General features: G+C 49.3%; 42 protein-coding genes and 3 rRNA genes (2 of these 45 cut by a window edge). 31 read left to right on the top strand and 14 right to left on the bottom strand.

The genetic code is table 11. The features are described 5' to 3' along the window. A protein-coding gene (locus OZ401_RS05345; RefSeq protein WP_341469676.1) for a glycosyltransferase crosses the window boundary here: on the bottom strand, nt 1-132 show its 5' end (the start). It extends 1,476 nt beyond the left edge of the window; 132 of the gene's 1,608 nt are visible here — the first part of the coding sequence; its start codon is at nt 130-132; its stop codon lies beyond the left edge, outside the window. Between the two features lie 130 nt (nt 133-262). On the opposite strand from OZ401_RS05345, the gene OZ401_RS05350 reads away from it, so the two are divergent. From OZ401_RS05350 to nifJ, 9 genes are all read left to right on the top strand, one after another. Next, nucleotides 263-1,339 carry a thiamine pyrophosphate-dependent dehydrogenase E1 component subunit alpha gene (locus tag OZ401_RS05350; RefSeq protein ID WP_341469677.1) on the top strand — a complete coding sequence of 359 codons (1,077 nt, stop codon included), beginning with the start codon at nt 263-265 and terminating at the stop codon, nt 1,337-1,339. A gap of 21 nt (nt 1,340-1,360) precedes the next feature. Then, the gene (locus OZ401_RS05355) at nt 1,361-2,386 is read left to right on the top strand and encodes an alpha-ketoacid dehydrogenase subunit beta (RefSeq protein WP_342398996.1); all 1,026 of its coding nucleotides are present in this window, start codon (nt 1,361-1,363) and stop codon (nt 2,384-2,386) included. Nucleotides 2,387-2,391: 5 nt separating this feature from the next. After that, the gene (locus tag OZ401_RS05360; RefSeq protein ID WP_341469678.1) at nt 2,392-3,666 is read left to right on the top strand and encodes a dihydrolipoamide acetyltransferase family protein; all 1,275 of its coding nucleotides are present in this window, start codon (nt 2,392-2,394) and stop codon (nt 3,664-3,666) included. Nucleotides 3,667-3,677: 11 nt separating this feature from the next. Next, nucleotides 3,678-5,114: a dihydrolipoyl dehydrogenase family protein gene (locus OZ401_RS05365; protein WP_341469679.1), complete on the top strand. Its 1,437-nt coding sequence runs from the start codon at nt 3,678-3,680 to the stop codon at nt 5,112-5,114. A 112-nt stretch (nt 5,115-5,226) separates the two neighbouring features. Beyond that, complete coding sequence (gene serB, locus OZ401_RS05370; RefSeq protein ID WP_341469680.1) at nt 5,227-6,480, top strand: phosphoserine phosphatase SerB; 1,254 nt, start codon at nt 5,227-5,229, stop codon at nt 6,478-6,480. A 51-nt stretch (nt 6,481-6,531) separates the two neighbouring features. Beyond that, entirely contained in the window at nt 6,532-7,440 is a 909-nt protein-coding gene (locus OZ401_RS05375; RefSeq protein ID WP_341469681.1) for a pseudouridine-5'-phosphate glycosidase, read from the top strand. Nucleotides 7,441-7,716: 276 nt separating this feature from the next. Continuing rightward, nucleotides 7,717-8,808: an alpha/beta hydrolase family protein gene (locus OZ401_RS05380; protein ID WP_341469682.1), complete on the top strand. Its 1,092-nt coding sequence runs from the start codon at nt 7,717-7,719 to the stop codon at nt 8,806-8,808. 446 nt (nt 8,809-9,254) lie between these two features. Then, nucleotides 9,255-10,451, top strand: a complete 1,197-nt coding sequence (locus tag OZ401_RS05385) for an ABC transporter substrate-binding protein (protein WP_341469683.1) — start codon at nt 9,255-9,257, stop codon at nt 10,449-10,451. A gap of 188 nt (nt 10,452-10,639) precedes the next feature. Further along, nucleotides 10,640-14,248 (top strand): pyruvate:ferredoxin (flavodoxin) oxidoreductase, encoded by a 3,609-nt coding sequence (gene nifJ / locus OZ401_RS05390; protein WP_341469684.1) that lies wholly within the window; start codon nt 10,640-10,642, stop codon nt 14,246-14,248. Nucleotides 14,249-14,330: 82 nt separating this feature from the next. Here nifJ and def read toward each other — a convergent pair whose 3' ends face one another. After that, on the bottom strand, nt 14,331-14,942 hold the full coding sequence (def, locus tag OZ401_RS05395; protein ID WP_341469685.1) for a peptide deformylase: 612 nt from the start codon (nt 14,940-14,942) through the stop codon (nt 14,331-14,333). A gap of 138 nt (nt 14,943-15,080) precedes the next feature. On the opposite strand from def, the gene OZ401_RS05400 reads away from it, so the two are divergent. From OZ401_RS05400 to OZ401_RS05410, 3 genes are all read left to right on the top strand, one after another. Beyond that, nucleotides 15,081-16,055: a DNA-3-methyladenine glycosylase family protein gene (locus OZ401_RS05400; protein WP_341469686.1), complete on the top strand. Its 975-nt coding sequence runs from the start codon at nt 15,081-15,083 to the stop codon at nt 16,053-16,055. Beyond that, nucleotides 16,052-16,471: a YybH family protein gene (locus OZ401_RS05405; RefSeq protein WP_341469687.1), complete on the top strand. Its 420-nt coding sequence runs from the start codon at nt 16,052-16,054 to the stop codon at nt 16,469-16,471. The genes OZ401_RS05400 and OZ401_RS05405 overlap by 4 nt, the downstream gene beginning before the upstream one ends. Before the next feature lie 162 nt (nt 16,472-16,633). After that, nucleotides 16,634-17,608, top strand: a complete 975-nt coding sequence (locus tag OZ401_RS05410) for a DUF4268 domain-containing protein (RefSeq protein ID WP_341469688.1) — start codon at nt 16,634-16,636, stop codon at nt 17,606-17,608. A gap of 81 nt (nt 17,609-17,689) precedes the next feature. Here OZ401_RS05410 and OZ401_RS05415 read toward each other — a convergent pair whose 3' ends face one another. Then, nucleotides 17,690-18,121, bottom strand: coding sequence for a DinB family protein (locus tag OZ401_RS05415; protein WP_341469689.1), 432 nt, complete (start codon nt 18,119-18,121; stop codon nt 17,690-17,692). Nucleotides 18,122-18,397: 276 nt separating this feature from the next. Between OZ401_RS05415 and OZ401_RS05420 the strand changes: the two genes are divergently transcribed. Continuing rightward, nucleotides 18,398-18,652 (top strand): hypothetical protein, encoded by a 255-nt coding sequence (locus OZ401_RS05420; protein ID WP_341469690.1) that lies wholly within the window; start codon nt 18,398-18,400, stop codon nt 18,650-18,652. An 89-nt stretch (nt 18,653-18,741) separates the two neighbouring features. On the opposite strand, the gene acs is transcribed toward OZ401_RS05420, so the two are convergent. Continuing rightward, complete coding sequence (gene acs, locus OZ401_RS05425) at nt 18,742-20,682, bottom strand: acetate--CoA ligase (RefSeq protein ID WP_341469691.1); 1,941 nt, start codon at nt 20,680-20,682, stop codon at nt 18,742-18,744. A 747-nt stretch (nt 20,683-21,429) separates the two neighbouring features. On the opposite strand from acs, the gene OZ401_RS05430 reads away from it, so the two are divergent. Together OZ401_RS05430 and OZ401_RS05435 are read left to right on the top strand one after the other, a co-directional pair. Continuing rightward, nucleotides 21,430-22,134, top strand: coding sequence for a response regulator transcription factor (locus tag OZ401_RS05430; RefSeq protein ID WP_341469692.1), 705 nt, complete (start codon nt 21,430-21,432; stop codon nt 22,132-22,134). A 131-nt stretch (nt 22,135-22,265) separates the two neighbouring features. Next, a complete protein-coding gene (locus OZ401_RS05435) occupies nt 22,266-23,315 on the top strand; it encodes a response regulator (RefSeq protein WP_341469693.1) in 1,050 nt (349 codons plus the stop codon). 64 nt (nt 23,316-23,379) lie between these two features. On the opposite strand, the gene OZ401_RS05440 is transcribed toward OZ401_RS05435, so the two are convergent. The 4 genes from OZ401_RS05440 to OZ401_RS05455 form a co-directional block, all read right to left on the bottom strand. Then, on the bottom strand, nt 23,380-24,933 hold the full coding sequence (locus OZ401_RS05440) for a DUF4129 domain-containing protein (RefSeq protein ID WP_341469694.1): 1,554 nt from the start codon (nt 24,931-24,933) through the stop codon (nt 23,380-23,382). Further along, entirely contained in the window at nt 24,917-26,170 is a 1,254-nt protein-coding gene (locus OZ401_RS05445; RefSeq protein WP_341469695.1) for a DUF58 domain-containing protein, read from the bottom strand. The genes OZ401_RS05440 and OZ401_RS05445 overlap by 17 nt, the downstream gene beginning before the upstream one ends. A gap of 2 nt (nt 26,171-26,172) precedes the next feature. Beyond that, on the bottom strand, nt 26,173-27,165 hold the full coding sequence (locus OZ401_RS05450) for an AAA family ATPase (RefSeq protein WP_341469696.1): 993 nt from the start codon (nt 27,163-27,165) through the stop codon (nt 26,173-26,175). 342 nt (nt 27,166-27,507) lie between these two features. Next, the gene (locus OZ401_RS05455) at nt 27,508-29,478 is read right to left on the bottom strand and encodes a glycoside hydrolase family 31 protein (protein ID WP_341469697.1); all 1,971 of its coding nucleotides are present in this window, start codon (nt 29,476-29,478) and stop codon (nt 27,508-27,510) included. Between the two features lie 299 nt (nt 29,479-29,777). Between OZ401_RS05455 and OZ401_RS05460 the strand changes: the two genes are divergently transcribed. From OZ401_RS05460 to argF, 14 genes are all read left to right on the top strand, one after another. Beyond that, a complete protein-coding gene (locus OZ401_RS05460; protein WP_341469698.1) occupies nt 29,778-30,230 on the top strand; it encodes an NUDIX domain-containing protein in 453 nt (150 codons plus the stop codon). A gap of 66 nt (nt 30,231-30,296) precedes the next feature. Continuing rightward, nucleotides 30,297-31,718, top strand: a complete 1,422-nt coding sequence (xylB, locus tag OZ401_RS05465) for a xylulokinase (protein WP_341469699.1) — start codon at nt 30,297-30,299, stop codon at nt 31,716-31,718. 206 nt (nt 31,719-31,924) lie between these two features. Further along, nucleotides 31,925-33,244, top strand: a complete 1,320-nt coding sequence (locus tag OZ401_RS05470) for a transposase (protein WP_341467900.1) — start codon at nt 31,925-31,927, stop codon at nt 33,242-33,244. A 272-nt stretch (nt 33,245-33,516) separates the two neighbouring features. Further along, entirely contained in the window at nt 33,517-34,716 is a 1,200-nt protein-coding gene (locus OZ401_RS05475) for a tetratricopeptide repeat protein (RefSeq protein ID WP_341469700.1), read from the top strand. Nucleotides 34,717-34,796: 80 nt separating this feature from the next. After that, on the top strand, nt 34,797-35,546 hold the full coding sequence (locus tag OZ401_RS05480; RefSeq protein ID WP_341469701.1) for a tetratricopeptide repeat protein: 750 nt from the start codon (nt 34,797-34,799) through the stop codon (nt 35,544-35,546). A gap of 26 nt (nt 35,547-35,572) precedes the next feature. Further along, a complete protein-coding gene (locus tag OZ401_RS05485) occupies nt 35,573-38,755 on the top strand; it encodes a UPF0182 family protein (protein ID WP_341469702.1) in 3,183 nt (1,060 codons plus the stop codon). 494 nt (nt 38,756-39,249) lie between these two features. Further along, nucleotides 39,250-40,725, top strand: a 16S ribosomal RNA gene (locus tag OZ401_RS05490). 376 nt (nt 40,726-41,101) lie between these two features. After that, a 23S ribosomal RNA gene (locus OZ401_RS05495) occupies nt 41,102-43,969 on the top strand. A gap of 183 nt (nt 43,970-44,152) precedes the next feature. Further along, a 5S ribosomal RNA gene (gene rrf, locus OZ401_RS05500) occupies nt 44,153-44,269 on the top strand. The 16S, 23S and 5S rRNA genes sit together here, the layout of an rRNA operon. 135 nt (nt 44,270-44,404) lie before the next feature. Further along, nucleotides 44,405-45,082: an HAD family hydrolase gene (locus OZ401_RS05505; protein ID WP_341469703.1), complete on the top strand. Its 678-nt coding sequence runs from the start codon at nt 44,405-44,407 to the stop codon at nt 45,080-45,082. Between the two features lie 89 nt (nt 45,083-45,171). Continuing rightward, on the top strand, nt 45,172-46,446 hold the full coding sequence (locus OZ401_RS05510; protein WP_341469704.1) for an argininosuccinate synthase: 1,275 nt from the start codon (nt 45,172-45,174) through the stop codon (nt 46,444-46,446). A gap of 97 nt (nt 46,447-46,543) precedes the next feature. Beyond that, nucleotides 46,544-48,046 (top strand): outer membrane protein assembly factor BamB family protein, encoded by a 1,503-nt coding sequence (locus tag OZ401_RS05515; RefSeq protein ID WP_341469705.1) that lies wholly within the window; start codon nt 46,544-46,546, stop codon nt 48,044-48,046. A 58-nt stretch (nt 48,047-48,104) separates the two neighbouring features. Then, entirely contained in the window at nt 48,105-49,520 is a 1,416-nt protein-coding gene (argH, locus tag OZ401_RS05520) for an argininosuccinate lyase (RefSeq protein WP_341469706.1), read from the top strand. Then, nucleotides 49,510-50,463: an ornithine carbamoyltransferase gene (argF, locus tag OZ401_RS05525; protein ID WP_341469707.1), complete on the top strand. Its 954-nt coding sequence runs from the start codon at nt 49,510-49,512 to the stop codon at nt 50,461-50,463. The genes argH and argF overlap by 11 nt, the downstream gene beginning before the upstream one ends. A gap of 87 nt (nt 50,464-50,550) precedes the next feature. On the opposite strand, the gene OZ401_RS05530 is transcribed toward argF, so the two are convergent. From OZ401_RS05530 to OZ401_RS05555, 6 genes are all read right to left on the bottom strand, one after another. Then, complete coding sequence (locus tag OZ401_RS05530; RefSeq protein ID WP_341469708.1) at nt 50,551-51,180, bottom strand: MarR family winged helix-turn-helix transcriptional regulator; 630 nt, start codon at nt 51,178-51,180, stop codon at nt 50,551-50,553. A 299-nt stretch (nt 51,181-51,479) separates the two neighbouring features. Continuing rightward, nucleotides 51,480-52,535 (bottom strand): hypothetical protein, encoded by a 1,056-nt coding sequence (locus OZ401_RS05535; RefSeq protein WP_341469709.1) that lies wholly within the window; start codon nt 52,533-52,535, stop codon nt 51,480-51,482. Further along, nucleotides 52,528-53,127, bottom strand: a complete 600-nt coding sequence (locus OZ401_RS05540; RefSeq protein WP_341469710.1) for an RNA polymerase sigma factor — start codon at nt 53,125-53,127, stop codon at nt 52,528-52,530. Before OZ401_RS05540 ends, OZ401_RS05535 begins: the two co-directional genes overlap by 8 nt. Nucleotides 53,128-53,200: 73 nt before the next feature. Next, a complete protein-coding gene (locus OZ401_RS05545; protein WP_341469711.1) occupies nt 53,201-54,118 on the bottom strand; it encodes an FAD:protein FMN transferase in 918 nt (305 codons plus the stop codon). Nucleotides 54,119-54,202: 84 nt separating this feature from the next. Next, nucleotides 54,203-54,850 (bottom strand): RodZ family helix-turn-helix domain-containing protein, encoded by a 648-nt coding sequence (locus OZ401_RS05550; protein ID WP_341469712.1) that lies wholly within the window; start codon nt 54,848-54,850, stop codon nt 54,203-54,205. Continuing rightward, nucleotides 54,843-55,424 carry a hypothetical protein gene (locus OZ401_RS05555; RefSeq protein WP_341469713.1) on the bottom strand — a complete coding sequence of 194 codons (582 nt, stop codon included), beginning with the start codon at nt 55,422-55,424 and terminating at the stop codon, nt 54,843-54,845. Before OZ401_RS05555 ends, OZ401_RS05550 begins: the two co-directional genes overlap by 8 nt. Before the next feature lie 304 nt (nt 55,425-55,728). On the opposite strand from OZ401_RS05555, the gene OZ401_RS05560 reads away from it, so the two are divergent. Both OZ401_RS05560 and OZ401_RS05565 read left to right on the top strand, forming a co-directional pair. After that, entirely contained in the window at nt 55,729-55,965 is a 237-nt protein-coding gene (locus tag OZ401_RS05560) for a hypothetical protein (protein WP_341469714.1), read from the top strand. Nucleotides 55,966-56,051: 86 nt separating this feature from the next. Continuing rightward, nucleotides 56,052-57,671: the 5' portion of a glycosyltransferase family 87 protein gene (locus tag OZ401_RS05565; RefSeq protein ID WP_341469715.1), read on the top strand. 693 nt of this gene lie beyond the right edge of the window; only the first 1,620 of its 2,313 coding nucleotides appear in the window; it begins with the start codon at nt 56,052-56,054; its stop codon lies off the right edge, out of view.

Below are 57,671 nucleotides of genomic sequence, written 5' to 3' on the forward strand. Positions count from 1 at the left end.
ATTCAAACGTAGGGTTGCGGGAGTACGCTTATCCTCAAGCAGGGGGGCGGAGACATAAAGCTTTATTAGACCCTTATGGTCGGGTAATTTTTCTTTGCGACGACTATGCGCGTTGTATATTTTCAGTTCCATATCGCCTAGAAGTATAGAGCATAAGCCTCAAAATGTAAAAAGGTGCACAAATGCAATTTCAATTGCGGCGTATAGGCAATTGGGGTAAACTTGAAAGACAGAACACGAATTTTTCAAAGGAGAGAATAGAATGGTTGCTGAACTGGAAATTCCCGCGTTGGATAGACCTTATCAGGTTCTAACGCACAAGGGACAATTAGTAGATGAACCTCCTGCCCTTTCGCCCGACAAGCTAATCGAATTGCACCGCTATATGCTGGCAACCCGTATATTTTCTGATAAAATCATCGCTTTGCAACGGCAGGGACGCGCCGGAACTTTCGGATCGCTGGCAGGGCAGGAAGCAACGGCGGTGGGTCTGTCCGCACCGCTCAAGCCGCAAGATTGGCTGGCAACTTCCTATCGTGAAGCAGGCTGTTTTCTGGTGCGCGGCGTGCCCTACAACGATTTACTTTATTACTTCAAGGGCTACCCGCCCGATAATACCCATACTAGAACCAACACCCTACCCATCCAAATTGTCATTGGCACCCAAATGTTGCATACCACCGGGTTGGCGTTGGGCGCGAAAATAAAAGGCGATGACGCGGTGGCGTTGGGTATTTGCGGGGATGGCGCAACCAGCGAGGGTGATTTCAACGAGTCGCTCAATTTCGCGGGAGTGTTCAAAGCCCCGGCGATTTTGGCTGTCACCAATAACGGCTGGGCAATCAGTACGCCGCGCCGCAAACAAAGTGTTGTCCAAACGCTGGCATTGCGCGGGGCGGGTTTTGGCGTTCCAGCTTATTTGGTGGACGGCAATGATGTGTTGGCGGTTTACAAGGTGATGGAACAAGCGGTAGCGCGAGCGCGGGCAGGCGAAGGACCTAGTTTGATTGAAACGATTACCTACCGCATGGGGGCGCACACTACCGCAGACGACCCCTCCCGTTATGTGCCAAAAGAAGACCTCGAATACTGGCGACAGCGCGACCCGATTGACCGTTTCCGCAAATACCTTTTCGCGCAGCATTTGCTAGACGAGGCAAGCGAACACATTATGGCGGAAACTATCGAACGCGAAATCAACGAAGCGGTGGATTACGTGGAAGCTAGAACCAAACCCACGCCCGACCTGATTTTCGACATCACCTTCGAGCAACCCACCCCCCGCATGCAGCAACAACGTGAGGAAATGCGGCGCGAGATGAGGGAAAAAGGTCTTTAGTAGGCACAGGAGAGGAAAGCGATGACTATTTTAGAAGCCACTAACCAAACTCCCGGCGCAAAACCCGCCCCGCGCCTGACTATGATTGAAGCTATCAACCAATCGCTGCGAATTGAGATGGAACGTGACGGGCGAGTGGTAATGATAGGCGAGGACATCGGCAAAAACGGTGGTGTGTTCCGCGTGACCGATGGACTACAAGCGCACTTTGGCGAGAATCGGGTGTTTGACGCGCCCTTAGCAGAGTCGGGCATTATCGGTACGGCGGTAGGTATGGCAGTATATGGCTTGCGCCCGATTGCCGAAATCCAGTTTGCCGGGTTTATGTATGTCAGCTTTAATCAGCTTGTCTCACAGGCAGCCCGCATGCGCTTTCGCAGTGGCGGCATGTTCACCGTCCCGATGGTAATACGCGCGCCTTATGGTGGCGGCGTGCGTACCCCTGAACTACACTCCGATAGCCTCGAAGGGGTGCTGTTGCAAACGCCCGGCTTGAAAGTGGTTGTCCCCTCCAACCCCTATGACGCGAAGGGGTTGCTGGCGGCAGCGATAGAAGACCCCGACCCGGTGGTATTCTTCGAGAATATCAAGCTGTATCGTTCTTTCAAGCAGGAAGTACCAGAAGAACGTTATGTTATTCCGTTGGGCAAAGCGTCAGTAGTGCAGGAAGGCAGCGACATCAGCATTTTCACTTATGGGGCAATGGTTTCGGTGGTCTTGCAAGCAGCAAAGCAAGTGGCAGAAGAAAAGGGCGCAAGCATCGAAGTGGTGGATTTGCGTACTACCTGGCCCCTTGATGAAGAAACAATCGTCAATTCTGTCACCAAAACCGGACGTGCGATGATAGTGCACGAAGCCCCCAAAGCGGGCGGCATCGGCGCGGAAATAAGCGCCATCATAAACGAAAACTGCCTCTATTCGCTGCTCAAGCCCGTAGCGCGGGTAACTGGCTATGATACCCCTTTCCCGCCGCCCCAATTGGAAGACCTTTATCTACCCACTCCCACTCGTGTAGCGTGGGCTATCGCCGCCACTCTGGAGGACTAAACACTATGTTTGAGTTCAAGTTGCCAGATGTAGGCGAGGGCATGCACGAAGCGGAAATCGTGCGTTGGTTGGTCAATCCCGGTGAAACGGTCAAGCTCGACCAAATAATGCTGGAAATCCAAACCGATAAAGCGCTGGTGGAAATTCCTAGCCCGGTTGCGGGTGTGGTAGGACAAATCCTCAAGCCGATAGGACAAATCGCGCATGTCGGGGATGTACTGATTAACTTTGAAACGCAAGCGAGCGCAAAAAGCAGCACAATTGCACCTATGGTAGCGACTGTACCTGTCGTAGCAGCCGTTTCTGCTATCGGCACGTTTACCCCTGCCGAAAGTGGTGTACTAGCTTCAAGGGTGCGGGCTGCCCCTGCCGTTCGCAAAAGAGCCTTGGAATTGGGCGTGAACCTTGCGCTGGTAAAAGCCAGCAGCCCAGATGGGCGAGTGCTGTTGCAAGATGTGCTGGCGTATGCCGAAGAAAGCAAGCACAAGCCCACTACCAACGGCGCATCCCACGCCCCAATATTGGAAACAGTTGCACCCCCACCGCCCGTTGTATCGACAACGCCCATCGCATCGGGTGGCGAAGAGCGCAAACCACTCGTAGGTTTGCAACGGCGCATGGCAGAGCGCATGGAATTAGCGTGGCGCACTATCCCGCACGTCACCACTTTTGAGCAGGTGGACTCAGAGCAATTAATCGAGATGCGCCGCCAGATACAGCCCGCCGCCGAACAGCGCGGGGTATCGCTCACCTATCTGCCGTTTATAGTCAAAGCAGTGGTTGCGGCGCTCAAAGCCAATCCCATCTTCAATAGCAGCCTTGATGAAAAAACCCGCGAGGTTATTTACAAACGCTATTACCATATCGGGCTGGCAACTGCCACACCGGACGGACTGGTGGTAGCAGTAGTGCGTGATGCGGATAAACTCAGCCTGTCGCAACTTGGCGCAGAAATAGCGCGGCTGGCGGAAGGTGGGCGCAATCGCAGCCTAAAGCCACACGAACTGAGCGGCAGCACCTTTACCATCTCCAATTACGGTAGCTACGACGGCGGAATGGGTACGCCCATCATCAACCCGCCCGAAGTGGCAATTCTGGGCGTGGGGCGCATCAAGGACGAGGTGGTAGCCCGCAACGGTCTGCCAATAGTGCGCCCAATGCTGCCGCTCAACCTCAGTTTCGACCATCGCCTGATTGACGGAGCGACTTCCGGGCAGTTCATGCGTGTGCTGATGGAATTGCTGGAAAACCCCGCCCGGCTCATGCTTGATATGGTCTAGGAGAAAAAACAATGGTGGTTGGCGATGTTACAACCGCAGTGGATGTGGTGGTACTGGGCGGCGGACCCGGCGGATATGTGGCAGCAATACGCGCCGCGCAACTAGGTAAAAGCGTGGTGCTGGTAGAGCAATCCACCGTAATGGGCGGGGTCTGTTTGAACGAAGGCTGTATCCCCCTCAAAGCGTTGGTGGCAGCCAGCGAACGCTACTGGCAAACGTTGGAAAGCGAATCGCTGGCGAGTATGGGCATCTTGACCGAAGGTGCATCGCTCGATTTCAGCCGCATGCAGAACTGGAAAGATGGCATCATCCATCGCTTGACCGAAGGAGTAGCGAAATTGCTCTCCGGCAACCGAGTCGAGGTGGTGCATGGCTTGGGCTGGTTTCTGAACTCTAAAGAGATGCGCGTGGAAGGCGAACACGGCGCGTTGCGTTTCAACTTCGAGCAGTGCGTGCTGGCGGTAGGGGCGAGCTATGCCGCGCTTCCAGATTTACCTTTCGATGGCAAGTTGGTATTGAACCCGCGCATGGCATTAAAACTTGCCGATATTCCTCCCATATTAGCAATCTGGGGCGATGATTACATCGCGTTGGAATTGGCAACCGTCTTTGGGCGACTCGGCTCTCACGTAGCGCTGCTGACTCCCGCAGAACGCCCTTTGCCCGATGTGGATGCCAGCGCAGTTCGGTTGGTGATGGCGGGTTTGCGCAAATTGGGGATACAGCATATCGGGCAGGCATTTCCTGTAGCAGTGGAAAACGACAACGTGGTGTATCTGAAAGGGCAGACACGCACCGCCCTACCTACCGGAACGCCGCTAGTAGTATGCGGTAATTTGCAAGCAAACACCGCCAACCTACACTTGAAAGAGGCAGGCTTGAGCATGGGCGAGGGCGGCGCAATCGAAGTGGCAGCCGACCAACGTACCCGCGTGGCGCACATTTTCGCGGCAGGAGATTGCACCCAACACCGTCCGGCAGTCGCTACCAGCGCAATCAAGCAAGCGAAAGTGGCAGCGGAAGCGTTGGCAGGTAAAAAAGTGGCATACACCCCGCAAGCCTTCCCACGAGTGGTTGGCACCTCGCCCGAACTGGCAGTGGTAGGACTATCGGCGGAAGCGGCACAAGCGGCGGGCTACCGAGTAAAAACCGGGCGTTTTTCGCTGGCGGCGAACGGACGCGCCTTAACGCTCGGCGCAGATTCGGGTGTGGCGTTGCTAGTAGCGGATGCGGACAATGACGCGCTATTGGGCGTAACGCTGGTTGGCACGCGCTCCGGCGACCTTATCGGCGAAGCGGCGCTGGCAATCGAGATGGGAGCAACCCTAACCGACCTTGCTGAAACACTGCACTGGCATCCCGGTTTGGGCGAAATGCTGTTGGAAGGAGCAGAAAGCGCGTTGGGGCAAGTGATTCATCAGCTTGATTTGAAAGCCGCTAGCCGTTGACATTTTTTACCAAATCTAGGCTTGACCAGCCATTGCTCAACCTTTATGATTAATCAATAAGTAATAGTTTTAACAATCCTTTGGCAAACAAAATTGAGCAAAGCGCGGGCAGATGAGCGATATCATAATAGGCAGCAATAACACCAATAATGTTGAAGAAGCGGGATATGTCGCTAGATGGCTGCTGACCATCACCGGACACGACAAACCCGGCGTTACCACCGCCATCTGCCGTTTGTTGGATGAGGAGGGCGCGGATTTGCTGGACATCCAGCAAGTTACCATCCCTCCGCTGCTGGTAATGGCTCTGGATGTGGGCTTGCCAAAGCGCGATGCCAACCTGCCCCGCAAAGAGCAACAGGCGCTGCTTCATAAGCTAGAGCGGTTGGGGGTTGAGCTAAACCTGACAATCAATCTACAGCCCTTTGACCCAACGCATATTACGAACAGCGACAACCTGTACGCCGTTACCTGCCTCGCCCCCATCATCAAGCCCTATGCCCTGCAAGCCATCACCGGAGTGCTGGCACAGATGGGTGCAAACATCACCCGCATTTCCCGCCTGACCGAACACCAGCTAAAAGCAATCGAGTTAACTGTTTACGCACCCTGTGGTCTTGGACAGGCACAGCTAAAAAAGTCGCTCTTTGCCGTCAGCAACGCGGTACAGGTAGATATTGCGGTGCAGCCCGAAAGCCTATACCGCCGCAGCAAACGCTTGATTGTGATGGACGTGGATTCGACCCTCATCCAGAACGAGGTGATTGACGAAATTGCCAAAATAGCAGGAGTGGAACAGCAGGTCGCCGACATTACGCGCGAAGCGATGGAGGGCAAACTCGATTTTGCAGGCGCGTTGCACAAGCGTGTAGCGTTGCTGGCAGGCTTACCCGCTGAACGCTTGCAGGAAGTGTTCGAGGTGATTCGCTTCACCCCCGGCGCAGAGCGACTCATCAAAGTCTTGAAACTGCTTGGCTATAAAACCGCTATCGTCAGTGGTGGCTTCAACTTCGTAACCGACATCCTCAAGGAACGGCTACGGCTGGATTACGCCTTCGCCAATACCCTTGAGATTGAGGACGGCAAGTTGACCGGGCGCGTAACCGGAGCGATTGTTGACCGGCAAGCTAAAGCCCGTCTGCTAAAAGAAGTCGCGGCGAAAGAAGAAATCGAACTGGCGCAAACGCTAGCGGTGGGCGATGGTGCAAACGACCTGTTGATGCTCGAAACGGCAGGCGTGGGGGTAGCCTTCAACGCCAAACCGATTGTGCGCGAAGCCGCCGACCTCTCCATCAACCAGCCCAGTCTCGATGTGCTGCTCTACCTCATCGGCATCCACGAACATGAGATTGCCCGTTTTGGTTAGGTTAATTTTCAACAGTATATATATCTTCATAAAATCAGAAGGCTTTATCTAATGCAAAAATATCTCGAAATCGGCGAGGAAGTACGCCAACCCGCCGTTGCGCTCGAATCAACCGTAATCTCGCATGGGTTACCCTACCCTGAGAATATCCAGACCGCTCGCGCTTTAGAAGAAACGGTGCGCCAGAACGGAGCAAACCCCGCTACCATCGCCCTGATGGACGGCAAAATTAAAGTGGGGCTTGGCGCAGACGCGCTCGAAAAGCTGGCAACTGCAAAGGATGTGGCGAAGGTCAGTCGGCGCGATTTTGCGGCAGCACTGGCGCGTGGCACAATCGGTGCAACCACCGTTGCCGCCACCATGATTGCAGCGCAAATGGCGGGAATCAAAGTCTTTGCCACCGGGGGCATCGGGGGCGTACATCGGGGCGCAGCGCAAACCTTCGACATCAGCGCAGACCTGACCGAACTGGCACGTACCCCCGTTCTGGTGGTATGCGCGGGAGCAAAAGCAATCCTCGACCTTGAACTGACAATGGAATACCTCGAAACGCAGGGCGTACCCGTGATAGGCTACGGCACAAACGAGCTTCCCGCTTTTTACACTGCCCATAGCGGCATCAGCCTTGAGTTACGCGCCGATAGCCCAGAAGAAGTCGCGGCAATCGCCCGCACTCAATGGGACTTGGGCTTTAGCGGAGGGTTGGTAGTAGTCGTGCCACCGCCCGCTTCCGCCGCGCTTTCCGCAGACGAAATTAATCGCGCCATCGAAGCGTCCTTGCAACAGGCAGGAACGGCAGGAGTCAAAGGCAAGGCGGTTTCGCCCTTCCTGCTGGCAGCGGTCAGTCGCGAAACGGGCGGCAAAAGCCTCACCCTCAATATGGCGCTGCTCAAGAATAACGCGGCGGTAGCGGCGCAAATCGCAAAGGCGCTGTATATGACCGATGCGCGTCTAATTTAATTATTTAGCACAAAAGATTAAACCTAGATATAAGAGCAACTTGCGCAAGTGGGTTGCTCGAAAAATCTCCTCAAGCGAAATCTGCAAATTAAGAAAGCCAAGTCTCAAAACTTCCTAAATTATGTTATTTGCCAGTTTAACCCACTATAGGGTAAAATTCATTTACTGTAGTATCAATCCTAGGATTCACTCTCACTGGTGTGTCTAATCTAATTGGAAACGTAGTGCGGCAAAGAAGCCGCCAAATGCTCAACGAGTGTGGAGGTATCTACTGTTATGATGACGAAACAGGTAGTAAGACGCGCCGCTCTGTTTGGATTAATGAGTCTGGCTATGATGCTTAGCTTTACTGTTTTTGCGGCAGCACCCACTTACGCCGCCTCTCCCACCATTGCATCTCTTGCACGCCAAGAATTGCTGGTACAATCGCTATTAGCCCCTGCTAGCGCACCCCTTGCCACTGTAACCGGACCAACCCAATCGCACGACCCGGCTAATCCCGGCAGCGATGTTTACGCCTATTCCAGCTATTCGGTAAACACTTACAACATTTGGCATATGCAAGGGCTGGCAATTTGGCCCACCGCAGTTACCTATCTTATACCGACCGGAACAGTCCCCGCAGGTGGCTATCCGGTGATTGCGGTCAGTCCCGGCAAATTCCTCGATAGCACCAGCAATTATGACCAGTTGTTGCGCCACTTCACCCTCAAAGGCTACATCACTCTTTTCATTGACACCGACACGGGAGTGGTGGATTGCCAGCACAGTCGAATGGCAGGCGAGTTCCTTGATGGTATTAAAAAGACCATCACCAACAAGTTGAGCGGCAAAGCCAGCAACCCGCCCAAAGTAGCGTGGTGGGGGCATTCAATGGGCGCAAAAGTAGAAGCGTTAGCAGCCCGCATGACCACCAACAGCGCCTACATTGCTCCTACCGCAGTCATCGCCAACAATTTCAGCAATAACAACGGCGGTGTGTGCAGTGATGATGCCATTGCCGGAGCCAACACTATCCCCGCTTCGATTTGGTACACCATAATCAAAGGTGACAACGATACGGTAGCCGGTAGTGACCCTCAAAACCTGTATAACGCCATTCCGCAAGTAACTCATCGTCAACTTATCACGGTAGTGTCCTATCCTGACATCAGCCTGAACGCCGATCATTACGCCCCAATGACCAACTACAATATTTTGGTCGGTGGTACACTGGACGCTTTGGATTGGTGGCTCTATTGGAAAGTGGCAGTTGGCGCGTTCAACTACCATTTCAAAGGTGGCTCGGATATTTGGGCATACGGTTCGCAGCGCACCAATGGCGGCATCGACTCCAGTGGTCGCCAAATTTTGCATCAGGTATCATAAAACCAACGCTTGAATCAAAATATAAGCAAGGGGTTTAAAACCCCTTGTTTTAAACCCTTCGTAACTACTCACCCCCTAACCCCATCAAGGGGGAAAGAGGGAAAGGAAGTATAGGGGACACCCCTATGACCCCGGCGGGGAATTTCCCCTGCACCCCTTTTCGTTTGTTTTGTACCCAAGCTGAGTTGTTACAACCATTCTTGCAAGAGAAAATAAAAAGAACCGCTGCTGCTCATCAGCGGTTCTTATGTTTTAGGAAGGAGTATAGAGAGAAAACATCGGAGAATTAGATTTTGTAAGCACGTCGCTTACCTCCCTATCTTATCCCCGCAAGCTCAAACCGACTATGTATTTATTCACCATTTCGCCGTGATTAATATCACAAACTGACTTTGCCAAGATGTTCTAGGAATGCTAATATATATAGATTGAAAGGATTCTATAGATTGAAACAGCTTCGGGCTTTGCTGGCATTGCTCATAGTGATGTTGGTGGCTGGCTGTAGCGAGGAAGTAACCGCTACAGCTATACCCGACATTCAGCCTAGCCCGGTGGTGGGAAACGGCACCGGCGATATTAAAATCGGGTTGGTTGGTCCGCTCACCGGCGCAAATGCGGCTTACGCAGCGGCAATGCGGCGCGGGGTATTGCTGGCATTGGATGAGCTAAAGCAAAACGGCTGGCTGAACGGACGTAAAATCTCATTGATAGAACGTAACGACCAATCCAGCCCCGACATGGCGAAGGTAGTGCTGGCGGATCTGGTGGATAAGGAGCGGGTCGTCGCAATTATCGGAACGGTCAGCGATGAGGTAGGTTTGGCGGAAGCGCCACTGGCAAATCACTGGCAAGTGCCATGGCTGGTCCCGGTTGTCACCAGCCAGCGAATTACCCAGAACGACAGCAGTTATATCTTTCGCCTAGCAGTGCCAGATGTAGTGCAGTTCGAAGAAATTCAAAGCTTTTTCCAGAAACGCGGTTATAGCCGTTACGCCCTAATTACCGATAGCAGCAAGGCGGGTCAGGAAGGGCGTAAGACTTGGCAGACATTTTTGAAAAGTAAAAATATCAGCCCGGTTTTTGATGAACCGTTTTACACTGACGATAAGAGCGAAAGCCAGAAAGAATATGCCGCCCGCGTAAAAGCAGCAGCGCCTGAGGCTATTTTCTTCTGGGGCAGCGCACCAGCTTGCGGTCAACTGCGCGCGCTGCTGGCAGAACAAGATTTTGTTATCCCGATTGCGGGAAGCGACAACCTCAGTCTTTTAAGTTTTGGCAAAGGCTTGCCGGTAATCGCCGAAAATATTTTTCTGCCCCAGACCTTTATCGAGAACCCGAACCCACGCTACACCGATTTCATCAATCGTTACAAACGCTTTTTTAATACCGACACGATTGATTTTCCCGGTGGAGTGGCACAAAGTTATGACGCTACCCGCCTACTGATAGAAGCGCTCAGGAAACCGGGTAGCGCCGATAACCGCGAAATATTGCGGATAGCTTTGGAAGAAAGCTCTCTGAACGACGGAATCATCAAAAGCTATTTCAAACCTTGGAAAAGCGGCAGTATGCATGAAGCTTTAAACCGACAGGATGTACTAATGGTTGCGTGGCGCAATGGACGGTTGGTATATGCAGAGTAGCCTATACGATACCATATTTCACCGATTCCGCCGCCCGTATAAAAAAATTTTTCGCGAAAAGTTTTGTTTGTTACGGATTTACTCTTTGTTTACCGTTGTCTACCCTGCTTTTAACCGATAAGAATTAATCTAGAGTCAACAAAAAAAGAGTATTCGTAATATGGCAACATGCAAAAAAGGGGTGTTTAATGACACGCAAAAAGGTAATGGTTGACGGCAACGAAGCCGCCGGAAACGTAGCCTACAAGTTAAGTGAGGTAATCGCAGTATATCCAATCACGCCCTCCACCGCTATGGGGGAATTGGCGGATAGTCGGGCAGCCCTCCGGAAAAAGAATATCTGGGGAACTGTTCCATTGGTAGAAGAAATGCAATCCGAAGGCGGTGCGGCAGGGGCTTTGCACGGCGCACTCCAGACCGGAGCGCTGGCTTCGACCTTCACGGCTTCCCAAGGTTTGCTTCTAATGATCCCCAATATGTACAAAATCGCCGGGGAATTGACCTCCACTGTGTTCCATGTGGCGGCGCGTTCGTTGGCAGCACAAGGGCTTTCAATCTTCGGCGATCATGCCGATGTGATGGCGGTACGTGCTACCGGATGGGCAATGCTCGCCTCTAACAATGTGCAAGAAGCACAAGATTTCGCGGCTATTGCTCATTCTTCCACTCTCAAGGCTCGCGTTCCTTTTATCCATTTCTTTGATGGCTTCCGCACTTCCCACGAAATCAACAAAATCGAAGAAATCGGAGATGACGATCTGCGCGCCATGATCGACCAAGACTTGATTCAGGCTCATCGCAAACGCGCTCTATCGCCAGAACACCCTTTCATTCGGGGTACTGCTCAAAACCCGGATGTTTATTTCCAAGGGCGTGAAAGCGCGAACCCTTATTATCTGAATTGCCCTGAAATCGTGCAGGACGCGATGGACAAATTCGCTTCCCTCACTGGCAGACAATACAAGCTATATGAATATGTGGGCGCGCCTAATGCTGACCGAGTAATCGTAGTAATGGGTTCGGGCGCAGAGACCGTCGAAGAAACCGTTAAGTATCTGAACGAACTAGGTGAGCGGGTCGGTGTTTTAAAAGTACACCTATATCGCCCCTTCCCAGTTAACCTCTTTTTGCAAGCGTTACCCAAAACCGTTAAAACTATCGCCGTGTTAGATCGCACCAAAGAACCCGGTAGCGGTGGCGAACCACTCTACCTTGATGTAGTGGGAGCGTTGAGCGAAGGCGGCAAGGATTTAGGCTATGACTCACATGCTATCAAGGTTGTGGGTGGTCGCTACGGTCTTTCCTCCAAAGAATTTAAACCTAATATGGTTAAAGCCATTTTCGATGAACTAACCAAAGCCGAACCGCTCACCCACTTTACCGTTGGTATCAACGATGATGTGACCTTTACCAGCCTGTCCTTTGACCCGCATTTCTCCATCGAGAAAGATACAACAGTACGCTGTGTCTTCTGGGGTTTAGGCTCGGACGGTACAGTCGGTGCGAACAAAAACTCCATCAAGATTATCGGCGAAGAAACCGACAATTATGCGCAGGGCTATTTCTACTTCGACTCGAAGAAATCCGGCACGGTCACAAACTCGCACTTGCGCTTTGGACCTGATCCTATTCGCGCCGCTTACCTGATTGACGAAGCAGACTTCCTAGCATGCCACCAGTTCGGCTTCCTCGAAAAATACGATGTGGTAAAGAACGCTCGTCAGGGAGGCGTGTTCCTGCTCAACACTTCCTACAGTGCTGAAGAAGTCTGGAACTACATCCCGGTCAAGACACAACAAGCAATTATCGACAAAAAGCTCAAGTTCTACGTAATTGACGGGCAGCAGGTAGCCAGCGACACCGGTATGGGCGGTCGTGTCAACACCATTATGCAGACCTGCTTCTTCGCTTTGAGCGGAGTGCTTCCTAAAGATCAGGCAATTGCCAAAATCAAGGAATCCATCAAGAAGAGCTACAGCAAGCGTGGCGAAGCGGTTGTGCAGAAGAACTACTTGGCGGTAGATCAAACTCTGGCAAATCTTCGAGAAGTGCAAGTACCGTTGGAAGTATCCGGTTCGTTGGTGATTCGTGATGCAGTAGTTGCAGAAGCACCAACCTTCGTACGCGATGTGCTAGGGCAGATGATTTCGCTGGAAGGCGATAGCCTGCCGGTGTCGGCAATGCCCGTGGACGGCACTTACCCCAGTGGTACAACCCAATGGGAAAAGCGCAACCTCGCTACCGAACTACCGGTATGGGAACAAGATATTTGTATTCAGTGCGGTAAATGCGTAATGGTTTGCCCTCATGCTGCTATTCGCCAGAAAGTTTATGACCCGGCTTTGCTGGAAAACGCATCCCCTACTTTCAAGAGTACAGAAGCGCGTTTCAAAGAATTCGGCGATAAACTTTACACCTTGCAGGTAGCTCCAGAAGATTGTACCAGTTGCGCGCTGTGTATCGAAGTTTGCCCGGTGAAAGACAAGAAACAGCCCGGACGCAAAGCCCTCAACTTCGCCCCGCAAATACCTTTGCGCGCACCGGAAAAAGCGAACTGGGAATTCTTCCAGTCATTGCCGGAAGTAGATCGCACCAGCCTAACCTTCGGTTCAATCAAGAACTCGCAATTGCTGCAACCGCTCTTCGAGTTTTCGGGAGCTTGCTCCGGTTGTGGTGAAACACCTTACATCAAGTTATTAACTCAATTGTTCGGCGACAGATCGCACATTGCCAACGCCACCGGCTGTTCTTCAATCTTCGGCGGCAACCTCCCCACCACTCCATGGTCGTACAACCGCGAAGGGCGAGGACCGGCTTGGTCGAACTCGCTATTTGAAGATAACGCCGAGTTCGGGTTGGGCATGCGCTTAGCTCTGGACAAACAGCTTGAATATGTGCAAGAAATTCTGCCAAAAGTGTCCGATATCGTTGGCGCTGAATTGGTAGAAGCTTTGCTAAAAGCCGAGCAGTTGGACGAAATAGGTTTGAAGAAACAGCGCGAGCGGGTAGCCCTGCTAAAGCAGAAGTTACAGCCTGTACTGGAAGCTACCAGCGCAGATGACCCACGCTATACTTACATGAAAGATCTATCGGTACTGGCGGACATTCTCGTCAGACGTAGCGTCTGGATTGTTGGTGGTGACGGCTGGGCGTACGACATCGGTTACGGTGGTCTAGACCATGTGCTGGCAAGTGGTCGCAATGTCAAGGTACTGGTGCTAGATACTGAAGTCTATTCTAATACTGGTGGTCAGGCTTCCAAAGCTACCCCGATATCGGCAGTTGCCAAATTTGCCTCAAAGGGCAAAGCTAAACCCAAGAAAGACCTCGGCTTGCTGGCGATGTCTTACGGTTCAGTGTATGTAGCGAGAGTGTCGATGGGCGCAAACGATCAGCAAACACTCAACGCCTTCCTTGAAGCCGAAGCGTATGATGGACCCGCTATCATCATCGCCTACGCCCACTGTATCGCGCACGGCATTGATATGCGCAAGGGTTTGGAACAGCAAAAGCTGGCAGTACAATCGGGCGATTGGCCGATCTACCGTTTCAATCCTGAAAAGGCAGAGCAAGGCGAAACCCCGTTCTTACTGGATTCCAAAGACCCAACCGCAACCTTTGAGGAATACAGCAAAAACGAGGGGCGTTTCCAGGTACTAGCCAATAACGGTCAAAAGGAAGCTGCTGCCGATATGTTGCAGCAAGCTGACACTGACGTTAAAAAGCGCTGGCAGTTCTACAAGAATCTGGCAAATATGTACAAGAATGATGCGCCCGGCGGGGATAGCAAGAATTAGTAATCCTGTTGTGGGCTACCAGCAGCAGCAGCCCACAGCAATTCTAGTCAGAAAGCCCGGACAAAAATCCGGGCTTTTTCTATCACATCACTAGTCCGGCTTCGGGACGGGGAATGAGTTTGTTGAAATTCAGCACCGGGTCGTCCGGCGCAACGGGCGAGACTTTGCGAAGGTCGCGCAGAGTAGTGATACGGTCGGGATAGAGAATACCATCCAGATGGTCAATTTCGTGCTGCAAAACGCGCGCATAGAGGCTATCGGCTTCAAATTCTAGCCGCTTTCCCTCCGGGCTATACGCCACCACCCCGATTTTACCGGGGCGCACCACAAAGCCCTCGTAACCCTTAACCGAGAGGCAACCTTCGGTGGCTTTGCGCATATCCTCCGAATACCACACTATTTCCGGGTTTACCAACGCTTGCAACGGTACTTCGGCTATCTGCCCAAATCCAACCCGCTCGTGCGCCGGAATCGCAATTACTATCAACCGCGAGAACAACCCCACCTGTGGCGCAGCGATGCCGATGCCGCCAAACGTCACCCGTGAGTAATCTAGTCGCGACACCCAATCGCGCAGCCACACGCTGTCAAATTCGGCAGCTGAAACGGGCGCAGAAATTTGGCGCAAGCGCATATCAGTAAATTGCAGCACCGGATCGGCGAGTTTAGCATTTATGTCAAGTTGATTGCTCATTATGGCATTTTCTCCTTATAATATTTTGTTGCCAATCATAGCAATTTTTGCCATCAAAATAAATAGCCCCGCTTGACAATCGCGGCAGGATAAAGTCCAATAAGGGTAGAGATTGGTATTAGAAAGGGCATGAGAATAATGGCAATTACAATTGAAAATATCGTTACCGCAGAAGATGATTTTGCTTTAAGCGCAGAGCTTTTACCAACTGCACCTTTCGACTTCCACGCTTCGTTAAACTCGTTGAAGGAGAGCGGCGCAACCGACCAGACCGAAACTCTGGCGGAAGATTTAAGCTGGCTAGAACGACCTCTGATGCTGGATAATCGCCCCTTCTTGGTACGCCTTGCCAACGCCGGCAGCCTAGAACAGCCGCGCCTGAGCCTGAGATTACGCGCCGATGAAGATGCAGATTCGCTGCCCACTCCGGCGCAGCTAGAAAAAGCCGCGCAATGGGCAGACCGCCGCTTTTATCTGAACGTGAATCTGGAAGAAATACGCACTGTCCTCAGCGTGAACGAGTACGGCGAAAACCTATGCGCCCGCTTTTTCCCGGCGCGACCTACCGGCTTGGGGGGCGCGTGGGAAGGCTTGTTGCGTACCGTGATTGCCAACCAAATTTATCCCGGTTTGGCAAAACGCTTGCAAGAAACCTTCCTCACTTTCTACGGTTCAAAGGCGCGTTTCGGCGACAAAGAGTATCGGCTGTTTCCCACGCCTGAAAAGTTGGCGGAGGTGTCGCCCGATGAGTTACAGAGCATGCGCTTCAGTCGCCAGAAAGCTGGATATTTGCCCGGCATCGCCCAAATGGTTGTATCCGAACCGGAGAAATTCGATTTCGAGCGTTTGCGCCACTTGCCCGGTCACGAAGCGGTGGCGATTCTGGACGAGTTGCCGGGCGTGGGCAAGTGGACGGCGCACTATGTAGCAATGCGCGGGTTGTGCCACCCGGACGTATTCATCGACGAGAAGGGCTTACGCAAGACGCTTGCTTCCGGCTACGACCGCCGCGCCGATTTATCCGATGAGGAGTTCGAGTCGCTTACCGCAGTATTTGCACCCTATCGCACCTTTGCTTGTTATTATTCCTATATGCGGATGTATAACGTATGAGCCATGCCGAAATCGAGGAGATAGTCAATCGCGAGACTCGCGCATGGGATACGCAGGACGCAGAGCTTTTGACCAGCATGTTCCATCCCGATATGGTGTGGGTTTGGCCTCCTCACGCTCAGGCGCATAACCCCATCGATTGGATGATAGAGTTCGGGCGGTTCGACCACGACCGCTGGAAAGCATCATGGCAAGAGCTTTTCGACAGCCACCGCTTGGTACACAACCACCGTGTTATCAGGAAAATCACGCTCTCCCGCGAGGGGGATGGCGCATTCGCAGTGGTGGACATCGACACGCTATGGGAAGCGCAGGACGGTTCGCAAATGCATTGGCTTGGGCGCGTCTGCAAAGTTTACGCCAAAGTCGGCGCAGATTGGAAAATGACGATGCACACGGGCGTGCTGGAATATTAGTCTGGTAGCTACAAATAGTTCTAGTGTTTAGAGTATTATTGCGTTATGTTAAGTTGGGTGGTAAAATTGGTGGATAGAAGTACAATAATACGAGTTCAAAAATAATTTATAGCACAGATATAATGTAACTCAGAGCCTACTACATTAGGAGAAACCATAAAGTTGAAAGCCGCTTCCACAAATATGTCTAATTCTGACAAAACAATTGCCAGCTTAGAAGTAGTGCCTATTCGACAGGCTTTCCCAAATGAAGCCCGCCATTTTACAACCTGGCTTGAAACTAATATCAATGCATTAAGTGATCGGATAAATATGACTCTCACCGTAATCGAACGCGAAAAAGCGGTGGGAAGTTTTAACGTGGATTTGCTGTGTGAAGATGATGAAGGTGACCGAGTTATTATCGAGAATCAGCTAGAGCGTTCCGACCATAGCCATTTAGGGCAACTTCTGACCTATCTGGTTAACTTAGAAGCGAAAACGGCTGTTTGGATAATGACCGAACCACGTCCTGAGCATCAGAAGGTGATTAACTGGTTAAATGAAAACACTCCAGCAGATACGGCTTTCTATTTGGTTAAGGCAGAGGCTATAAGAATAGCTGATTCTCCTTATGCACCGCTCTTTACCGTCATGGCTGGTCCAGATCGACAAGCCAAAGAGGTAGGAGATAAAAAGAAGGAATGGGCTGACCGCCAGTACGCCAACTTGGAGTTCTGGAAAAGCTTGCTAGAACGCAGCAAACAGAAAACGAAGTTGTTTACCGCTATTTCTCCTAGCCGGGAATATTGGCTTGGAATCGGAGCAGGCATCACTGGTCTGGCTTTCACCTATGTAATCTTGCGGGAGCAAGGAGGAGTAGAGCTTTACATTGACTCCACCAAAGACCAAGGCTTAAAAAACAAACAGATTTTCGACAGGTTATTTGAGCAAAAGGTCGAAATTGAGCAAGAATTCGGCGACACAATCGATTGGGAAAGGCTCGAAGGGAAACGTGCCTGTCGAATTCGCAAACGTTATGATATCGGCGGTTTAGCCGATCCAGACTCCTGGTCGACCCTACAAGATCAAATGATTGAAACAATGATAAAATTTGAGCGCATTTTCCGCCCCCGCCTAAACAATATAAATGTGTAATAACTTAACTACCTTCCCTGTTACAACCATTCTGGTGCAACCTGATTGATTCTAGCTTTCCAAAGCGTTGGAGTAGGGAAATTAGCTCAAAAGCTGTGCCAGATGCCCTTTCATATGGGTAAGATACTCTGAAAAGAGGGTTTGCACCGTTATGGGTACGCCCTCCCCGATATAACACAGTTTGGAGAGCGCGTCTTGCGGTATGTAGCGCACAAGGTGCAGCAAGTGGCGATTACAACTCTCCCACAATAGCACCAGTTCTTCCCAGTTTTCCGCCTGATAGTGCTGCACCGCTACCCACTCTTCCTGCCGATAACCCGGAAAGCGCAACTCCGCTTCCAACTGCACCCGCACAAAACGCTGGTGGTTATTGGTAGCCGAATCAATCAAATGACCTAGCAGTTGCTTCTTCGACCACTCGCCCGGCGCGGCTACTTGCGCCCCCACTATCGCTCGCAATTGTCCCGACACACGCTCTATTATTTCTTTTAGTTCTGCCAGCAAAGTATCCATAATTTGCCTTTTTATCTTTTGATATTGTAATAAGCATATTTTAATGTTATAAATATAATTATAGCCTACACAAATTCAACGCTTCTCTTTTGTACTAGCATATAGAACCCCCCACCAATAGATTGCAGCAGAGAAAAAGCACAAAAGACAGTTGCACTCCAGTTAGCCACCTTTACCCTAAATATGAAAGTTCACTACAAGAAGTTTCTTACCAAAGGTGCGGTAATCAATCTTTAACACCGAACCGGGTGGTTAATCCCGGCAAAGGAAAAGTCAATGGAAGATAAACTAGAACTCCTGCTTGGAGAAAGAATTTATGAGGAACTTACCCGCCCCGAAGAGTTACAACCCTTCGAGTACAACGGATTGCATATCTCCGTTGCGGATTTGCAAGGGCTTCAAGCCGAAATTGACGAGGATCTGAATCCGCTTGGCGATGTAAATTGGATGACGAAAAAGGAAATCAAGTCTATACACTGTCAATTATTAGCAAAAAGAATTATTGACATGGGAGTCCCAAAAGCCTTATAAATAAACCCCATATTACCATCAGATAGACAGTGGAAAACAAAAAAAGGGCGGGGGTACAATATCCCTCGCCCTTTTCGATTCTTCGAGAATTAGTTATCCAAAGTGCTGGTGTCGCCGATTGGCTCGCCCAGTTCCTTGGCACGGATTACACGGCGCATAATCTTGCCAGAACGGGTCTTGGGCAGCGAAGGCACGAATTCGAGTTCGTCCGGCACTGCTACGGGACCTACGTTGCTGCGAACGTGCAACTTCAGTTCCTTCTCCATTTCGGGGCTGGCTTCGTAACCGTTCTTCAGAATTACGAACACTTTGACATGCTCGCCCTTCATCGGGTCTGGCTTGCCGATTGCCGCTGCTTCCGCAACCGCTGGGTGACTTACCAAGCTAGACTCGATTTCCATCGAGCCAAGGCGGTGACCGCTAACCTTGATTACGTCATCCACACGACCCTGAATCCAGAAATAGCCATCATTGTCACGATGCACCGCATCACCTGCGAAATAAACATCGGCGATGGTATTCCAGTAGGTTTCGTAGCGTGCCGCATCACGGAAAATGGTGCGCATCTGGCTGGGCCACGGGTGGCGAATAACCAAGAAGCCGCCCTTTTCGTGACCAACCGAGCTACCGTCCTTATCCACCACGTCCGCCTCGATGGTGGGGAAGGGCCACGTAGCGCTGCCGGGTTTCAGAGGCAGGGTCACATTGGGGGTAATCATGTGCGCGCCGGTTTCAGTCTGCCACCAAGTATCCATAATCGGCAGTTCGTGTCGCCCGATTACATCGCGATACCACATCCATGCTTCGGGGTTGATAGGCTCACCCACCGAACCGAGCAAGCGCAAGCTGCTGAGGTCGTGCTTTTGTGGCCATTCTTCGCCAAAGCGCATCAAGCTACGAATCGCGGTAGGAGCGGTGTAGAAGATGGATACTTTGTACTTGGCGCATACTTCCCAGAAACGATCCGGGTTAGGATAGGTGGGAATACCTTCGAAATAGACGCTAGTCGCGCCGGTCATGAGCGGCCCGTACAGCAAGTAGCTGTGACCGGTTACCCAGCCCGCATCGGCAGTACACCAGAACACATCTTCCGGCTTGATGTCGAAGGTGAATTTCATGGTAGCGTAAACGCCCACCGCATAACCGCCATGTACGTGTACTACGCCCTTTGGCTTGCCGGTGCTACCGCTGGTGTAGAGGATGTACAGCATATCTTCGCTGTCCATCTCTTCGCAGGGTACAACCACATCTTCGGGAATGTCGGCAACAAGGTCGTGCCACCAGATGTCGCGCCCTTCCTTCATAGGAACTTCGGTGCCTAAGCGTTGGTACACCACCACATGCTCAAGGGTAGGCACTTCAGCAGCCGCTTCATCGGCGGTCTTCTTGAGATCAACCAACTTGCCGCCGCGATAGTTACCATCGGCAGTAATAATGATTTTAGCTTCGGCATCCACGCAGCGATCGCGCAACGCGTGAGCAGCAAAACCGGCGAATACCACCGAGTGAACCGCACCCAAACGCGCTACTGCCAGCAAAGCTACCGCTTGTTCCGGCACGGCGGGAAGGTAGATACCAACCCGGTCGCCCTTCTTAACGCCCAATTTCTGGAGACCGGCAGCAAAACGATTCACCTGCTGGTACAGGTCTTTGTAGGTAATAGTGCGGGTATCGCCGTTATCGCCTTCCCAGTAATAGGCAACCTTATTTTCTACCGGGGTTCCCATATGGCGGTCAAGGCAGTTATAAACAATATTAAACTTGCCTTCGGTAAACCAGCGGAAGAAGGGTTTCTGAGTCCATTCAAAGGTGTTTTCCCACTTCTTGAACCAATGAAGCTCATTCGCCATATCATCCCAGAATTCGAAACGGTTTTCAACAGACCATTTGTGGAACTCGTGGAAATCAGTATAGCCTTTGGAGTGCATATACGCCGTAATATTGGCGTTGTCCACCACTTCCTGAGAAGGGGTAAAGACACGCAATTCATTTAAAACATGATCAGTAGCCTCGGATTTGAGGTCGCTCATCCGGTAAATCCTCCTTAATTAAGTGGCTTGCGCCCGCGCTGCTGCCTTCGCCAAAAACAACGTTGTTCGTGTCTCCATTTGTAATCCCGTAGCTAATACATGGATACGCATAGTGAGAAAAATTCCTTATGTATTAAAGCCAATCGCGGGTTGGCATCAGGACATGGTAAAGCAGGCGAATAGATACAACACATCTACCCACTATTATAGTTAATGAGAGGAAGACGGTCAATTGCTAAAATGCTCACTAATCAGCTTCTTAAGTACCTGTTTCGACATCTCACAGATTTGTGCAACTTTTCACATACGCGAAGAGGTGATTCTCAGATTAGCGCCTCATGATTATGTCAAGTTATGATGCTGTTCAAATACTAAGGAGAATACTATTCGTCACCTTCTATTACCTATCTTCAAAAAGAGAAGAGCATGTGTTTACTCTCTAATTTTCTCCGAGAAGGTCGGTTCATTACCCTCTGAGCATATCTAGCATTTTGAGACTTGCTAATTTTGAGGCTTACTAATAGTATAATTACACCTGTGGAATTAAAAGCTTTTTTATTCCGACTGAGAAAAGGTTATCACTTATTTCGGGTTTACGCCGTTTTCTATTGTGGTCGGGAGCTTTCTCCTTTTTCCCTTTAATTCTGATTGACTTTGAACATTTTATCCTTGGACGTAATAATTATCGTAAGCTTGTTGTATTATAATTGCACTGAAAAGAACAGTAGATCATAAGAAACGGATAACATGGCAAAACAAGCTGAAGACATGATACAAGTGCTGATAGTTGATGATCGCGCAGATGTGCGTGAAGGAATACGTAGTATTCTTGCGATTGAATCAACTATTGAGGTAGTAGGTGAGGCAACGAGCGGTAAAGAAGGAGTCGAACTCGCTCGAAAGTTACGCCCGAATATTACTTTAATGGATATTGAAATGCCCGGTGAGTTTGATGGTTTGGTGGCAACTCGTTTGCTAAAAAAAGATTGCAGAGATTGCGATGTGTTGATGCTAACCTTTCACGATGGACAGGAATATCTGAAACAGGCTTTGTTATGTGGCGCAAGCGGCTATATCCTGAAAGACTCCACTCGAACAGATTTAATACGTGCGGTTGTAACGATAGCTAACGGTGGGATGTTAATTGACCCTGCAATGTTACGTTACTTAATACACGATATTGCGCAAACCGATGTTTTTTTTCAAAACGGTAGTAGCGCCACTCAGAGGAACGAAGAACTTGCCAAAAAGGCTGAACTCGCAAAGAATTTGACCCGCCGTGAGAAAGAAGTATTCGAACTACTTGGTGAAAGTTTGACCAATATAGACATCTCCACACGATTAATGATCAGTCAGGCAACTGTAAAAAGCCACGTAAAATCAGTTCTTGATAAATTGGAGTTAAATGACCGGACGCAAGCGGCAGTATTAGCGGTACGTTTGGGGTTATAATTCAATTAATTGGTTGGTTATACCAGCATTGTTGTTAATACTTGCAGAAAAAAGCAGTAATTTAAAACGTTTTATTACAGCCTTCAACTTATTATTATTTATTGCTAAAACTTGGATCAGGAATAGAAAATATGAATCTCACTCGTAGTGGTTCACCTAGAGCTTTAGTAGTGGATGACGTTAGCCAAGCTGCCGAAACAGTTGCCTATATTCTTCATCTAAGCCGGGGCTTTAGTGTGAGAACTGTTTACGACCCATATGATGCCCTCAAGGTCGTAAAAGAAGAGAATTATGATCTGGTAGTTATTGATTACCAAATGCCCGGTCTGGATGGAATTCAATTACTTAAACAACTTAAAAGTTCAGATGCCTCAACTACCTACATTATTATGACCGGCAGGAACGATATGCGGGTTATAATGAATGCGCTTAAAGCAGGCGCACAGGGGTTTGTTGCCAAGCCGTTCACTCGGAACGAACTGCTGGAGTCGATTGATCTAGCGATGGAAAAAACGCGCTTGCTACGTGAACATATCCATATGCGAGTTTATGCTCCCTTATTGCGTAGCGCAATTGGCGCACTTTTAAGCGCATTGGAGTATGAACACGATGATACGGCAAATCACTCCAAACGGGTTGGCTATTACGCCGAAGAGATTTCAATTGATTTCGGAATGAGTCAGGAAGAACGACATGTAACCCAACTAGGCGCATTATTCCATGACATTGGCAAAATCGGCGTACCCGATCATATCCTGTTGAAACCAGGTTTTCTGAGCGAGGAAGAACGCTTTATAATGCGTACCCATCCTGAGATTGGCTGGCGTATTATTAAAGATGTTGAAGGATTGAGCAAAGTAGCGGAAATCGTACGCGCTCACCATGAAAGATTTGACGGAAAGGGCTATCCCGATGGACTAGCTGGCGAACAGATACCGCTTGGGGCAAGAATAGCGGCTGTAGCAGATAGTTTTGAAGCAATTGTGTCACCACGGGTTTATTCGCCGGGACGGTCGGTGGAAGAGGCGTTGGAAGAAGTACGCCGTTGTTCTGGCACCCAATTTGACCCGGATGCGGCAGAGGTTTTTCTCAAAAAAATGGAAAGTGGAAAAATCCTGTACAAACCCACTTATACACCTATAACTAACCTAGATTTTTGCGTCCAGCCTCAGCCTAAATAGTCTAGACAGGTATAGTTACTTCTGACACCTTAAAAGGACTGTAGGTGCTTCTCTCTTCCGAGATTTATGAAGGCTTTTGTGGGTTTTGTTTCTTTTCGCGTTGTTTGCGCTTGAAAAAAGTGGAAAGGCTCTCGGCATGATGTTTAGCAGCGCCCGCTGCTAATTCATCTAATGGATAGGGACTATAACGCGCCTTTTCGTAGAGCCGAGAAATTTTATCAAGCTCGGGTTGGAGTTCTGCCTCTAAAACTACAGGCGCAAGCTTTTCTTCATATTCGTGAGGAGTATCTCCCATACCTCGAAAATAACCTGCTCTTCCGGCTCGCTCTGACATATGGCGATAATGGTAGCGAATTTGCCCGCGCGGGTTGTCAGGGATTCTTTCACGGAAGAAACGACGCAATAGATTAAGCCTTCCTGAATCTTCTGTTAGTTCCTTCTCAAATCCTTCGCGCAAGCGACGTGACCCAAATAGGCTTTTTAGCCAGCTCAGCAAACTATTCCAACCCACTTTCAGCTTAATTTCTCGCCAACGTGGGCTTACCCACCCGGCTTTAATGAGAAATATAATTGCGAAATAGATGATTCCAGCCACCAACGCCGAAAGTACCAAAAGATTTAACAACAACCATAAGGCTTGAAGAAATGCCGGGACTTTGCTCGTTTCTTCCCCTTCCACAGGGGGCACAGTTTTGGTAGGAGGAGGCGCTAAAATTGAATAGTCATCTACAATATTTTGCTGCCCATTCTTATTGTCCAACGAGATATTCGGGACACGAAGTATCCCAGAACTTCCCAACCAAGCTAACCCGAACGCGGCAACAAAAGCTAGGGCGAGTAGCGCCAGCAAGTAAAAATTCCAACGAGTAGGCAATCGCGCCGGTTCTTTAAGACGGTCAACCCGCCAACCGGTGCGTAAAAATCGCAATCGTAAAAGCGCCTGTAAGGGAATACCAATTAACAATCCAATTGCGCCGATAAGTAGAATATTTGCGCGGTATTCGCTTTGCGGAACGATGGTTCCATAATAATCGCCCAGCGGAATTGCCAATAGAATAGCGCCAATCTCCAGACCTAGCGACCATTTCCAAGTAGCCCCTAATTCACTATAACTTTTGGCGTGATCAAAATTTATCCGTTCGGTGTCAAGAGACCTAAACACTGCCTCATCTTCTTCTGCCAGTTCATAAGGCTGGACATGCAGGTAAAAATAGTTGCCGGAATAGCCACGTCCGCTCAACCACGCAATACTAATCACAAACATATCAAGCGTGAAATAAAGGTCTAGTAAGCTGGAATTATAGCCTGCAAAGAAAGCCATAACACGGATAAATACCACCAGCGCCAAAGTTTCCGATAATGCTACGAAAAGGTGGTTTGGACGAAACGACTCTTCCAGCCAAATGCCCCGGTAAAAACTGGCAAAATGGGCGCCAAATACGCCAACTACCAACCAAAAATCGGGCCATTTACCATTTATCCCATAAATCATATAAATGACTGTCGCAAAAAGGCAAGTGAATTGTAGGCTGCGCAAAAGGCAAATAACCAACGTTTCAAACGCAGGAGGACGGCGTTTTCGATCCAGAATTTTCGGGTTACTATTTTGAGGGCGCAAAGTTAAGCTCTCCCGGATAGGTAATATCAAAAACGGGTAGATTCATTGCCCTTAAAGCTTCAATTCCGGCTGGATACTGAGATGAGTAATTACTACGCGCTGTAAAAATTGTAATAAGGGTAAAGCCGGCTTTTCTAATTCTAGCACACTCGGTAATCAGTTCAGCATAAGGTTCAAAGCTGATGAGAGCAATTGTTGACCCCCATGGCAGGGTATTACTCCAGCTTCCTGCCAATTGTTCAAAACGAGGCGAGTCAGCCTTGATTTCAATAGCGGAAAGCTTATCCAGCACTTCATACAGCCATGGAGTACCACTTTTAGGATGCATTTCAGGACGATTTAATCCCTGCGCAACAGTTTTCTCTCCCGCACTCCAGTAACTATTATCTTCCCAACCCGGATCATTTCCATTGCTGTACAAACCGAAAGACTGGCGCAACTCATTGGCGCGCACCATCAGCGAAGCCGCAACCGAAATCGAAGCCTCAGCCGCCTGCCGAAAATTGAATGCCAGATTGGGAGGATGCAAATCCAGAAACACTGCAAGGGGTATTATACGGGTACGCTCGAATTGCTTAACCTGAAGCTGCCCGATACGGGCGGTATTGCGCCAATCAATATAACGCGGGTCGTCGCCCGGTTCATAGTTGCGCACCCCCGCGATTCGACTTGGGTCAGGCAAAAGAGGCTGGCGAGTGCGAATATTGCCAAGCGGGAGACGACTGGGCAATTGTAGCTGTTCCAACGCGAAAATCTGAGGGAAAACTGTCAGGCGTGAGCGAGCACCCCAATTCAGTCTTTTGCCAAAATTATCGTTCCCGCCATCAAATATTACCCCGGCGCGCCCTTCAATTGGTCCAACCCGGTAACGCCCGCGCCGTTTACACTCTACCCGGTAATTGAGTTTGATTTTTTCTTCGCTACGTAGACTCAATAGCCATTCAGGACGAGGGGTAACATTCAGCCCCGATGGTATATAGTCGTAAACTACTACCCATGGAAGTGGTAACTTGCTACCGTTATGGGCAATAACCTGTACCTCAAACGTATCGCCTACGAATGCCTGTTTCTGCATTTCGCGGCTAAGGCGCACCCGGCGAACGGCATAATTTAGCCACAATCGGTTAAATAGCAGTAGCGAGAGTAAAGCCATCACCACTAACCCAAGCAGCCAAAAACCCTCCCAGATGCCGGGAATCAGCAACAATATGAGAATAATCAGGAGAACTCCAACCACAGTTAGCTCTTTTTCGCTATTACTGCGTCGTTTGGTACGTCGAGGGTTTTTAGCAGGTCGGCTAGAATATTTTCGGCTTTGCGTCCGCGCATCATACTCTCGCTACGAACAATCAGGCGATGGGCAATTACCGGATTTACCAGCGCCTTAATATCATCCGGCAACACATAATCGCGTCCCAGTAGGGCAGCTTTAGCCTGAGCACAGCGCACTAACGCCAGCGTACAGCGTGGGCTACCACCTAACGCCAGTTCAGTGTGATTTCTCGTAGCATTTACCAGTTTAATAGCATAATCCAGCAGTGCATCATCAATATAAAGATTGCCGATAGCTTGCTGGAGTTCCACCAGTTCTTCAGAAGTAGAAACAGCAGTTAGTTCGTTGATAGGGTGGCGGGTTTGCTGACTGCGTACCATTTGTCGCTCAGCCATCGGCGAAGGATAACCGACCTCAATCCGCATCAGAAAACGATCTAACTGAGCTTCGGGCAAAGGGAAAGTGCCTTCATATTCAACCGGGTTTTCAGTCGCCATTACCAGAAAGGGACGAGTAAGAACCTTAGCTTGCCCTTCAATCGTCACCTGTCGCTCACCCATTGCCTCCAATAAAGCGGATTGGGTGCGCGGTGTAGCGCGATTGATTTCGTCTGCTAACAGTACGTTGCTGAAAACAGGACCGGGATGAAATTCAAATTCGTTGCTGCGCTGATTGTAAATCGAAACCCCAATAACATCATTCGGCAATAGATCGGGGGTGAATTGCAAGCGCCGGAAATTGCCGCCAATACTAATGGCAAGAGCGCGCGCCATCATCGTTTTGCCAACACCCGGCACATCCTGCAAAAGAATATGCCCATCTGCCAGTAACGAAACGAGAGCAAGCTCGATAACCTCGCGCTTGCCCACTATTACTTTTTCTACGTTACGGGCGACTTTTTCTCCCCAATCGCGCGCTTTCGAGGCTATTTGAGCGTTAACCTGTAAATTGGAGGACATCCTTCACCTAGATTCCAATCGAAACCGCTTTGGTTTCGAGATAAGCCTGTATCCTTTTGGTGGACAGATAAATTATGTCACTTTAGGTAGTTCCATGCAAATTTAAATTTTGCTACCGGAGGTAAATAATATTGCAGGATGGCAATTTAAAAGAACTAAAGCCCCCATCGACAATCATTGCACTTCCGGGGGCTGCTTCAAAGTTATAATCAGCCCCAACAAGTTGCGGGCTTTCTAAAAAGCGATAGCCTGACGAATTCCACTCCCGTTCCAATAACAATTGCCACCTGATTCTCAAGTTTTCCCGTAAAAACGCTCCCATTGCGTGTTTACAGCAGGCAATTAGAGAGCAATATCGCGGGATGCCCTGACGAATAGCGGAATCCTTTCAAGAGGAGCTTCTACCTCAATTGATTGTCCGCCTCTATAAACCTTGCCCGTTGCAACCTCGCGCCAGTCAACTCCGATAGGTAGGTAAACGTGTCTTTTTCTTATATTTGCCGCCAGTACCGGGGCTATCAAAATATCCGCACCAAACAAAAATTGGTCGTCAATTTCATAACATTGCGAGTCAGCCGGAAAATCGAAAAACATGGGGCGCATCGGTGGCGTACCTTGTTCATGCGCTTTACGCATCTGTTCCATGAGATAGGGCTTTAGGCGTTCGCGCAGATGTAGCAAGCCAGATATTATTTCATAGGCTTCTTCACCAAAAGACCATACTTCATTAGGCGCACCGGTAGCTTTAGTTTCATTATATGGCTCGCGGAAGCCGTGTAGCCTGAAGATCGGACAAAATACCCCATACTGAAACCAGCGAACTATTAACTCACGATATTCGGGCGAATCGAGATTTCCGCCCAAAAAGCCGCCTATATCGGTAGTCCACCACGGTATGCCACTCATAGCAATGTTTAATCCGGCAGTAACCTGCGCCCGCAGTGATTCAAAGGTAGGTGGTATATCGCCAGACCATACCACAGTACCCCAGCGTTGGCTGCCCGCCCAAGCAGAGCGAGAAAGCAAAAAAATCTCGTCTTCTCCTACCGCTCTCATCCCCTCATAAAAGGTTTGCTGGTGCAAATAGGGGTACATGCAACCAATTTGCTTGCCGTCTCCGGCGTAGTAAACCAAATTATCATAATCAAAGTTGGTTATCTCCGGTTCGCAGGCATCTAGCCACCAACTCTTGACACCATTATTGTAATAACCATCGCGCACTTGCTCCCAAAAATAATGGCGTGCCTCTGGGTTGGAAGGATCATAAAGCGGAAAGAAAATGGGATGGGGTGATTCTATATCTCTAAATAAATTTACTCCGTTTACCCCCCGTTTGGTACGCACAAATAAACCGCGTTCCAACATCTCAGCGTAATTGCGACTGGCAGTATTGAGATGAGGCCAGATGGAAACCATCACCTTTATACCCATCTCTTCCAGTTCGCGTACCATTCCAGCAGGGTCAGACCAGTACGTGGGGTCGAACTGCATATCACCCATTCTAGTCCAATGATACGCATCTATGATTATCCCGGCTAACGGCAAGCCGCGCCGTTTGTACTCGGTAGCTATTTCCATTACTTCAGCTTGACTAGTATAGCGCAATTTACTTTGCCAGAAACCCACCGCCCATTCAGGCAGTATCGGAGCAAATCCGGTTGCACCCGCATATTGCGCCATAATTTCATAATAGCTGTTGCCCGCTGTAACAAAATAGTCTAACTGGCTAGTGCAATTTGCCACCCAACGAGTTGTGGTCTTACCAAACTCTACTCTGCCTAGTGTAGGATTGTTCCAAAGAAAGCCATACATACGGTTGGAAACATAAAATGGGATGGTTACTTCAGTGTTGCGCTGCATTAAGTCAATAACACAACCCTTTTGATCCAGTAGCCCGTGTTGATGTTGCCCAAGCCCGAAGATATGCTCACCCTCATAAGCCTTGAAACGAGCCTCTATCTGAAAATTATCCTCGTGCAAATCCTTATAACTACGCCCCGGCAAAGTATTTAGTGCGCCGGATAATTCGGAGAGCAATTCCACCTCAGATTCGCTATGGTAAAAACTGATTCTCCCCTCATCTGAGAGTTTCGCGGTGAGTAGTCCGTTTTGTATAATCGCCTCCTTGAGTCCGATAGCAATACTACATTCATCAGACTGAGGCTCTAACAAGGCACTTAAACTAGTAGGATTGATGCGATTCAGGCTGCTTCTAACTCGTAAGCTGTTCTTACCCCATGGCTCTAACCATAATGTTTCATAGCCACTGCGCCAGATTAGCCGCTTTTCCTCCATTGCAAATACGCCGACCATGCTTTATTTTCTCCTTGCTTCTAATTACAATTCTCAAGCGCCTAAATTTTCACACTAATCTTAAATCTTGAGGGGTTTTACTCAGACTCAAAATATAATATTTTATTGGGGATATCTACACAATCCTTGACGGGTTTTGATGTTTTTTTGCCCTTTTTTTTATCATTAGCTAATATTTCTGATTATGTAAAGTTGTTTGCGGCATGTTTTTTACCCAATATTTATCTTATCCATAGGCTGAATTAATGTATAATATTTCAACTGGTATCATACCTTAGTAAGAGAATAAATAATAAAGAATGATGAAAATTAAAGAAGTTTTGAACTATGCTTCTCCCGAAGAAGCGCAACAAGCCGGAGAGCATATCCAAGCAGTAATAATTGTACCTTTTCATAGCAATGGAATCGTATTGTGCCGTAACCGTTGGCGCGGCTGGGAATTTCCCGGCGGTGGAGTAGAATGGCGTGAATCGGTTTATAGCGCGGCTGGGCGTGAACTGGTAGAAGAAACCGGAGCAGAATTCTCCAGCCTTGAATTTGTACAAGTGTTATGGTTAGAGCGGAATATTTATCGTTCGTTGAAAATTGCTCTATTTTATGCTGAAGTAACTCAGTTGAATGCACATCATGATTTTTATGAAATATTGGAAGTAAAACTTTTCAATAAATTGCCCTCGCCTCGTTTACTAAGTTACGAATGTGAAGACGAAATTTACCAGATTGCGCTAGATGCTTACCAGAAAGCAGCTTGATTTCGTCCTAGCCATAAGCTCACCACAGTATCTTCTGTAGTATCTACACGATGAGGTTCTATAGTTATGGGATTACTTGGCATTGACCTTGGCACTAGCTCGGTTAAAGTTGTCGTAATTGATGAACTGGGGCACACCTTAAGCAGTAGCAAAGGGGAATATTCGGTCATTTCCGAGCAACCCGGTTGGGCGGAGAGCAACCCGAACGAGTGGTGGGAAGCTACGATTACAGCAGTTCGGAACGCTTTAGCCATTCTAGAGGGAGTCAAGATTGAGGGTATCGGGCTTAGCGGACAGATGCATGGCGTTGTTCTGGCAAATAGCGCGGGGGAATTTATACGTCCCGCAATCCTCTGGGCTGATAACCGCGCAGAATCCGTTTTAGAGCAATACCGGAATTTACCGCAAGCAACTTTAAACCGACTGGCAAATCCGCTTGTGCCGGGAATGGCGGGACCGATTCTTTGCTGGTTGGCTAAATATGAACAGGATATTTATAACGCGGCACGGTGGGCTTTCCAGCCTAAAGACTGGATAAGGTTTTGCCTGACGGGGGTTGCAGCGGCTGACCCCAGTGATGCCTCAGCAACTTTGCTTTATGATTTGATTGCCGATGAATGGCTGGACGATGTTATTACTGAACTTGAACTGGATCCTCAATTATTACCACCGCTGCTACCCTCGCAGGCTATTGCCGGAACGCTCACCAAACAAGCCGCAGAAGTTCTCGGCTTACCGACCGGAATTCCAGTGGCTACCGGAGCAGCCGACACTGCGGCGGCAGCGCTCGGTACAGGTTTGTTTGATACCGAAGTGGTTCAATTTACAATGGGAACAGGCGCACAGTTTCTACAGCTATGCAACAAGCCACTACCTGACTCAAGCGGACGTACTCATCTTTATCGCGCTGCCACCGAAGCAAGTTGGTACAATATGGCAGCGGTTCAGAACGGGGGTCTGGCGTTGGATTGGGTGCGGCGAGTACTCAACGCAAGTTGGGATGAGCTTTATAGCAGTATCGAAACCATTTCGCCCGGTTCTGACGGGTTATCCTTCCTACCGTACCTAACAAGAGAACGTTCTCACCATCCCAATCCGGCAAGTACAGGGGCATTTCTAGGAATGCGTATTGACCATCGCCGAGAACATTTTTTACATGCAGCTTTAGAAGGGGTTGCTTTTGGGATTCGAGTGGCGCTTGAAGCGTTGTCCGGTACAGAAAGCATAACTACGCTGCGGATGGCAGGGGGTGGCAGTGTAGAACCAAAATGGCGGCAAATGCTTGCAAATATTCTTGGACGCGAATTATGGATAGTGGATACGCCCTCCGCCTCTGCACAAGGCGCAGCAATTTTGGGGGGCATCGCCGCAGGTATTTGGGCGAATACAGCAGCAACCTTACATTTTGCACCGTCAACTCAGCTTGCGGCTATTCCCGACCCATCTCAGAAACAGCTTTATGATGAGATTTTCGCAAAATATTTGTAGTTGTTCAGCCACAACATAGTGGTTTGATTTCATTAAACCACAATTAGATTGCCCTATAGCGCTAATTTTTAGGACTATAAGTAGCCCGGGGAATCTATCAAATAAAGCAAAGGTTAGTTTGACGTTTAGATAAACCAAAGGGCAAGCAGTGTTGGCACAACTTGCCCAGACGAGTAATGTTCTAATTGAGAAAGGACACTACTCGTATGAACCTTAACACACTTAAAGAATTTCGGCACGAAATCTATGACTGCTTTGAATACGCCAGTGACGCATTGTTTAATCTGGCGGATGCCCTTATGACAGAAAGCCAGGCTCAATCGGTACTGGAACTGACCCTTTCGCCCAATTTTGAGCGAAAATGGCCCAGTTTGTATGAGGCTTTGCAAATGGGTCAAGTTAACCAAACTCGCTTCGAGCAAACCATGGTGCGCTACGCCCCTCATCCCTTCGATGGTGAAAGATTGGTACTGGCAGTGGATGCTACCAATATCGAGCGACCCTTTAGCACTACATCTGCAGATCGTGGCTGGCTTTACAAACACAATCTGCCCAATTGTGATAAGCCCGTGACCGTGGGTTGGCAATTCTCGACCGTGGTGGTGGTGCCGGCTCAAACCAGTAGCCATACATACATTGTCTCCAACCGCAGGATCAAAACCAGTCAAACACCAGCAGAGGTAGCCAGCCAGCAACTGAGCGAATTGCGCCCATATTTTGCTGAAAGACCGCTCAATCTGGGAGACCGGTACTACCCCACCAAAGCATTTATTCAAAATAGCAGTAAGGACTATGACTTGCTGCTGCGGCTCAAGTCTAACCGAGTATTCTATCGAAAAGTGGTGAGAGATGAGCAGAAACGAGGTCGCGGCGCTCCCGCTAAACACGGTGCTCGTTTCCAATGTAATGATCCCAATACGCACGGTTTGCCGCAGCGAGTGTGGGTTGGGACGGACGAAAATGGACACAAACTGGTAGTAAGCGCATGGACTGAGCTGCATTTGAGGGAAGCACCTGAACTGGCACTGAGCATAATCCGAATACAGCGTGAGGCAGCCAGTGGTAAAACCCATGACCCTCTGGAAAGTTGGTATGTGTGGTCGGGTCAAACTGAGCTTGACCTGACGCAAGTCTGGTCGTATTACAAGAGGCGTTACTCGATAGAACACGGCTATCGTTTTGACAAACAAGATTTGTTGTGGGAAAAACCACGCTTGCGCTATCCGAGCCAGTTTGAGTTGTGGACGGCGATAGTCAGTTTGGTACACGACGAATTGCAAATCGCTCAAGGCTTGGGCTTGGAAGTGTTGCGACCTTGGGAAAATAGTCAACGACAGCCAAGCCCTCAGCAAATTCGACGAGGCTTGTCCGGAATAATTGTGCAGTTGGGCAGTCCGGCCAAAGCCAGCAAAGTGCGAGGAAATGGGAAGGGTCGAGCGGTTGGCACCAAAGTAAGACCGGCTACCCGCTATAAGGTGGTCAAAAAGGGGTTTTCTACCTCTAATTTGACGAATATTCGCTGTTAAATTTGCTGGTAACTGGCTACAAACTGTCATTCTTTTGTAAGTTCCGATACGGGTTTCTATTTCCTATAGCCCCGTTTATCTAAACGTCAAGGTTAGTAACGCCCTTCTCTAAATGAGTAAAGGATGAATTGACTGTTTACAATAGTCGGAAACCATGATAAAAAGCACAAAATTGTAAGAGATGACCACCTTGCGTGGGCGTGTTATAATGTAAAATGACATGACATAACATGTGTTTGCCATTAGCTGCAAATTCCGAAAGGTGGAAATCATTGACTACCGGCAATTCCTCCAAGCAACTGCAAGAAGGCATCCAGAAGGTTAAAGATGGAAGCCTCGAAGAGGCTTATAACATTTTCAGAAAATTAACCGACAAGGACCCCAACAACGAGTTTGCGTGGATATGGCTTGCTACTACCTCTACCAATCCGGCAGAGAAACGCAGCGCACTCGGACATGCTCTAGATATTAATCCGAATAGCAGCCACGCCAAAGATGCTTTGCGCGAACTCGATATGAAAATGCGTTCAGCGCAAACTGTCGAAACCCCATATGCCCTCCCCCCATTGCCGGATAACCCGCCAATCGGTATCCCTCCCGAAAATGATGACCCGCTGGCAACTTTAAGGGCAACTCCCGGCAGCAATAAAAATAAGAAACAAAAGAAAACTGCTACCCCTAAAGTGAGTGGTAGGCAGCCCGGCAGGAGTGGTTCTCGCCGCTTCAGACTGGCAGTATTCGCTATCGCGGTTGCTATTTTGGTGCTGTCGATTGCTTTTGTGGTCACGCGCAACCCGCAAACTACTGAGACGGTTGCCACTGACGAGACCGCTACTCCTACAGCATCGGCAACCACAACCGTTGCCACGGTAACTACCACTGTACCAACTGAAACCACTGCGGTAGTAACCACTAACGCCCCAATTGAAACTGCTGCCACCACTACCCAAGCGGCTGTTCAAGCAACTACCGTTGTGGCAGGGCAAGCGGGTACAAGTGGGACAACCGCCGACCGAATTGATAAATTGGTGCTGGACAGTCGGAAAAGCGCGGATGCAGGTGATTTTAAAGCAGCAATTGCTTCTCTTAACGAGGCGCTAGGCATAGACCCGCGCAATATTCCGGCTAATTTTGAGCTTGGGTTAACCTATATGCGCGCCCCCGATGACCAATCGGTAGGTGGTGGCAATCGCTTTGAAGCAGCCACACAAGCTTTTAAACGTGTAACCGAACAAGCCCCGACTTGGGCAGGGGGCTGGGCTAGATACGGCGAGGCGCTTTCCGCACGTGGCGATGTGCCAGGGGCAATCAAGGCATTTGCACGCAGCCTTGAGCTTGACCCAAATGGATCTGAAAGATGGCTTGCGCTGGCAGTATTGTATGAGCGCAATAACCAACAAGTTGAGGCAGGCTATGCCCGGCAGCGAGCGCAAGGCATCAATGCCACGCCTCCGCCGGGTGCGCCACGCTAAATGTGTTTTTAGGCGCAGATTCTTATAACTTTATCAATTAATTTTCTCCGACAACCCGACAATCGAGGAGAAACACATAAATGAATTTGAACACACAAGCTGAGCTTGAGAGCCGTTTCAAGCAGGGTGTTGACCTTGCAAAAAATGGCAATCAAGGCGAAGCTTATCGCATTTTCGTTGAAATTACCAAGCTACATCCTACCAACGAACAGGCTTTGATATGGCGTGCTGCCGTTAGCGCCAACCCGGCTGAAACCCTAGCTTGTCTGGAACTGGTGCTGAAAATCAACCCGAACAACGAGCGCGCCATAGCCGGACTGGAATGGGCAAAGCAGCGGATGAAAGCTGCAACATCTACTCCTGAAAATCCGGTAGTAGAACCCAATATAAAGCCTACAAATGTACAAAACGAAACAAAAGCCGCCGACATTCCGTACAAAAGAAGTAGGTTTCAAAAGCAACAGGTAAAATTCATAACTCCTGAACCTGTATCCATTGAACGGGAAGTCAGGAAGGTTATGAACCAACCTGAGAAGAAGAGTAAACGCGCCTCGTCTACTAAAAAAAGAGTAGAAAGCGAGGTATTGCAAGCAGCGGTTCCAAGAATAGCGCTGACCATTTCAGAAAAGGTCAGATGGAATGCACAACGTACCGCAAGCAGTTTTAACGATACGCGTTTAGCTCTGAGGTGGTCTTTATTACTCTTCCTGATGGCAGTATGTCTGGTATTAGCCGGGTTTGCGCTCGCTCAACTTGCCACGAGTTTGGGCGTTGCGGCACTTGCAATAACTTTACTTGGCGTTTACCTGCTTAGCCGATCAGATTATTGAAAAGTAGAGAGAAGAGAAAAGCATCTATGTTTAAAGAGCTAAGAAAGCTTTTTACCGCACCCTTTGGCGGCACAGGTTATAGGGTGAGCGGTACCGGTGGGGGTGGCGGAGGCGACGACTCCGATAAAGACCCCAAACGCGACAAACCCTCCGATGATGACAGCCCAAAATCTAAAGACCCCTTTGAAAATTTTGATTTCACCCAATTTCGTTCCCGCCGTTCAGGACCACCACCACGCAACCCCGATGATAACCCCCGCGGACGGCAACCTTTCGGCAATTTTGATTTTAGCCAGTTCGGCGGCGGCAGAGGTAATATCCCGCAGGTGCAATTCAATATGCCGCGCCCTAGTCGGGGAGCAATAATCGGAATTATCGTTGCCGTAGTGGTAGTGGTATTTGCGATATTATTGCCCGGCTTGTTGGGATTCTGGGCAGACATCATGTGGTTTCAGGAAATCGGTCAACAGAGCGTGTACTGGACCGGAATTATTGCCAGAATTGGCGCATTCGCAGTAGCGGCGGTGGTCGCATTTATCGTCATAATGTTGAACGTATGGGTAGCGCGCCGTATCGGACCACGCGGACCGGTAATTGATGCCGCACCTGATAACCCGCTTACTGCCCTGTTAGGTGGCAGCGTGCGCCTGTTGAATATTCTATTTGTGGTAGCTGCGATTATCGTTAGTTTGGTAATGGCAGGCGCTTTTTCCAGCAATTGGCAGGTAATCTTAACCTATCTAAACGCAGCAAGCTGGACTGATACCGAGAAAATATTTAATCAAACCGCCGGTTTTTATGTATTTGATCTACCCTTCTATAGTTTCGTACAAGGCTGGTTAATCGGATTGGGGGTAGTGTCGGTAATAGCAGCGGCGTTGGTGTACGGCTTGAACTTTGCCCTATCAGGGCGCACCATTAGCCTGACTACTGGCATAAAATCTCATGTTTCAGTGCTTGGCGCATTTTTGTTGGCGCTTTTCGCATGGGGTTACCAAATCGCAAACAGCAATTTGGTATATTCACCGCGTGGCGTAACACCGGGCGCAAGTGCAACCGATGTGGAATCGCAATTTCCAGCCAACAATATTCTTTCAATAATTGTGCTGGCAGCGGCGGTTTTATTGCTTGCCAATATTTTCGTGCGAAACGAACGGCTTGGTACTACGCTCCTGATAGGAGCAGCCGGCGTATGGTTGGGCGCTACCATCCTGATAGGCGGGGTGTTCCCCTCCCTTTACCAGAACTTCAGCGTGAAACCCAACGAAATTACCAAAGAATCAAAATATATCAGCAACACAATCGAACAGACTCGCAAAGCTTTCGGTTTGGACAAGTTGGAACGAATTCCTTTCCAAGGTACAGTAGCGTTAACTCAGCAAGATGTACAGCAAAATCCTTTAGTGGTGGATAATATCCGGTTGTGGGATTACGACAAGGTACGCGCGGTGTATGACCAACGCGAAACTTTACGTCGTTACTACAATTTTGAGGATGTTGACATTGATCGTTACCCGCTGCGAAACGGTAATCTAACCCAAGTGATGATTAGCGCCCGCGAGTTGCGTATCAGCAATCTGGATGCAAACGCACAGACTTGGCAAAGCCAGCATGTGCAATACACTCACGGATACGGCTTCCAAGCCAGCCCGGTTAACCAGTTTGACTCACAGGGACAACCAGTCAATTTGATTACCCAGAGCTTCCCTATCAGTAGCACCGGTGTGTTAAAGATGGATCAACCGCGAATCTATTACGGTAGTTCTTACAATAACCGCACCGATTACGCGATTGTCGGCACTAAGCTGCCTGAAATTGATTATCCTTTCACCGAAGCGATACCCGGTAAAACGGCTGGGCAAAGCGGAGATAACGCCACTTACGCCTACGCAGGACAAGGTGGTATCAAACTGGATAACTTCTTTGTGAAACTGGCGTTTTCCGCTAAATTGGGCGATTTCAACCTGTTAATCAGCGACTCGGTTGGCGATAATAGCAAATTGCTAATCAACCGCAACGTCACAGACAGGATTCGGCTGGTAGCGCCTTTCCTGCGATTGGACTCGGATCCATATCTCGTGGTGAGCGGTGGGCGTATGTACTGGATAGTAGATGCCTATACCTCAACCCAACGTTACCCACACGCAGGTTATCTGGATAGCGCCAAAACCGTTAACTACATTCGTAATTCGGTCAAAATCGTAACAGATGCGTATGACGGCACAATGTCCTTCTACATCGTGGACGATACTGATCCGTTGGTTAAAACATGGGCGAATATTTATCCTACACTGTTCAAGCCTTCCAGCAGTATCCCGGCAGACATAAAAGCACACTTCCGCTATCCGGAAGATTTATTCCGATGGCAAAGTCTGTTGTACCTCACTTACCATGTGGATGACCCAACTGCTTATTATACCCGTAGCGATCAGTGGCAGTTGCCGCAAGACCCTCGCCCGGATCAGGCGGGTCAGGCGCTTCCGGCTACCTATCTGGTAACTCAATTACCGGGAGGACAAACCAAACCAGAATTTGTGTTGATCCAACCATTTGAGCCGCAAGGCAAACGCAATATGGTTGCGTGGATGGCTGCTCGGATGGATGGAGAAAATTATGGCAAGTTGGTTATTTATGACTTCCCCGGTTCGGTGAACGTCAACGGTCCAACACAGTTCTTCTCAACACTCTCGAATGATCAAGAGTTCTCACGTTATCGCAACCTGTTAAATCAGGGCGGTTCAAAATTCGAGGCAGGTCCTATCATCATCATTCCGATTGATAAATCGGTGCTATACGTATTGCCATATTATTTGAGCAATAGTAGCAACCCGATTCCACAACTTAATACGGTGGTGGTAGGCACTTCGGATAATCGGATAGCAACTGGGAATAACCTGACGGAAGCGCTTACAAAGGTCTTCCAAGCGCAACCTAACCCTGCGCCCGGTGATACTACCAGCGGCGGTACACAGCCAACCCCCGGTACAACTACAACACCGGTGGTAACTGTGCCTGTCGGTACTCCTGCACCGGGTGGTGTCACTCCAGAGCCGGCTTCGGTAGCCGAGTATATTCTTTCTAGCCAAGCTCACTTGAAAAAGGCTGATACGGCGCGGCTAGGTGGCGACCTTACCACTTACCAGAAAGAACTGAGTCTTGCTCAGCAAGATTTGGACAAACTCCAGAAACTACTCGGCTTAAGCAAGTAGAATCGGTATCAAATAATGGCTCTCTTCTCGTTTTGAACGAGGGGAGAGCCTTTTTAATTGGGTATTTCCGAAGCGGGGGTAGTGGAATAAGCGGAGGGCTGAATAGATAGAAGTAGGCATTTTCTACTAAGTCAAAACCCTCCTAGAAAATGACCCTAAAAAGGCTTGACAAAGAGAGGGCGCGGTGGTATATTATCCAAGCACTCCGAACAGGGGTACAAAACAAGCTCACAGAGATACACCAGAGGGAAACAACTTCCCAAAGCCCCAACCCAAAAACATAAGGTTGAGGAGCGTTGAAAGAAACGCTGGTATTTATGTCGGACGCAACTCGCAGGAAACAAAGGCTGGATAAGGCTTTGAGGAGAGCGGGCGTGAAGGTGGTACGTTAATAATCGAAGAGTGATAGAGAACATATTCAAGCAAGGTTTTTTTAGCTCTGTCAATTCGCCTTTTGAGCTTCGGGACCGCAAGGTAACGAGGTAAAAAGAAAAGGTGTGAAGAGTTTGATCCTGGCTCAGGATAAACGCTGGCGGCGTGCCTAATGCATGCAAGTCGAACGGGAGTAGCAATACTCAAGTGGCAAACGGGTGAGTAACACGTGGGAACCTGCCCTTTAGTGGGGGACAACCTTTCGAAAGAGAGGCTAATACCGCATACGGTGGAGACACTAAAGCAGCAATGCGCTGAAGGAGGGGCCTGCGTCTGATTAGCTAGTAGGTGGGGTAAAAGCCTACCTAGGCGATGATCAGTAGCTGGTCTGAGAGGATGGTCAGCCACACTGGGACTGAGAAACGGCCCAGACTCCTACGGGAGGCAGCAGCAAGGAATTTTCGGCAATGGGGGAAACCCTGACCGAGCAACGCCGCGTGGGCGATGAAGTCTTTCGGGATGTAAAGCCCTTTTCTGTGGGAAGAGCAAGGACGGTACCACAGGAATAAGCACCGGCTAACTACGTGCCAGCAGCCGCGGTAATACGTAGGGTGCAAGCGTTGTCCGGATTTACTGGGCGTAAAGGGCGCGCAGGCGGCTTGTTAAGTTACTCGTGAAAGCCCCCGGCTAAACCGGGGAGGGTCGAGTGATACTGGCAGGCTAAGAGAGCAGCAGAGGATAGTGGAATTCCCGGTGTAGTGGTGAAATGCGTAGATATCGGGAGGAACACCAGTGGCGAAAGCGACTATCTGGGCTGTGTCTGACGCTGAGGCGCGAAGGCTAGGGGAGCAAACAGGATTAGATACCCTGGTAGTCCTAGCAGTAAACGATGAACACTAGGTGTGCGGGGAAATTGACCCCCTGCGTGCCGTAGCTAACGCAATAAGTGTTCCGCCTGGGGAGTACGGTCGCAAGATTAAAACTCAAAGGAATTGACGGGGACCCGCACAAGCAGCGGAGCGTGTGGTTTAATTCGACGCAACGCGAAGAACCTTACCAGGGCTTGACATACTACGTTCAAGGGCGGAAACGTTCTGGTCGCAAGACGAGTAGTACAGATGCTGCATGGCTGTCGTCAGCTCGTGTCGTGAGATGTTGGGTTAAGTCCCGCAACGAGCGCAACCCCTAGTGTTAGTTGAAAGATCTAGCGCGACTGCCGGTAGGAAACCGGAGGAAGGTGGGGATGACGTCAAGTCAGCATGGCTCTTACGTCCTGGGCTACACACACGCTACAATGGCTGGTACAAAGCGAAGCGAGACGGCGACGTGGAGCGGATCGCAAAAAGCCAGTCTCAGTTCGGATAGCAGGCTGCAACTCGCCTGCTTGAAGTCGGAGTTGCTAGTAATCGCGCATCAGCACGGTGCGATGAATATGTTCCCGGGTCTTGTACACACCGCCCGTCACGTCATGGAAGCTGGTAACACCTGAAGCCGGTGTGCTAACCGCAAGGAGGCAGCTGTCGAGGGTGGGATTAGTGACTGGGACGAAGTCGTAACAAGGTAGCCGTAGCGGAAGCTGCGGCTGGATCACCTCCTTTCTAGGGATTAGAGCTGATCTCACGATCAGTTATCCCAGGTCAATATCGTAACCGGTGAAGGTAACGAGGTTGTCAGAGTAAGTGCGAAAGTAGGCATAGCCGAAAAGTAGCCTCAACTCGGATTTCTTTACTGGAGGAAACGAAAACCTGTACGGTTCTAAAAGAACCAATGAAAAGAGCGGTGGGTTGTAACAGGGCATAAAACAGAACCTGCAAAGAAGGTTCTCTATCACTCTTCGGTTGTTAAAATAACTACCGAACAAGCACATTAAAAAGCGAATAGAGGATTTGAGGTCCAAAGAAATAAAGAAAATTGTAAGAGTAACCTGTAAAAGTGTCTCGGAATAAGCGAGGGACTTAACGGGGGAGTTAAGCAAGCAAAGGTAGTAAGGGCTGACGGGGGATGCCTAGGCATCAAGAGCCGAAGAAGGACGTGGCTAAGCTGCGAAAAGCTACGGGTAGTCGCTGGCAGACGTAACCGTAGATATCCGAATGGGGCAACCCAACGAGCGTGATGGCTCGTTACTCCGCAAGGAGAGGCAAGCGGCTGAACTGAAACATCTAAGTAAGCCGAGGAAAAGAGAATATTCCCCAAGTAGTGGCGAACGAACGGGGAGGAGCCTAAACCGAGAGATTTATCTTTCGGGGTTGTAGGACCGCCAAATATGATACGATGGAAGCTAGACGAAAGGTCCTGGGAAGGCCTGCCGGAGCGGGTGATAGCCCCGTAGTCGAAAGCAGAAATTGGTCAGGCGGCACCTGAGTAGCGCGGGGCACGTGAAATCCCGTGTGAAGCTGGGGAGACCACTTCCCAAGGCTAAATACTCTTGATGACCGATAGTGAACAAGTACCGTGAGGGAAAGGTGAAAAGCACCCCGACAAGGGGAATGAAATAGATCCTGAAACCGTCAGCTTACAAACAGTCAGAGGGAGCAATCCTGATGGCGTACTTTTTGTAGAACGGACCGGCGAGTTAATTTCTGTAGCAAGGTTAAGGGAGATACACCCGGAGCCGGAGCGAAAGCGAGTCTGAATAGGGCGTGAAGTTGCAGGGATTGAGACCCGAAACCAGGTGAGCTAACCTTGGTCAGGTTGAAGCCGCTGTAAAAGGCGGTGGAGGACCGAACCCACCATTGTTGCAAAAATGGGGGATGAACTGAGGTTAGGGGTGAAATGCCAAACGAACTTGGAGATAGCTGGTTCTCCCCGAAATGTATTTAGGTACAGCCTCTGAAAAAGGCTGGTGGAGGTAGAGCACTGAATAGGCTAGGGGGCGCAAGCTTACCAAACCTAACCAAACTCCGAATGCCATCAGCTATGTCAGGGAGTGAGACGGCGAGTGCTAACATCCGTCGTCGAGAGGGAAACAACCCGGACTGGCAGCTAAGGTCCCTAAATAGTGGCTAAGTGGTAAAGGATGTCTCAGCGCGTAAACAACCAGGAGGTTGGCTTAGAAGCAGCCACCCTTGAAAGAGTGCGTAATAGCTCACTGGTCAAATGTGATGGGGCGCCGACAATTTAGCGGGGCTCAAGCCACTTACCGAAGCTCCAGGTGTGCGAAAGCACGCGGTAGGGGAGCATTGTAGGAGCGACGAACCACACCGTAAGGTTAGTGAGGGAGCGACTACAAGAGAGAATGCCGGTATGAGTAGCGTATTGCTTGCAAGAAACAAGCACACCGAAAGTCTAAGGTTTCCGAAGCAAGGTTAATCCACTTCGGGTCAGTCGGGCCTAAGGTGTAGGCGAGAGCCGAAACCGATGGACAACTGGTTGATATTCCAGTACCGCTCTTAATCGTTCGGACTGATGGGGTAACGCAGGGAGCTAGCCGGAGTGTGCTGCGGCACATCGAAGCTGGTAGATCGATGAGGCTGGGGAGAAAAGCCCTGGCGGAGGTCGAGAGGTGACAGTGAGGGTGCGGCTTGCCAAACCCAAGTCTGGTGAAGCTGAACTGCCGAGAAAAGCCTCTAAGGAGAGAGAGAGCGACCGTACCGCAAACCGACACAGGTAGACGGGTAGAGAATACCAAGGTGAACGAAAGACCCTTCGTTAAGGAACTCTGCAAAATGACCTCGTAACTTCGGGAGAAGAGGTGCTGTTTGGGGTGTAGGTCTATACGACCAGAGCTCTGGACAGCCGCAGTGAAGTGGCCCAGGCGACTGTTTAACAAAAACTTAGGTCTCTGCGAACGCGAAAGCGGAAGTATAGGGGCTGATGCCTGCCCAGTGCTGGAAGGTTAAGAGGAGGGGTGCAAGCTCTGAATTGAAGCCCCAGTGAACGGCGGCCGTAACTCTAACGGTCCTAAGGTAGCGAAATTCCTTGTCGGGTAAGTTCCGACCCGCACGAAAGGCATAACGATCTGGGCGCTGTCTCAACGAGGGCTTCGGCGAAATTGAAAAACCCGTGAAGATACAGGTTACCCGCAGCAGGACAAAAAGACCCCGTGGAGCTTTACTACAACTTGACATTGGACTAGGGCGTTAGATGCGTAGGATAGGTGGGAGCCTGAGAAGCCTGACTTTTGGGTTAGGTGGAGGCAACGGTGAAATACCACTCTTCTGACGTTTTGGCTCTAACTCTTCGGAGGACAGTGTCTGGTGGGTAGTTTGACTGGGGCGGTCGCCTCCCAAAAGGTAACGGAGGCGCCCAAAGGTTCCCTCAGGCTGAATGGAAACCAGCCAATGAGCGCAAAGGTATAAGGGAGCTTGACTGCGAGACGCACAGGTCGAGCAGGTACGAAAGTAGGGCTTAGTGATCCCACGGTGCTGAGTGGAAAGGCCGTGGCTTAACGGATAAAAGCTACCCCGGGGATAACAGGCTTATCTTGCCCAAGAGTTCACATCGACGGCAAGGTTTGGCACCTCGATGTCGGCTCGTCGCATCCTGGGGCTGGAGTAGGTCCCAAGGGTTGGGCTGTTCGCCCATTAAAGCGGCACGCGAGCTGGGTTCAGAACGTCGTGAGACAGTTCGGTCTCTATCCGCTGTGGGCGTAGGAAGATTGAGGGGGGCTGTCCTTAGTACGAGAGGACCGGGATGGACGAACCAATGGTATGCCAGTTGTCCGCAGGGCACGGCTGGATGGCTACGTTCGGAAGGGATAACCGCTGAAAGCATCTAAGTGGGAAGCCCGCCCCAAGATAATTCTTCCCAGACCGGTGGTAGACTACCACCTTGATAGAGCGGAAGTGGAAGCGTCGCGAGGCGTTAAGCTAACCGCTACTAATGGTCGTATTCCTTTCTTCTAACTCCCCTGTTAAGTCTATCGCTTAATTATGGGAGACACTAGAGTAAAGGGTTACTCGCTCGTATTGAATGAAGTAAGTTAAAACGCAATAGAATGAAACAATTTTCTTTGAAAAGCTTTGGATTGATGAAACTCTATTCGACAGAGGGGTTGTGCCTCTCTACCAATTTAGAAAACGAAAAAGCCGTGGCAAGAGCGTGGTGGACCCACCTAGCTCCATCCCGAACCTAGAAGTGAAACGCCTCAGCACCGAAAATAGTCCTACCGCAGGGTAGTGCCAAGATAGGTCGCTGCGGCTTTTTCGTTTTATACCCTCTAATCTAAAGCTGCCTGATAGTTAAATTTGCCTATGTAGTTTCAAGCGGAAAGTAGTATAATCTAGCCTGTTATACTAGTTCATTTTTGTAGCAAATTTATAAGTGAGGGAATTATCTTTGTCTGAACAGAACCTATACGCGGTAATCTGGGATGTGGATGGTACGCTGGTAGATACCGGAGAGCTTCATTTCCAAGCCTGGGTGCAACTGGCACAGGACTTGAAGATGCCCTTTACCCGCGATGATTTTACCGCTACCTTCGGCAGACGCAACCCTGAGATTATCGGCGCACTTTTCCCCGGACATACTCCCGAAGAAATTGCACAATTGGGCGAGCAAAAAGAGCTTTACTATCGAGCAGAAGCGCGTCACGGGATTGATTTATTGCCCGGTGTGCGCGAATTGTTGGATGGATTGAAAGCTGCCGGCTATAAACAGGCGCTTGGCAGTAGCGCACCCCATAAAAACCTCGAGATGATTACCGAAATTACCGAAAGCCTACCGTATTTTCAGGCTATTGTCGGTATGGAGGACACTAAACGAGGTAAACCCGACCCAGAAGTCTTTCTGGTAGCAGCACAACGAATGGGAGTCCCTCCCCAGAACTGTTTGGTTATGGAAGATGCGGTAGCTGGCATCGAAGCGGCGACAGCCGGGGGTATGAAAAGCATTGCTATCACCTTTGTAGGACATCACAGCGAAGATAGTTTACGGGCAGCAGGTGCGAACCTAGTAGTGCCATCGCTGGAGGGAATTACAGTTGAGACAATAAACCGCCTTCTTTCACGAAGCTAAGCGGTATATTGCATGTGATATGTCCCTTATGTTACAATCAACCTGTTACATGACATAATTATTATTTCTGCGAGGAGAACGAGAGAACAATGCAGAAGGTTGTACTGGCATATAGCGGTGGTCTTGATACCAGCGTTGCAATTAAATGGATTAAAGAAAAATATGATATGGACGTGGTTACGCTCACTGTAGATGTGGGAGCAAATGACCGCGACCTTGAATCCATCCGTAAGCGCGCCCTTGAAATCGGCGCAGTTAACGCCTTGGTACGCGATGTTAAAGAAGAATTCGTTAAATATTTCATTTGGCCCGCGCTTCAAGCAGGCGCATTGTACGAAGGCGAATACCCGCTGGCAACCGCGTTGGCACGCCCACTAATCGCCTGGAATCTGGTACAGGTAGCACGCGAAGAAGGCGCTACTGCCGTAGCACATGGCTGTACTGGAAAAGGCAACGATCAGGTGCGCTTTGATATCTCGGTAAACGTGTTAGCGCCTGATTTGAAAATCATTGCTCCGGTGCGTGAATGGCGCATGACTCGCGATGAAGAAATCGAGTATGCTGCTCAAAATAACATCCCCTTGCTCTCGGTCAGCCAGAAACGCTACAGCGTCGATCAAAACCTGTGGGGGCGTAGCATCGAGGCGGGACCGCTGGAAGACCCCCGCAACGAGCCATCCGAAGAAGTTTACGAGTGGACGGCAAACCCAGACAAGCAACCCGATAACGCCGAATATGTGGAAATCCAGTTCGAGCGTGGTATTCCGGTCGCTCTAAACGGTGAGCGTATGGACGGTGTGACCCTAATTACCAAACTACATGAAATTGCCGGACGGCATGGCATTGGGCGCATTGACCACATCGAGAACCGCCTGGTGGGTATCAAAAGTCGCGAAATTTACGAAGCGCCCGCTGCAATTGTACTGCACCGCGCCCATCGCTGGCTGGAAGACCTCACCCTAACCAAAGACTCGGCGCGTTTCAAAACCCGGGTAGCCGCCGAATACGGTGATCTGGTTTACAACGGCTTATGGTTCAGCCCCCTCCACCAAGACCTTGCCGCCTATGTAGCCAGTAGTCAACGCTATGTAAGTGGTACAGTTACGGTCAAACTGTTCAAGGGCAATGTGATAAAAGCCTCCTGTGATTCGCCTAAATCACTCTATAACTTCGCGTTGGCAACCTACGACAAAGGCGACCAGTTCAAACACGAAGCCTCTGTAGGCTTTATCAACATCTTCGGGCTATCCTTGCGCAACCAATCGCAAATCCAACTGGCAGGGCGCACTCAGGGCGAAATGCTATCGTTGGCATCACCCGATGCGATATCACCTGATGCCCCTTCTGAAGAAGTAAAGAAGTAGGGGATATGACGCGCCGGAAGGTTAATCTTCCGGCGCTTATTATTAGTACAAAAACGGCAAGTTTCTCGCCCATATGAAGTAAAAAAGGAGAACGGCTTTGGAAAATAAACCCGACAAAAAAGCCAAACCGAAATCCAACCAACCCGGCGTTGAACTCGATAACGACCCACCGGAAAACCGTCAAGCGGTGTTGGTTCGCGATACTTCGTCTAAGAATAACGCCGCAGTTCCTACCACGATTAAGCCGTCAAACGGCACACCTAGAAAAAAACAAGGACGCGGTCTTGAAATTGCCCTAGTGATGGTGCTGGTGGGGTTGGCTATCGCCTTCTTCCTAATCCTTACCTCAAATACTACCGGAAATAACACCGATAGCGCCACAAAAGTAGCAAACGGTACGCCTGCCCCATTAGTGGGAAACAACGGGCTAAATGTCGGCAATCTCCAGACGGCAAATGCAATCGCTACAATGGCAACCGACCTTGATTTAAGCACCGCCGTACCGCTTCCGCCTACTCCAACCGGACCTGCTGCCCAAAGCAGCGGAGATAGCAGCGGGCAAAGCTGGCCCAATAGCGGCTTAAATCCCGGTAGAACTCGTGCGCTTGACGCTAAAATTAACACTCCTCTCAACCGCTTATGGGCAAAAACTTACGGGCAGGATTTACCTGGCTCGCCCGTAATTGTGGGGGATACTATTTATCTTGGTTCAGACTATGGCGCGCTCTATGCGATTGATATAAAAACAGGCGATAAGAAATGGTTCTTTACCTCCGGACCTATCGTTGATACGCCCGCAGTAGCCGGAAACACCATCTATTTTGGCTCTCAAAACGGCTTCTTTTACGCGGTTGACCTGACCACCCAGAAAAAGAAATGGGACTTCCCGACTCTTTCACCGATTACGGGGTCGCCACAGGTAATCAATGGCGCAGTTTATTTTGGCGGTCAAGATGGTAGTTTCTATGTAGTAGATGCGAATACCGGGCAGAAACGCTGCGCTCTTTCACTGGGACAACCCTTCAATAACGGTGTTACAGGCAGCCCTGCAATAGTCAATAACCTTGCCCTTTTTGGAGTCAACGATGGGCGTTTTATCGGCATGGACACCGCCACTTGCAAAGTCAAATGGACTTACGAAGTGCCGGGCAAGAAAGGCATTGCATCATCTCCTGCTGTTGCCAATGGGGTGGCATATTTCGGAGCGGACGATGGCAACGTTCACGCGCTGGATATAAACACTGGCGCACAAAAATGGGAGTTCAAAACAGGCGCTGCTATTCGTTCTTCGGCGGCAGTAGCGGGGGGGAAAGTCTTCATCGGCTCTTTCGATAAGAAGCTCTACGCCTTAGATGCCACGAGCGGAACAAAAGTATGGGAATTTCTGACCGGGGATGGGATAGCTTCTGCCCCACTGGTAGCAAGCGATACCGTTTTCTTCGGTTCTAACGATAGCCGTTTCTACGCGCTTGAAGCTGCGACAGGCAAGAAAAAGTGGGATTATCAAGCAGATGATATAATAGCCTCTGCACCTGCGGCTGCCAACGGGAAGATTTATTTCACCTCGTTTGATAACCGTTTGTATGCTTTCGGTAATTAAGCTGGAAGCCGGATTTGACGCTTGTTGATCGGCTTCTGATTTCTAATCGAGGATAATAATGAAATTGTGGGGGGGACGCTTCGGTAAAGAAGTTGATAAAACTGCCGAAGAGTTCGGGGCTTCGATTCCGTTTGATCGCAATCTATACCGACAGGACATCGCCGGTTCCATCGCGCATGCCCGTATGCTGGCAAAACAGGGCATCATTTCACCCGAAGACTCGAATACAATAATTGCAGGGCTAGAAAAAATCCGCGCTCGTATCGAACGAGGCGAATTTGAATTCAGGCTCGACCGCGAAGATATCCATATGAACATTGAAGCGGTACTGGCAGAGGAAATCGGGTCTGCCGCAGGACGGCTTCATACCGGGCGTAGTCGCAACGATCAAGTAGCATTGGATGTGCGCCTCTATACCTGCTCGGCGATTGTGACGATTGTTGAGCGCATCGCCAATTTGCAGGAAACCTTGCTAAAGCTGGCACAAAAATGGCATGGGATAATTATGCCCGGCTATACCCACCTACAGCGGGCACAACCTGTTTTACTTTCCCACCACTTGCTGGCTTACTTCGAGATGTTACAACGCGATGCCGGGCGTTTTTACGATTGCTATACCCGCACTGATGTGTCACCGCTCGGCAGCGGCGCGCTGGCGGGCGTACCCTACCCACTTGACCGCGAATATGTGGCGGAACAACTAGGGATGAACGCAATCACACGCAACAGCCTTGACGCGGTAAGCGATCGCGATTTCGTGGTAGAAACGCTCTCTGCCGCTGCTCTTTGTGCAGTGCATTTGAGCCGTTTCGCCGAAGAAATTGTTTTGTGGTCGAGCGGCGAGTTCGGTTTCATCGAACTGGATGATGCCTATAGTACCGGCAGTAGTATTATGCCCCAGAAGAAGAACCCCGATATGGCGGAACTGGTGCGCGGTAAAAGCGGGCGCATGGTGGGCAATCTGGTATCAGTATTGACCATGCTCAAGGGATTGCCGCTAGCTTACAATAAAGATATGCAGGAAGACAAAGAACCGCTCTTTGATTCGGTAGAGACTCTAGTTAACAGCCTGACCGTTTTCAACGGAATGATCGCCACTATGCAAGTGCGTGCCGCAACATTATATCGCGCCGCTCAAGGAAGTTTTGCTACCGCCACAGATATTGCCGATTATCTGGTGAAAAAGGGTATCCCCTTCCGGCAAGCGCACGAGGTATCAGGTAAATTGGTCAAAAAGTGCGTCGAAGAAGGGCGTACCTTTGCAGACCTCAAGCTAGAAGAATATCGAGCGTTCGCCTCTGAATTTGATGAAGATATTTTGCTGATAACGGTTGAGTCCAGTCTCGGCTCACGTAAGACTACCGGTGGTACTGCCCCCGAACAAGTTGCTAATGCGCTTACTGCTGCCGAAAATCTGCTAATGGAAACACGGGATTGGTTAAAAGAGAAAAGCACAGGACAAGATGAACGATAATAAAGTTTCATTTAAACCCATTCTAAAGGGTAGGCATCTACTTTCGTCTGCCGACCTTAACGCGCAAGAGTTAGCACAAGTGCTGGATACAGCGCTTGATCTCAAAGCACGCCTCAAGCGAGGGGAACCAACCCATATACTAGAAGGTAAATCGCTGGCGATGATTTTTGAGCATCCCTCGCTGCGTACTCGTCTTTCCTTTGACATCGGCATGTACCAACTGGGCGGGCGCGCCTTTTACCTCGCCCCCACCGAAATCGGATTGGGCAGACGCGAAACCCCCTCCGATGTAGCGCGGGTCATCAGCAGCATGGCAGACGGTATTCTAGCGCGAGTGCGTGACCATACCACCTTGCTGGAACTCGCCAACTATTCCAGTAAGCCACTAATCAACGGGCTTACCGACCGGGAACATCCTTGTCAGGTGCTCGCCGACCTATTGACCATCCGAGAGCGATTCGGCAAGCTTACAGGCTTGACAATGGCTTATATCGGAGATGGTAACAATATGGCGCAAAGCCTTGCGCTCGCCTCCGCTTTGAGTGGATTGAACATTACAATTATCACCCCTCCACAGTATTGGCCTGACGAAGAAATCGTGCATCAGGCGCGACAACTAGCCAACGGCAAAAGCTTTGTAAAGGTCAGCAACAGCCCGGAAGCGGTAGGCGATGCCGATGTAATCTACACCGATGTGTGGGCAAGTATGGGACAGGAAAGCGAAGCCGAATTACGCCGCCGCGTTTTCAAACCCTACCAGATTAATTCTAACTTGCTAGAAATGGCAAAGCCTAACGCCTTGGTATTGCATTGCCTACCGGCGCATCGGGGCGACGAAGTGACCGAGGAGGTACTAGAAGGTTCGCAGAGCGCAGTATTCCAACAAGCTGAGAATCGCTTACATGCTCAAAAAGGATTGCTGGTACATTTACTGGCAGACTAAATTAAATAGGGGCTTTGCTTATTATACTTTGCAAAGCCCTCGCAACAGATTGGGTTTTAATTCTATTCTTAACTATAGTGCTTCGAGTTATGAAGTCAGGATAGGGCGAGTGCTATAAGAGTCAAAACGCAAATGATTGCTAGTGATAGAGCTTGCGTTAGAATTCGCAGTTTCACGCACTCCCATCAAACGGCGGCGTTTCCGACGATTTCCATTATTATCTTCTACAGGCTCGGCTTTCTTGCCTCCATTAGATTCAACATTATGCCGTTGTTGCTCGGAAAGCTCACAGAATCGATTAAATACTTTGTGAGTAATTCTTAACTCTTCCTCACTCATGGTATTAAACACTTCTTGTAATACCGCGGTTTTTAAAGCGCCAACCATGTTAGTAACTTCCAATCCGGCATCTGTTAAACTAGCTCGTACTTCACGGCGATCTTCTGGGCTAGTTTCACGCACCAACAAAGGAGTGCCATTCCGGCGTTCAATCAGGCGATTTACGATGCCGGTAATTGTCGGCATGCTTACCTGAAGATGCTCGTGCAATTCACTCATAGTTAGCGATCCGAATTGGCGAATGATATATAACACTTTCATTTGCTGGAAGGTGAGGTCAAGTTGAAGCCAATCAGGGGTAGCAGCTGCATTTAACTGTTGAAAAGCGCGTTGATAAAGTTGGGACAACTCTTGAGAGTCCTTTGATTTTTCACTCATCAAAACTCCCCCTCCAAAAGGGAAATTCTCTTAACTTCTTAGTTCGAAAAAAGTAACGTGAACAGTATTGGGGAACACCCAAAACCCTAAATCTAATAGTATGATAATACCAAATCTTTAGGTAAATGTAAAGGGCTTCCACAGTAATTTGTATTAAATAAACACAAAGAATCGTTGAATTTTACTGTAATTAAAATTAAAGAATATATATGAGCACTATTTATATCAAGGGACAAAATATATAGGAAACAGCCCTTGAAGGGCTGTTTAAATTCAGAACCACACGGATCTTTTATTAGCTAATCTTTTGAGTCTTTAATCTTCTCCGACTTTTCCTGGTTATCGCGAGTGGCATCTGGAGTCGGAGTTGGAGTGGCATCCGACTTTTTCTTATCATCGTGACTGGCATCCGGAGTTGGAGTCGAAGCGGCATCCGAAGTCTGGTCGGCAACTGGAGTGGCAGTAGCAACCGGAGTTGGAGTCGAAGCGGCATCCGACTTTTTCTTATCATCGTGACTGGTATCCGGAGTCGGAGTCGAAGCGGCATCCGACTTTTTCTTATCATCGTGACTGGTATCTGGAGTCGGAGTCGAAGCGGCATCCGACTTTTTCTCATCATCGTGATTGGTATCTGGAGTCGGAGTCGAAGCGGTATCCGACTTTTTCTCATCATCGTGATTGGTATCCGGTGCCGAAGACTCTGTCGTAGCCTGTTTAGGCGTAGTTTGTGGTTTAGCCGGAACCTGCACTGTACCAGTATTAGCCTGCAAACTGGGGGTGGACGGGAGCGTAGTGGTTGGCTCGTTAGTGGGCAGCGGCGTAGTCACTACTATAGGAGTTGGCTCCTCAGTTACGGCGGTTTCCGGTGCGGAAGTAGGGATTTCTATATTATTAGTTTCAAAAGTAGCCGCCGGCAAGCTGGTATATGGCGCAACAAGATTAGTAACTGGTTGCTCGGAAATCAACAGCCATACCAGTAAGCCCATCGCCAACACCACTGAAGCCGCCACCATAACAAGTTGCAATCCGTGCGCACGATTTAAGCGGCGCGGTTGGGTATCGTTAGCGACTCTGCGAGGCTCTAACACACGGATATTGTCAGGGAGAGGCGGTATAGCAGTAAAGCTGGATTTCGCTTGCATACGAGCCTTAAGATCAGCCGTAAGCGCTTGCCGTTTCTCCATACTCAAGGCAAAGCTTGGCGCTTGGCGACTTTGTGCCACCAGTTCCAGCATATCTTCCAGCGCCTCTTCTTGCTCAAGAGTAATTTTTACATCCGGTTCAAGGCTTTTACCTTGCTGTATATACCCGACTCTACTTTCAAATAGATCTTCGATGTGTTTATCTCTATTCATACCCTACCCGCCGTTTTTTTCCGCAGTTATTATCGTCTAGGATTTGCCGTAAGTTCCGAGTTGCCCGGAATTGTAAGCTTTTGATTGATGCTATACTTTTATTTAGAATAGTGACAACCTGTTCAAGGTCGTTACCTTCAATAAATCTCAAAATAAATACTGTGCGTTGATCTTCTGGCAATAAATTCAAGGCTTGCCGCAAATCCTCGCGTTGTGCCACCTGAGTGGCTAACTCGCCCCCATCCGCTCCGCCATAATCGCTGCTAAGCGTCTCGTAGAGTGAACTGCTTTCGTCACTTGCTGCTTCCAGTGAAACAGAGGGATGTCGGCTACGATGGCGATAATGATCTGCTAAGAGGTTACGAGCGATGCGGAAAACCCATGCTTTGAATGGCACCTCGCGTTGCTGGTAATCCCCAATCTTCTCGACAATTCGAGTAAGAGTTTCACTAACTATATCTTCAGCTAAATGATGATCGCTGCTATGGTAGTACGCATAGTTATATAACCTATCGGCAAAACGGGACATTAACACATCCACTGCTTCAGGCTCAAATCTTTGAAGTTGTGCTACCAGTTCGACATCATTCATTTATAAGCACTAACCAAAACTCGCTTAAATAATCGGTTTACAATGTAAATGCTCAATATTTCACCTGTCGGGTTCATACTAAGCGACCTTCTTGATCTATCATATAAACTCGGCAATTTTCTTGCTGGCTAATAAATTCTTTGCCTTCTTCAAGACCCAGTATCAAAGCTGTTTTAGCCAGCACATCTGCCAACATAGTAGTGGGCGCAACTATCGTTACAGCCGCTAAACCATTATTAACCGGCTCAGAGGTACGTGGGTCAATCAAGTGATGGTGTAACTGGTTACCTTTCAACCAGCGACGGCGAGTGGTGGAAGAAGTTGCCACTGCCCCTTCGGTAACCGACAAAGTAGTTAGAGTACCTTCTAGGGTAATTGGATTTTGCATATCAACTTCCCAACCGTTTTTTCCGGGTTGATTGCCGCCAAGACGCATATCGCCTCCAGCGCTAACCATAAAATCCTTGAATCCCTGCCCTTGAATAACTGCGGCAACCCGGTCAACGATCATGCCTTTGGCGATACCACCCAGATCAATCCTGGCACCTTTAGCTAGCTGAATACTGCGTCGGGCATGGTTCAACTCGACGTAGTGGTGCGAGGGTGGGCGAAATGTATTCATTTTAGTTGCCAGACCGGGAGCAAGCGTACCGATTTGCTCAAAACTGCGGTCATACCCTGCATGTTCCAACGCATCCAAGATGGTGGGATCAAAAATGCCGCGAGTTAGTTCTGCCATTTTTAGGGCAGCGTTGACACATTCAAAAAACAGGGGAGAGCTTTGTTCAATATAACCCTTCTGGTTTAACCGGGATAGCTCGCTATCCGGTAGGAAACGACTGAGGGTTAATTCAGCATGTCGGAATATCAGTTGTGCAGTGCTGACCAAATCGCGCGCCCGTAACTTGGTGGCTTTGGACTCACTACTCAAATATATGAGCACCTGCACATCTGTATTCATTGCCCTGAATGTTGAAAAAACCTCGCTCATAACCTGTTTATAACCAATCTTTGTCTAACAATCCAATCAAGTACTAAGCCTGTTCTAAAAAAACAGGCTTAGATTCTATCATAATTAGGAAGCCTTCGTAACAGGAGGCGGTGGCGGCTTCGGAGTCGCAGTCGGTGCGGGCTTCGGAGTCGCCGTTGGCGCAGGCTTCGGAGTCGCAGTCGGTGCGGGTGGCGCTGCCGTAGTATTCACCGGTGGTTGCACCGCAGCCGTAGTGGGCGCTGCAACCGGTGCGCTGGTAGTCTGCGCCGGCGGATTGTTTACCGGTCGCGCTACCACCGTAGTACTCACCGGCGGAGGGGACGCACCTGCCGCAGTAGTGGCAGGATTAGGTGGCGCACTGGCTCCACTTTTAGAAGGAGCTACACCTGTAACCGTAGTGCGGTTTGGCGCTACGGGAGAGTTAGGGTTGCTCTGCACCGGTGTGTCGGTAGGAGTCGGTACATCGGTAGGCAAGGGCGTATCGGTAGCTACTACCGGATCAGGTCCTACGTTTACCGCTGCTTGCGGCACATCGGCTACTTCGACTTGACCTGTCGCTGCTGCCTGCGCCGCAGGGAGCAACGACTTTCCGATTACAAAACCGAACTGGTAGCAAAGCACTACTAGAACCATAATCAGGCTGACAAATACTAGCAGATTTAGTTTCCAATGGTTTATCGTCGTAGTTTTCACGTTGCGTCTTTCTGCTGTATTATCGTTAGTCTTAATCATGTTCCTTATCGTCTTTATGCTCAGGCTCTTTAGTCGCTGGTTTCTTCGTCGGCTCTTGTTCCTTCTTCTCGGTTGGCTTAACTTCCGGAGTCTTAGCAACACTAGTCGGGGCAGAAGTAGCCTTAGTTGTAGTGGGAGCAGGCGTTGTTGTATTAGATTCAGGCTTATCGGTTGACTTAGTCTCTTTTGTCTCTCTGGTCTCTGTCGTTGTAGCAACAGGCTGATGCGATTCTTCTACTTTTTCGGTAACTATTACCACCGGGTTATTAAACACTGGCTCAGGAGTGCTATACTGCTGCACAGGTTGTTCTGTATATAAATCCGCAACTACAGGTTCAGGGTTAACCGTAACTATGGGAAGTTCGGTAGTGGTAACAGTTTCAGGCTGTGCTGCGGTAGTTCCGGCAGTAGCAGCCTTAGCAGGCTTAGCTACAGTAGTTTTCGAAGCTACTTGAGTTGGGGCGCTGGTTGGGGTAGGGCTAACACCTATGCCCGCGGCTTGCACACCAAACGCAAAAGCCGCTACAAAAGCCAATCCTAATAGTAATCCGGGTAATATGTGCTTTAGTTTCACTGGATGCTCCTTTTCGATAGAACCTTGATACTTTTTTCTTCGAGACCCTAAACGCAATAAAAGAGCAAAAGTTGCGGGCAAATTTATCAATTTTTAAAATTCACACATTTTATTTTAATCTTGCGGGGCAAAGTTCTCCTTTACCAAGAACAGGGTTTTTACGGTACTTCTATTGACAAGTCAAACCCAATAGCGGTTAAATAGTGGTACAACAGACTCCTAGTTGTTCCTGCATTAGAAAGCAGGAAATTGTAGTTAGGAAACATCAAAACTTTAACTCAAGGTCGAGTAGATTGGAACAAGAATGCCAGCTATTTCTCACAAATATCTCGAGAAACTGAGGCGAGAAGTCGCTGCTTTCGAGCAATGGCTAGCCCAGACGCAAGCAGCAGAAGATGGGAGCGCCAGCCCGGCGAATTTGCGAGATGCCTTTACCAAGGCTAACTCGATTTATATAAAAGCGCTTGAACTGTACCGTACCACTTCTGAGAATGATTCTGAGCCTGACGAACAAGGTGAACGAATTATCACTCCCGGCTAGAATGCCGGAGGTCTCTCATTAATTACCCGCTTCACTCGCTGATTAGCAAATTAACACTATGGACTTTACCCATGAGGTAATAGGATTTGTTGCCGACCAAACCGGCAGGTCATAAACCGGTTCTAACTTACCGGCAAACTCTGGGAAAAGCGCTACCGTTGTCACTCGCTGTTGCGCTGCTGGTGATGGTGCTGCTTTTTCTAATAAATCTCCTGCGCCCCCCTATGGTGCTGGATATTGGCACCGATGATCATCTTGATCGCTTGTACCTGAACGTGGGTGATGGCGGTTTTTATGAACCGGAAATCCAGCACAGCACAAGCCTAGAAACAGGTAATCGCGACCTTACCTATCGCTGGTCAGGACAAGTTGCCTATTTGAATCTACCCTGGCCGCTTGATTCTGTGCCACTCAAATTAACGCTGCGCCTCTCTGCCCCTCGACCAGACCGACCTCCCGACCAAACCGGAGTTACTTTGAGTGTAATCGGGCAGATTGAATACGATCAGTATGATTTCGGTTCGCAAAATATAACGGGCTATTATGATGGGCGCGAGTATATACTAACCCTTCCGTTACATATTCGCCCTACCCTTGAATATTTGCGGCTCAGATTTGAAGCCAGTAATGCCTATACTCCGAGTAGCGGTGATACTCGTAGCCTCTCCACCATCTTTTTTCAGGCAAAAATAGAACCGGATTATAACAATTTCGGGGTGGAAGGCTGGCTTTCTACCCTATGGGAACCGGGTTTGCTGGCAATAATTTGCCTTAGTTGCTGGGGTATCGCCCGTTTGTTGGGTATGCCAAAGAAATGGGCGCTTTTGCTGGAAACCACCGCCGGAACAATTTTACTGGCAGGGTTGTTCATTGCCCCGCTGGCGCTTAAACCCTATCTTTCCGCATGGGGGTTTATCCTTCCCATCGGTTGGCTATTACTTTGGTTGGCAGGCTTATTTTCAAAACGCGCCCCAAAATTACCTGCCCCATTTGTATATGCCGCCACCCTTTACATTCTCATCCCGCTGGCGCAATTTGCTTTTCTGCGTCTCCATCTCTACAGTTTAAACCCTTCCTCACTTACTTCAGGGGTTTTTACCGGAGCGCTGCTTTTTAGCGCGGGTATGTACAATTCGCACAACCTGCGACCAGAAGATAACTCACCGGATGGGCTAACTGTTTTTGAACGCTGGTTTTCTCGTGCGATGTTGGCAGCAGCTTTCATTTCTTTTCTCTACAATCAGATATATACGTTTCAAGTTGACCCATTTCGAGGGGTGGAGTTCCGCAGCCATTATGTGACGCTGTTAAACAGCCAAAATGGGCGTAATTTATATGATCTTGACCGTTTACTCAGCCAACCTTCCGTTGCGCCGCGTCTGCCCCCCTTCTATGCTGCTTTATTCTGGCCATTAACCCAGTTATTTGGTACAGATCAGCAAATAGCGCTTCAGCTTTGGCGGGTTATAAATTTACTATTGCTCGTACCGACACTACTATTTTTATTGCGCTTGTTCGGACAGAATTCGGGCAAGATTCACTTTCGCGCCCCTGTGCTGTTTCTGGCATTGAGTTTCAGTCCCGTAACCGATACCATCGGCTTTGGACAAGTAAACACAATTGCGCTGCTGAGCTTATTACTCGCACTCCAAAAACTAAATGAGAAGCGTGACGTTAAAGCAGGTTTATATCTGGCAATTCCGTCA

This window comes from Candidatus Chlorohelix allophototropha (assembly GCF_030389965.1).
GTDB lineage: Bacteria > Chloroflexota > Chloroflexia > Chloroheliales > Chloroheliaceae > Chlorohelix > Chlorohelix allophototropha.

Bases quoted from the DNA above. Each gene is read 5' to 3' on its own strand.
- OZ401_RS05360 (WP_341469678.1), top strand. From the start codon at position 2,392: ATGTTTGAGTTCAAGTTGCCAGATGTAGGCGAGGGCATGCACGAAGCG.
- serB (WP_341469680.1), top strand. From the start codon at position 5,227: ATGAGCGATATCATAATAGGCAGCAATAACACCAATAATGTTGAAGAA.
- OZ401_RS05415 (WP_341469689.1), bottom strand. From the start codon at position 18,121: ATGGATACTTTGCTGGCAGAACTAAAAGAAATAATAGAGCGTGTGTCG.
- OZ401_RS05550 (WP_341469712.1), bottom strand. From the start codon at position 54,850: ATGATTAAGACTAACGATAATACAGCAGAAAGACGCAACGTGAAAACT.
- OZ401_RS05510 (WP_341469704.1), top strand. From the start codon at position 45,172: ATGCAGAAGGTTGTACTGGCATATAGCGGTGGTCTTGATACCAGCGTT.
- OZ401_RS05530 (WP_341469708.1), bottom strand. From the start codon at position 51,180: ATGAGTGAAAAATCAAAGGACTCTCAAGAGTTGTCCCAACTTTATCAA.
- xylB (WP_341469699.1), top strand. From the start codon at position 30,297: ATGGGATTACTTGGCATTGACCTTGGCACTAGCTCGGTTAAAGTTGTC.
- OZ401_RS05400 (WP_341469686.1), top strand. From the start codon at position 15,081: ATGGCAATTACAATTGAAAATATCGTTACCGCAGAAGATGATTTTGCT.
- OZ401_RS05355 (WP_342398996.1), top strand. From the start codon at position 1,361: ATGACTATTTTAGAAGCCACTAACCAAACTCCCGGCGCAAAACCCGCC.
- acs (WP_341469691.1), bottom strand. From the start codon at position 20,682: ATGAGCGACCTCAAATCCGAGGCTACTGATCATGTTTTAAATGAATTG.
- OZ401_RS05485 (WP_341469702.1), top strand. From the start codon at position 35,573: ATGTTTAAAGAGCTAAGAAAGCTTTTTACCGCACCCTTTGGCGGCACA.
- OZ401_RS05480 (WP_341469701.1), top strand. From the start codon at position 34,797: ATGAATTTGAACACACAAGCTGAGCTTGAGAGCCGTTTCAAGCAGGGT.
- OZ401_RS05560 (WP_341469714.1), top strand. From the start codon at position 55,729: ATGCCAGCTATTTCTCACAAATATCTCGAGAAACTGAGGCGAGAAGTC.
- OZ401_RS05420 (WP_341469690.1), top strand. From the start codon at position 18,398: ATGGAAGATAAACTAGAACTCCTGCTTGGAGAAAGAATTTATGAGGAA.
- OZ401_RS05365 (WP_341469679.1), top strand. From the start codon at position 3,678: ATGGTGGTTGGCGATGTTACAACCGCAGTGGATGTGGTGGTACTGGGC.
- argF (WP_341469707.1), top strand. From the start codon at position 49,510: ATGAACGATAATAAAGTTTCATTTAAACCCATTCTAAAGGGTAGGCAT.
- OZ401_RS05470 (WP_341467900.1), top strand. From the start codon at position 31,925: ATGAACCTTAACACACTTAAAGAATTTCGGCACGAAATCTATGACTGC.
- OZ401_RS05380 (WP_341469682.1), top strand. From the start codon at position 7,717: ATGATGACGAAACAGGTAGTAAGACGCGCCGCTCTGTTTGGATTAATG.
- OZ401_RS05430 (WP_341469692.1), top strand. From the start codon at position 21,430: ATGGCAAAACAAGCTGAAGACATGATACAAGTGCTGATAGTTGATGAT.
- def (WP_341469685.1), bottom strand. From the start codon at position 14,942: ATGAGCAATCAACTTGACATAAATGCTAAACTCGCCGATCCGGTGCTG.
- OZ401_RS05375 (WP_341469681.1), top strand. From the start codon at position 6,532: ATGCAAAAATATCTCGAAATCGGCGAGGAAGTACGCCAACCCGCCGTT.
- nifJ (WP_341469684.1), top strand. From the start codon at position 10,640: ATGACACGCAAAAAGGTAATGGTTGACGGCAACGAAGCCGCCGGAAAC.
- argH (WP_341469706.1), top strand. From the start codon at position 48,105: ATGAAATTGTGGGGGGGACGCTTCGGTAAAGAAGTTGATAAAACTGCC.
- OZ401_RS05450 (WP_341469696.1), bottom strand. From the start codon at position 27,165: ATGTCCTCCAATTTACAGGTTAACGCTCAAATAGCCTCGAAAGCGCGC.
- OZ401_RS05455 (WP_341469697.1), bottom strand. From the start codon at position 29,478: ATGGTCGGCGTATTTGCAATGGAGGAAAAGCGGCTAATCTGGCGCAGT.
- OZ401_RS05460 (WP_341469698.1), top strand. From the start codon at position 29,778: ATGATGAAAATTAAAGAAGTTTTGAACTATGCTTCTCCCGAAGAAGCG.
- OZ401_RS05350 (WP_341469677.1), top strand. From the start codon at position 263: ATGGTTGCTGAACTGGAAATTCCCGCGTTGGATAGACCTTATCAGGTT.
- OZ401_RS05535 (WP_341469709.1), bottom strand. From the start codon at position 52,535: ATGAATAGAGATAAACACATCGAAGATCTATTTGAAAGTAGAGTCGGG.
- OZ401_RS05435 (WP_341469693.1), top strand. From the start codon at position 22,266: ATGAATCTCACTCGTAGTGGTTCACCTAGAGCTTTAGTAGTGGATGAC.
- OZ401_RS05540 (WP_341469710.1), bottom strand. From the start codon at position 53,127: ATGAATGATGTCGAACTGGTAGCACAACTTCAAAGATTTGAGCCTGAA.
- OZ401_RS05545 (WP_341469711.1), bottom strand. From the start codon at position 54,118: ATGAGCGAGGTTTTTTCAACATTCAGGGCAATGAATACAGATGTGCAG.
- OZ401_RS05405 (WP_341469687.1), top strand. From the start codon at position 16,052: ATGAGCCATGCCGAAATCGAGGAGATAGTCAATCGCGAGACTCGCGCA.